The 54,324-nt window shown below is 70.7% G+C and carries 61 protein-coding genes (1 of these 61 running past the window's edge); 30 read left to right on the forward strand and 31 right to left on the reverse strand.

All coding sequences use genetic code 11. The features are described 5' to 3' along the window. Positions 1-462 precede the first annotated feature (462 nt). The 3 genes from N5096_RS04460 to N5096_RS04470 all read left to right on the forward strand — a co-directional run bounded on the left by N5096_RS04460 (position 463) and on the right by N5096_RS04470 (position 2,746). Entirely contained in the window at positions 463-1,431 is a 969-nt protein-coding gene (locus N5096_RS04460) for a rhomboid family intramembrane serine protease (RefSeq protein ID WP_267663128.1), read from the forward strand. Beyond that, positions 1,432-2,364 (forward strand): endonuclease V, encoded by a 933-nt coding sequence (locus N5096_RS04465; RefSeq protein WP_267663129.1) that lies wholly within the window; start codon positions 1,432-1,434, stop codon positions 2,362-2,364. Positions 2,365-2,473: 109 nt separating this feature from the next. Continuing rightward, positions 2,474-2,746, forward strand: a complete 273-nt coding sequence (locus tag N5096_RS04470) for a DUF7385 family protein (RefSeq protein WP_049906210.1) — start codon at positions 2,474-2,476, stop codon at positions 2,744-2,746. A 68-nt stretch (positions 2,747-2,814) separates the two neighbouring features. Here N5096_RS04470 and N5096_RS04475 read toward each other — a convergent pair whose 3' ends face one another. Then, a complete protein-coding gene (locus N5096_RS04475; RefSeq protein WP_267663130.1) occupies positions 2,815-4,101 on the reverse strand; it encodes an MBL fold metallo-hydrolase in 1,287 nt (428 codons plus the stop codon). A 191-nt stretch (positions 4,102-4,292) separates the two neighbouring features. Here N5096_RS04475 and N5096_RS04480 point away from each other — a divergent pair, with 191 nt between their 5' ends. Genes N5096_RS04480 through N5096_RS04490 form a run of 3 tightly spaced genes read left to right on the forward strand, consistent with a single transcriptional unit; the run spans position 4,293 to position 6,521 of the window. After that, the gene (locus N5096_RS04480; protein ID WP_267663131.1) at positions 4,293-5,060 is read left to right on the forward strand and encodes a nucleotide-binding protein; all 768 of its coding nucleotides are present in this window, start codon (positions 4,293-4,295) and stop codon (positions 5,058-5,060) included. Beyond that, the gene (locus N5096_RS04485) at positions 5,057-5,758 is read left to right on the forward strand and encodes a DUF8054 family protein (protein WP_267663132.1); all 702 of its coding nucleotides are present in this window, start codon (positions 5,057-5,059) and stop codon (positions 5,756-5,758) included. Before N5096_RS04480 ends, N5096_RS04485 begins: the two co-directional genes overlap by 4 nt. 37 nt (positions 5,759-5,795) lie before the next feature. Further along, on the forward strand, positions 5,796-6,521 hold the full coding sequence (locus N5096_RS04490; protein WP_464387884.1) for a DUF8116 family protein: 726 nt from the start codon (positions 5,796-5,798) through the stop codon (positions 6,519-6,521). 98 nt (positions 6,522-6,619) lie between these two features. On the opposite strand, the gene N5096_RS04495 is transcribed toward N5096_RS04490, so the two are convergent. Next, positions 6,620-6,817, reverse strand: a complete 198-nt coding sequence (locus N5096_RS04495; RefSeq protein WP_267663134.1) for a hypothetical protein — start codon at positions 6,815-6,817, stop codon at positions 6,620-6,622. A 131-nt stretch (positions 6,818-6,948) separates the two neighbouring features. Here N5096_RS04495 and ppsA point away from each other — a divergent pair, with 131 nt between their 5' ends. Then, positions 6,949-9,297, forward strand: coding sequence for a phosphoenolpyruvate synthase (ppsA, locus tag N5096_RS04500; protein ID WP_267663135.1), 2,349 nt, complete (start codon positions 6,949-6,951; stop codon positions 9,295-9,297). Positions 9,298-9,431: 134 nt separating this feature from the next. Further along, a complete protein-coding gene (mfnA, locus tag N5096_RS04505) occupies positions 9,432-10,499 on the forward strand; it encodes a tyrosine decarboxylase MfnA (protein ID WP_267663136.1) in 1,068 nt (355 codons plus the stop codon). Positions 10,500-10,512: 13 nt separating this feature from the next. Here the strand turns inward: mfnA and N5096_RS04510 are convergent, their stop codons facing one another. The 8 genes from N5096_RS04510 to N5096_RS04545 form a co-directional block, all read right to left on the reverse strand. Then, positions 10,513-10,920: a PIN domain-containing protein gene (locus tag N5096_RS04510; RefSeq protein ID WP_267663137.1), complete on the reverse strand. Its 408-nt coding sequence runs from the start codon at positions 10,918-10,920 to the stop codon at positions 10,513-10,515. Next, the gene (locus tag N5096_RS04515) at positions 10,917-11,147 is read right to left on the reverse strand and encodes a DUF7557 family protein (protein ID WP_267663138.1); all 231 of its coding nucleotides are present in this window, start codon (positions 11,145-11,147) and stop codon (positions 10,917-10,919) included. The genes N5096_RS04510 and N5096_RS04515 overlap by 4 nt, the downstream gene beginning before the upstream one ends. 119 nt (positions 11,148-11,266) lie before the next feature. Continuing rightward, on the reverse strand, positions 11,267-11,608 hold the full coding sequence (locus tag N5096_RS04520) for a nuclear transport factor 2 family protein (protein WP_267663139.1): 342 nt from the start codon (positions 11,606-11,608) through the stop codon (positions 11,267-11,269). Next, on the reverse strand, positions 11,605-12,810 hold the full coding sequence (locus N5096_RS04525; protein WP_267663140.1) for a potassium channel family protein: 1,206 nt from the start codon (positions 12,808-12,810) through the stop codon (positions 11,605-11,607). Before N5096_RS04525 ends, N5096_RS04520 begins: the two co-directional genes overlap by 4 nt. Before the next feature lie 72 nt (positions 12,811-12,882). Then, positions 12,883-13,425, reverse strand: coding sequence for a double winged helix-containing putative transcriptional regulator (locus N5096_RS04530; protein WP_267663141.1), 543 nt, complete (start codon positions 13,423-13,425; stop codon positions 12,883-12,885). A gap of 20 nt (positions 13,426-13,445) precedes the next feature. Then, positions 13,446-14,384 carry a methenyltetrahydromethanopterin cyclohydrolase gene (gene mch, locus N5096_RS04535; RefSeq protein ID WP_267663142.1) on the reverse strand — a complete coding sequence of 313 codons (939 nt, stop codon included), beginning with the start codon at positions 14,382-14,384 and terminating at the stop codon, positions 13,446-13,448. Positions 14,385-14,447: 63 nt separating this feature from the next. Next, a complete protein-coding gene (locus N5096_RS04540; protein WP_267663143.1) occupies positions 14,448-14,777 on the reverse strand; it encodes a hypothetical protein in 330 nt (109 codons plus the stop codon). Positions 14,778-14,840: 63 nt separating this feature from the next. Then, positions 14,841-15,332 (reverse strand): DUF7969 family protein, encoded by a 492-nt coding sequence (locus N5096_RS04545; RefSeq protein ID WP_267663144.1) that lies wholly within the window; start codon positions 15,330-15,332, stop codon positions 14,841-14,843. A 77-nt stretch (positions 15,333-15,409) separates the two neighbouring features. Here N5096_RS04545 and N5096_RS04550 point away from each other — a divergent pair, with 77 nt between their 5' ends. Together N5096_RS04550 and N5096_RS04555 are read left to right on the forward strand one after the other, a co-directional pair. Next, positions 15,410-15,883, forward strand: a complete 474-nt coding sequence (locus N5096_RS04550; RefSeq protein ID WP_267663145.1) for a redoxin domain-containing protein — start codon at positions 15,410-15,412, stop codon at positions 15,881-15,883. Positions 15,884-15,984: 101 nt separating this feature from the next. Next, positions 15,985-16,620 (forward strand): halocyanin domain-containing protein, encoded by a 636-nt coding sequence (locus tag N5096_RS04555; protein WP_267663146.1) that lies wholly within the window; start codon positions 15,985-15,987, stop codon positions 16,618-16,620. 47 nt (positions 16,621-16,667) lie between these two features. On the opposite strand, the gene N5096_RS04560 is transcribed toward N5096_RS04555, so the two are convergent. Next, on the reverse strand, positions 16,668-17,717 hold the full coding sequence (locus tag N5096_RS04560) for a glycosyltransferase (protein ID WP_267663147.1): 1,050 nt from the start codon (positions 17,715-17,717) through the stop codon (positions 16,668-16,670). Between the two features lie 133 nt (positions 17,718-17,850). Here N5096_RS04560 and N5096_RS04565 point away from each other — a divergent pair, with 133 nt between their 5' ends. After that, positions 17,851-19,767 (forward strand): S9 family peptidase, encoded by a 1,917-nt coding sequence (locus tag N5096_RS04565; RefSeq protein WP_267663148.1) that lies wholly within the window; start codon positions 17,851-17,853, stop codon positions 19,765-19,767. 452 nt (positions 19,768-20,219) lie between these two features. Here the strand turns inward: N5096_RS04565 and N5096_RS04570 are convergent, their stop codons facing one another. The 5 genes from N5096_RS04570 to N5096_RS04590 all read right to left on the reverse strand — a co-directional run bounded on the left by N5096_RS04570 (position 20,220) and on the right by N5096_RS04590 (position 25,885). Further along, the gene (locus N5096_RS04570; RefSeq protein ID WP_267663207.1) at positions 20,220-21,005 is read right to left on the reverse strand and encodes an aldo/keto reductase; all 786 of its coding nucleotides are present in this window, start codon (positions 21,003-21,005) and stop codon (positions 20,220-20,222) included. A gap of 127 nt (positions 21,006-21,132) precedes the next feature. Then, on the reverse strand, positions 21,133-23,688 hold the full coding sequence (locus N5096_RS04575) for a heavy metal translocating P-type ATPase (protein WP_267663149.1): 2,556 nt from the start codon (positions 23,686-23,688) through the stop codon (positions 21,133-21,135). Further along, a complete protein-coding gene (locus tag N5096_RS04580) occupies positions 23,685-24,524 on the reverse strand; it encodes a sulfite exporter TauE/SafE family protein (RefSeq protein ID WP_267663150.1) in 840 nt (279 codons plus the stop codon). Before N5096_RS04580 ends, N5096_RS04575 begins: the two co-directional genes overlap by 4 nt. A gap of 88 nt (positions 24,525-24,612) precedes the next feature. After that, on the reverse strand, positions 24,613-25,041 hold the full coding sequence (locus N5096_RS04585) for a plastocyanin/azurin family copper-binding protein (RefSeq protein WP_267663151.1): 429 nt from the start codon (positions 25,039-25,041) through the stop codon (positions 24,613-24,615). A gap of 106 nt (positions 25,042-25,147) precedes the next feature. Then, positions 25,148-25,885, reverse strand: coding sequence for a helix-turn-helix domain-containing protein (locus tag N5096_RS04590; protein ID WP_267663152.1), 738 nt, complete (start codon positions 25,883-25,885; stop codon positions 25,148-25,150). Positions 25,886-26,021: 136 nt separating this feature from the next. Here N5096_RS04590 and N5096_RS04595 point away from each other — a divergent pair, with 136 nt between their 5' ends. The 5 genes from N5096_RS04595 (at position 26,022) to N5096_RS04615 (ending at position 31,215) form a co-directional block, all read left to right on the forward strand. Continuing rightward, on the forward strand, positions 26,022-27,545 hold the full coding sequence (locus N5096_RS04595; protein WP_267663153.1) for a phytoene desaturase family protein: 1,524 nt from the start codon (positions 26,022-26,024) through the stop codon (positions 27,543-27,545). Between the two features lie 199 nt (positions 27,546-27,744). Beyond that, positions 27,745-28,545, forward strand: coding sequence for a bacteriorhodopsin (locus N5096_RS04600; protein WP_267663154.1), 801 nt, complete (start codon positions 27,745-27,747; stop codon positions 28,543-28,545). Between the two features lie 117 nt (positions 28,546-28,662). Next, the gene (gene pth2 / locus N5096_RS04605; RefSeq protein ID WP_267663155.1) at positions 28,663-29,001 is read left to right on the forward strand and encodes a peptidyl-tRNA hydrolase Pth2; all 339 of its coding nucleotides are present in this window, start codon (positions 28,663-28,665) and stop codon (positions 28,999-29,001) included. Next, entirely contained in the window at positions 29,002-30,537 is a 1,536-nt protein-coding gene (gene truD, locus N5096_RS04610) for a tRNA pseudouridine(13) synthase TruD (protein ID WP_267663156.1), read from the forward strand. A gap of 123 nt (positions 30,538-30,660) precedes the next feature. Further along, entirely contained in the window at positions 30,661-31,215 is a 555-nt protein-coding gene (locus N5096_RS04615) for a GMP synthase subunit A (RefSeq protein WP_267663157.1), read from the forward strand. Positions 31,216-31,222: 7 nt separating this feature from the next. Here N5096_RS04615 and N5096_RS04620 read toward each other — a convergent pair whose 3' ends face one another. The 7 genes from N5096_RS04620 to N5096_RS04650 all read right to left on the reverse strand — a co-directional run bounded on the left by N5096_RS04620 (position 31,223) and on the right by N5096_RS04650 (position 33,460). After that, on the reverse strand, positions 31,223-31,648 hold the full coding sequence (locus tag N5096_RS04620) for a universal stress protein (RefSeq protein ID WP_267663158.1): 426 nt from the start codon (positions 31,646-31,648) through the stop codon (positions 31,223-31,225). A gap of 24 nt (positions 31,649-31,672) precedes the next feature. Then, on the reverse strand, positions 31,673-31,870 hold the full coding sequence (locus tag N5096_RS04625; RefSeq protein ID WP_267663159.1) for an HVO_0649 family zinc finger protein: 198 nt from the start codon (positions 31,868-31,870) through the stop codon (positions 31,673-31,675). Between the two features lie 152 nt (positions 31,871-32,022). Further along, positions 32,023-32,265 (reverse strand): DUF3194 domain-containing protein, encoded by a 243-nt coding sequence (locus N5096_RS04630; RefSeq protein WP_267663160.1) that lies wholly within the window; start codon positions 32,263-32,265, stop codon positions 32,023-32,025. 7 nt (positions 32,266-32,272) lie between these two features. Then, a complete protein-coding gene (locus N5096_RS04635) occupies positions 32,273-32,659 on the reverse strand; it encodes a prefoldin subunit beta (RefSeq protein WP_267663208.1) in 387 nt (128 codons plus the stop codon). A gap of 115 nt (positions 32,660-32,774) precedes the next feature. Next, the gene (locus tag N5096_RS04640) at positions 32,775-33,038 is read right to left on the reverse strand and encodes a KEOPS complex subunit Pcc1 (protein WP_267663161.1); all 264 of its coding nucleotides are present in this window, start codon (positions 33,036-33,038) and stop codon (positions 32,775-32,777) included. A 16-nt stretch (positions 33,039-33,054) separates the two neighbouring features. Continuing rightward, a complete protein-coding gene (locus N5096_RS04645) occupies positions 33,055-33,189 on the reverse strand; it encodes a DNA-directed RNA polymerase subunit P (protein ID WP_008849123.1) in 135 nt (44 codons plus the stop codon). 4 nt (positions 33,190-33,193) lie between these two features. Further along, positions 33,194-33,460, reverse strand: a complete 267-nt coding sequence (locus N5096_RS04650; protein WP_267663162.1) for an eL43 family ribosomal protein — start codon at positions 33,458-33,460, stop codon at positions 33,194-33,196. 585 nt (positions 33,461-34,045) lie between these two features. Between N5096_RS04650 and N5096_RS04655 the strand changes: the two genes are divergently transcribed. The 8 genes from N5096_RS04655 (at position 34,046) to N5096_RS04690 (ending at position 42,548) form a co-directional block, all read left to right on the forward strand. Beyond that, positions 34,046-34,981, forward strand: a complete 936-nt coding sequence (locus tag N5096_RS04655; RefSeq protein ID WP_267663163.1) for a sulfide-dependent adenosine diphosphate thiazole synthase — start codon at positions 34,046-34,048, stop codon at positions 34,979-34,981. A 358-nt stretch (positions 34,982-35,339) separates the two neighbouring features. Then, positions 35,340-37,097: a pyruvate kinase gene (gene pyk / locus N5096_RS04660; protein WP_267663164.1), complete on the forward strand. Its 1,758-nt coding sequence runs from the start codon at positions 35,340-35,342 to the stop codon at positions 37,095-37,097. 84 nt (positions 37,098-37,181) lie between these two features. Then, positions 37,182-37,475, forward strand: a complete 294-nt coding sequence (locus N5096_RS04665; protein ID WP_267663165.1) for a DUF7312 domain-containing protein — start codon at positions 37,182-37,184, stop codon at positions 37,473-37,475. Between the two features lie 75 nt (positions 37,476-37,550). After that, positions 37,551-38,186, forward strand: a complete 636-nt coding sequence (locus N5096_RS04670) for an NfeD family protein (protein ID WP_267663166.1) — start codon at positions 37,551-37,553, stop codon at positions 38,184-38,186. A gap of 161 nt (positions 38,187-38,347) precedes the next feature. Further along, on the forward strand, positions 38,348-38,977 hold the full coding sequence (dcd, locus tag N5096_RS04675; RefSeq protein ID WP_267663167.1) for a dCTP deaminase: 630 nt from the start codon (positions 38,348-38,350) through the stop codon (positions 38,975-38,977). After that, positions 38,974-39,882, forward strand: coding sequence for a thiamine-phosphate synthase family protein (locus N5096_RS04680; protein WP_267663168.1), 909 nt, complete (start codon positions 38,974-38,976; stop codon positions 39,880-39,882). Before dcd ends, N5096_RS04680 begins: the two co-directional genes overlap by 4 nt. A gap of 98 nt (positions 39,883-39,980) precedes the next feature. Beyond that, positions 39,981-42,182, forward strand: coding sequence for a methionine--tRNA ligase (metG, locus tag N5096_RS04685; RefSeq protein WP_267663169.1), 2,202 nt, complete (start codon positions 39,981-39,983; stop codon positions 42,180-42,182). Between the two features lie 159 nt (positions 42,183-42,341). Beyond that, on the forward strand, positions 42,342-42,548 hold the full coding sequence (locus tag N5096_RS04690; RefSeq protein ID WP_267663209.1) for a DUF8141 family membrane protein: 207 nt from the start codon (positions 42,342-42,344) through the stop codon (positions 42,546-42,548). A gap of 40 nt (positions 42,549-42,588) precedes the next feature. Here N5096_RS04690 and N5096_RS04695 read toward each other — a convergent pair whose 3' ends face one another. The 7 genes from N5096_RS04695 to N5096_RS04725 form a co-directional block, all read right to left on the reverse strand. Then, positions 42,589-43,020 (reverse strand): VOC family protein, encoded by a 432-nt coding sequence (locus N5096_RS04695; protein WP_267663170.1) that lies wholly within the window; start codon positions 43,018-43,020, stop codon positions 42,589-42,591. 78 nt (positions 43,021-43,098) lie between these two features. Then, on the reverse strand, positions 43,099-44,103 hold the full coding sequence (locus tag N5096_RS04700; protein WP_267663171.1) for a presenilin family intramembrane aspartyl protease PSH: 1,005 nt from the start codon (positions 44,101-44,103) through the stop codon (positions 43,099-43,101). Positions 44,104-44,749: 646 nt separating this feature from the next. Continuing rightward, positions 44,750-45,556: a carbon-nitrogen family hydrolase gene (locus N5096_RS04705; RefSeq protein WP_267663172.1), complete on the reverse strand. Its 807-nt coding sequence runs from the start codon at positions 45,554-45,556 to the stop codon at positions 44,750-44,752. After that, complete coding sequence (locus N5096_RS04710) at positions 45,553-45,981, reverse strand: SRPBCC family protein (RefSeq protein WP_267663173.1); 429 nt, start codon at positions 45,979-45,981, stop codon at positions 45,553-45,555. Before N5096_RS04710 ends, N5096_RS04705 begins: the two co-directional genes overlap by 4 nt. A gap of 130 nt (positions 45,982-46,111) precedes the next feature. Then, a complete protein-coding gene (locus N5096_RS04715; protein WP_007998354.1) occupies positions 46,112-46,339 on the reverse strand; it encodes a DUF7123 family protein in 228 nt (75 codons plus the stop codon). A gap of 52 nt (positions 46,340-46,391) precedes the next feature. Then, positions 46,392-46,574, reverse strand: coding sequence for a DUF7525 family protein (locus tag N5096_RS04720; protein WP_267663174.1), 183 nt, complete (start codon positions 46,572-46,574; stop codon positions 46,392-46,394). A 69-nt stretch (positions 46,575-46,643) separates the two neighbouring features. Then, a complete protein-coding gene (locus tag N5096_RS04725) occupies positions 46,644-47,675 on the reverse strand; it encodes a phosphate signaling complex PhoU family protein (protein WP_267663175.1) in 1,032 nt (343 codons plus the stop codon). A 176-nt stretch (positions 47,676-47,851) separates the two neighbouring features. Between N5096_RS04725 and N5096_RS04730 the strand changes: the two genes are divergently transcribed. Then, the gene (locus N5096_RS04730; protein WP_267663176.1) at positions 47,852-48,211 is read left to right on the forward strand and encodes a response regulator; all 360 of its coding nucleotides are present in this window, start codon (positions 47,852-47,854) and stop codon (positions 48,209-48,211) included. Positions 48,212-48,244: 33 nt separating this feature from the next. On the opposite strand, the gene N5096_RS04735 is transcribed toward N5096_RS04730, so the two are convergent. Beyond that, on the reverse strand, positions 48,245-48,625 hold the full coding sequence (locus N5096_RS04735; RefSeq protein ID WP_267663177.1) for a DUF7522 family protein: 381 nt from the start codon (positions 48,623-48,625) through the stop codon (positions 48,245-48,247). A gap of 144 nt (positions 48,626-48,769) precedes the next feature. Between N5096_RS04735 and aglJ the strand changes: the two genes are divergently transcribed. From aglJ to N5096_RS04760, 5 genes are all read left to right on the forward strand, one after another. After that, complete coding sequence (gene aglJ, locus N5096_RS04740) at positions 48,770-49,768, forward strand: S-layer glycoprotein N-glycosyltransferase AglJ (protein ID WP_267663178.1); 999 nt, start codon at positions 48,770-48,772, stop codon at positions 49,766-49,768. 85 nt (positions 49,769-49,853) lie between these two features. After that, a complete protein-coding gene (locus tag N5096_RS04745; RefSeq protein WP_267663179.1) occupies positions 49,854-50,975 on the forward strand; it encodes an AI-2E family transporter in 1,122 nt (373 codons plus the stop codon). Positions 50,976-51,054: 79 nt separating this feature from the next. Then, the gene (locus N5096_RS04750; protein ID WP_267663180.1) at positions 51,055-52,200 is read left to right on the forward strand and encodes an FtsZ/tubulin family protein; all 1,146 of its coding nucleotides are present in this window, start codon (positions 51,055-51,057) and stop codon (positions 52,198-52,200) included. Positions 52,201-52,288: 88 nt separating this feature from the next. Further along, complete coding sequence (locus tag N5096_RS04755; RefSeq protein ID WP_267663181.1) at positions 52,289-53,023, forward strand: profilin-fold protein; 735 nt, start codon at positions 52,289-52,291, stop codon at positions 53,021-53,023. 664 nt (positions 53,024-53,687) lie between these two features. Continuing rightward, positions 53,688-54,324: the 5' portion of a 5-(carboxyamino)imidazole ribonucleotide synthase gene (locus N5096_RS04760; protein ID WP_267663182.1), read on the forward strand. Its footprint extends 545 nt past the window's final position; only the first 637 of its 1,182 coding nucleotides appear in the window; it begins with the start codon at positions 53,688-53,690; its stop codon lies beyond the right edge, outside the window.

The raw sequence follows: 54,324 nt of genomic DNA on the forward strand, positions 1-54,324 counted from the left end.
GGAGGTGAGAGGTGCGGTCGCTGTGGGGGTGGGACTCAAACGGGCAGTCGCGAGGACGGCGGAGGCGACGCAAGCACTGGAAGGAGCGAACGCAGTGAGCGACTGAAGCGCGCAGCGAGCGTGCGCCGTCCTCGCGGCTGGGGGTTTGGAGGTGTTTGCCGCTGAGTTCACGTGTCGCCGAGCAGCTGGGGGTTTGGAGGTGTTTGCCGCTGAGTTCACGTGTCGCCGAGCAGCTGGGGGTTTGGAGGTGTTTGCCGCTGAGTTCACGTGTCGCCGAGCGGCTGGGGGTTTGGAGGTGTTTGCCGCTGAGTTCACGTGTCGCCGAGCGGCTGGGGGTTTGGAGGTGTTTGCCGGCACGACTACGGATTCTGTTTATAAATAGTCGCCTCACTCACCAACCGCCTCTCCGCACGCCACGTACAGAGCCAAACCGCTTTACGACCGCCCCTGTAAGTGACGGCAATGGCGACGTGCGACGTGTGCGGGGAGTACGAGAACCTCCCGTATCAGTGTAAGCGGTGCGGCCAGACCTTCTGCGCCGAGCACCGCCTGCCGGAGAACCACGACTGCCCGGGGCTCTCGCAGTGGAACGACCCGGGGGGCGTCTTCGACAGCGGCTTCGACGAGAGCGTCGAGGCCGGCTCCGGGGGATCGGCCGACGCGTCCGCGGGCGTCGCGGACCGCGTCAAGCAGCGGATCGACCGCGAGACCGGCACCGGCGGGTTCGTGAGCTTCTTCCGCGGGAACGCGACGTACGCCCTGCTGTTGGCGATGTGGGCCACGTTCGTCGCGCAGTGGGTCGCGCTGTTCGTCGGCGGCCAGCCCCTGCACAACACCCTGTTCGTGCTCCAGTCGGACGCGATCGGTAACGTCTGGACGTGGGTGACCTCGGTGTTCTCGCACGCCCCCGGGCAGCTGTTCCACATCATCGGCAACAGCATCGTGATCCTGTTCTTCGGCCCGCTCGTCGAGCGCGCGGTCGGATCCAAGCGCTTCGTCGGGTTCTTCCTCGGCGCCGGGATCCTCGCCGGTCTGGGCCACGTCCTCTTCGCGATCGCGACGAACGCGCCGACGACGGGCGTGCTCGGGGCCAGCGGCGCCGGCTTCGCGATCCTCGGCGTGCTCACCGTGTGGCGCCCGAATATGCAGGTCCTGCTCTTCTTCGTCATCCCGATGAAGATCAAGTACCTGACCTGGGGAATCGCGCTCGTCTCGGCGGTGCTCGTGGTCCAGAGCGGTACGGGCGGGGTCGGCGGCATCGCCCACCTCGCGCACCTGATCGGGTTCGCCATCGGGCTCGCGTTCGGAAAGCGCAACGAGGGCCTCGCGCGCTCCGCCGGCGGCGCCGGCGGGATGAACGTGGGCGGCGTGCGCGGGCCGGGCGGCCCGGGCGGTCCGGGCGGTCCGGGCGGTCCCGGCGGACGCATTTAAATGTCGCCGACGGACGGATCGCCGACGCGCTCGCCTCCGGTCGACCCGGATACCGTCGCCGCTCCGGAGTTCCTCCCCGACCCCACGCTCTCCCGGGCCGAGATGGAGTCGCTCCAGCGCGAGCTGGCCGCGACGGCGACGTTCGCGGACGACCACGCTATCGAGCCGGCCGCGGTCGCGATCGACGAGCCGGCCGACCTCACAGACGGACTCCCGCCCGCTCGGGCGAACGCGAGCGACGCCGACTCACGGATCGACCCGGACCGCCCGGCCGGTCCCGACCCGAACGCGCCCGTCGTCGTCGGCGTCGATCAGGCGTTTCTGACGCCCGAGGACGGGGCCGACAGAGCGGTCTCCGCCGCGGTCGCGGTCCGCGACGGCGTCGTGACGGAGTACGCGAGCGCGACCACGCCGCTCTCGATCCCCTATATCCCCGGCCTCCTCGCGTTCCGCGAGGGGGAGCCGGTGCTGGCCGCGCTCGACGCGCTCGACGCCGAGCCGGACCTGCTGGTCTGTGACGGCTCCGGCCGGATCCACTTCCGCGAGGCCGGCATCGCGACGCACGTCGGCGTCCTGCTCGACGTCCCGAGCGTCGGCGTCGCCAAGAGCCTGCTGTGCGGCGACCCCGACGAGTCGACCGAGGAGCGACCCGAGGGGTGGCGGACGCCGGTCCGCGCCGACGACTCGGTGGAGACGGCGGCGGCGCGGTCGGCGGCCGACTCCGACGACGCCCCCGTCATCGGCCACGCCTTCCAGTCGCGGCAGTACCCGAACAGCCGGCGGGTGAACCCCCTGTACGTGAGTCCCGGCCACCGAGTCTCGGCCGAGACGACCGTCGGGCTTACCGACGCGCTGTGCGCGGGGTACAAGCTCCCGGAACCCACTCGGCTGGCGGACGCGTCCGCCGACGCCGCGAAGCGCGAGCGCGACTGACCGGGGTGCGACCCCGCCCGACGCCCGAGTCGACCACCGGTTCGGATAACCCTGACAGCGACTGTCGCGGCCCCTCGGTTTATATATCCTGGCCCGCGAACGCGAATGTATGGGAGACGAGGACACGGACGGACCGATGTCTGCAGAGGAGTTTCGCTCGCTGCGCGACGGCCTAGTGCGTCAGAGCTCCGGCGGTGGGACGACCGTTTACAAGAACGCCGCCGGCGTCGGCTGCCCGAACCCCGACTGCGACCGCGGCGTGTTCCAGACGCTGTTCGTCAGCGACCACGGCTGGCAGCAGATCGGCGCCACCCGCGACGGGATCGACCTGTGCCTGTGTAACACCGAGACGAAGCGGCTCGTCTTCATCCACGACGAGTAGGGCGAACCCCGCCGGACGGCCTCGGCGCCCTCGACGGCCGGGGGCTCTGCCCTCGGCTCAGACCCGTCTCAGTCGTCGTCAGCCGCCGACTCCGCCCCGCTGTCGGCGGCGCAGCGGTTCGGCCCCAACTCCAGCTCAATCGCCGCGGTCTCGTCCTGGGGCTCCTCGACGCCGCGGTTCGCCGCGATGACGGCCTCGTAGTTCGGCGGCTTCTCCGGCAGCGTCGCTGTGATCCGCTCCACGAACGCCTCGCGGTCGAGCCCGAGCACGTCGAGCCTCCGGCGCACCGAGCCGACCGTCGCCGCCACCGGCTCGCCCGGCACGACGTCGCCGGTCGTCCCGTCGTTCGCGACCGCGAAGTGGCCGGGGCAGACGACGACCCCGTCGGGCTCGGCGAGCAGCGTCCCGTGGAGCGAGTCGTAGAGGCGCTCGGCGCCGGTCGCCGCGCCGGCGGTCTCGTCCCCCTCTTTATCAGGCGCGCCGTCGTCCGCCTCGTCCTCGCCCGCCGCGAACTGCAGCTCCGTCCGGCCGACGCTGTCGGTGAAGAGCGTGTCGCCGGTGAGCAGCGCCGACCGCCCGACGAGGTAGCTCGCGCCGTCGCCGGTGTGACCGGGGGTCGCGAGCGCCTTCACCTCGACGCCGCCGACGTCGAGCGTCTCGTTGCGCGCGAGCGGCTCGAAGTCGTACGCCACGTCGCGCTCGGTGGCCGCCGCCGGGAGGTAGTAGGGCACGCTGAGCTCGTCGGCGAGGTCCCGCCCGCCGGAGAGGTGGTCGGCGTGGACGTGCGTGTCGAGGACCGCCGCGATCGACGCGTCGCGCTCGGCGGCCGCCGCCCGCCACTCGTCGCCGTGCCGGGAGACGTCGACGGCGATGGCGACGCGGTCGGAGCCGTCGGAATCGGCTTTTTCCTCGGAGTTCTGGCCCCCTACCACGAGATACCCGAGACACCCCTTCGCGCGCCGCTGGATCTGGACGACGTCGAGCGGCTCGTCGCCCGCGTTGGGGAGCGGGGCCGCGGTCCGGTCGTAGACGCCCGACCAGCCGCGCATTCCGTCCGCGAGGACGGTGACGTCGTCGTAGCCCGCCGCCTCGAGCCCCTCGGCGAAGTCGAGCGAGGCCTTCCCTTTCGCGCAGGCCGTGACGATCGCGTCGTCGGGACCGAGCCCGGTCTCGGCCTCGAAGTCGGCGACGTCGAACTCGTGGAACGGCTTGTAGAAGTAGTGGACCGAGTCGGCGATCCGCCAGCTCTCGTAGCTCTCGCGGGGTCGCGTGTCGACGAGCGCGAACGACTGCTCGCCGCGTCGGCGCTCGTCTATCCTGTCGCGGAACGCGTCCGCGTCGATGACAGTCGGCATGCCCCACGGTTGGGGCCGGAGGGCAAAACGCTGTGTGGTGAGGTCCGGGCCGCGACGAGCGCCTCCCGGCGTGTCCACGGTACCCCCTCTCGGCGCGTCCGAGACGGGCGTTCTCGACGGGTCCTCAAGGGGGCGCCCTCGACGCGCCGGCGATGGACAGGCTTTAGCCGAGCGACCGGACAGATGGCCGCATGGTCGAGGCGTTCGCGGTCGCCAGCGGGAAAGGCGGCACGGGCAAGACGACGAGCACGCTCGCGCTCGGCATGGCGCTGGCGGACGAGTACGACGTCACCGTCGTCGACGCCGACACGGGGATGGCGAACCTCCTCTTTCACGCCGGCCTCGACGACGCGACGGTCACCCTCCACGACCTGCTCGTCGAGGGGACCGCGACCGACGTCGCGGAGGCGACGTACGACCGCTTCGGGCTCTCGGTCGTCCCCTGCGGCACGTCGCTCGCCGGGTTCGAGGCCGCCGAGCCGAGCCGGCTCCGAGACGTCGTCGCCGAGCTCGCGAGCGACACCGACGTCCTCCTGCTCGACTCGCCGGCCGCGCTCGGCTCGAAGTCGGCGGTACTCCCGGTCGTCCTCGCGGACCGCGTCGTCGTCGTCGTGGAGCCGACGATCCCCGCGCTCTCGGACGGGCTGAAGGTCCAGGAGTACGCCCGGTCGTACGGCACGGAGACCGCGGGCGTCCTGTTCAACAAGGTCCGGGACGAGGCCGCCGACGTCGCCGAACAGGCCGAGCGCCACTTCGGCGGGCCGGTGCTCGCGCGCGTCCCCGACAGCGACGTGGTCCGGGACGCCCGTCGCGCGGGCGAACCCCTCCTGGCGCACGCGCCGGAGAGCGACGCGGCGGCCCGGTACCGACGGGCGGCGAGCCGGCTCGACGTGCGCGACGGCGACGGCGACGCGGTCGCGGACCGCTTCCGCAGCGCGGTCGTCCCCGACACGCCATGACGGGTCGCTCCGGCGGGGCGGAGCGGTCCGGGGGCGACGGGTCGGGGGAGGCGAGCGACGCGCCGGAGCTCCGGATCCCCCGCGGCACCCTCCTCCGGTCGCGGGTCGTCTCCGACGTTGCCACGACGCTCTCTCGGGCCCTCGAGAGGGGACTGACCGGCTATGCGACGCTCGTTCCGCAGGAGACGCTCTTACTGGAGGGGGAGGCGCGCGGCGTGCTCACCTTCGCGGACGGGGTCCCCGTGCTCGCGTATAACACGGTGAGCGACAGCGGCGGGTCCGACGCGCTCGCGGAACTCGCGGTCCCCGGGCCCTATCGGGTCGAACTGTACGCGGTCGACGATGACGGGCTCGCGACGGCCCACGGGGAAGAGGCGCTCCGCGTCGCGCCGGGCGCGACGGCGACAGAGCTCGCGGACGACCCGTCGCTCGCCGACCGCACCCGCGAGGCGGCGCCGGACGAGCGGCTGGCGGACCCGGACGCGGAGGACGCCGACGCCGTCGCCGCCTTCCTCGAGGACGACGACCGCATCGAGGCGATCCGTGAGCAGGCCCGCGAAGAGGCCGCCGAGCGCGCCGACGAGTGGGGGCTCGACGGGGCGCTCGGCGACGAGACCGGCGGCCCCGAGGATGAGGGGGTCGGTACCGGAGTCGGCGGAAACGACCCGGTCGAGAACGACTCCCAGTCGAACCGCTGAGCGGAGCGGTTTTGTCGCCCGCGGCCGTAAATCGGCCATCACGGTCCTCCGACTCCTCCGGCTGACGGCGCCCGCCGACTTCGCCGACTGGTACGCGGCGAGCCGGGCGTACACCCGGCACGTCGCCGACGGCATGGGACTCGACGACGCCGACGCGATCGACGGCGCGCGGGTCGTAGAGCGGCTCCGGGCCGACCACGCGAGGCTGTCGCCGGCGGAGGCGCGGTCGGTCGCGGCGACGCTCCTCGCCGACGGCGCCTTCTCCGAGCCGTACTGCGAGTGGCTGCCGACGTGGTACGAGCTCGCGCTGCTCGCGCCGGTGCGGTACGGCGACTGGCGCCTCCGGCGCGTGGCCGCGACGGTCGCCGGGGCCGCCGACGTGACGGTGACGGCCCCGCGGTTCTCTCGCCCCCACGACGTGACCATCGACGGGCGCTCGGCGCTCGCCCGCGTCTCGGGGTTCCGCGAGCGCTTCCTGCTGGCCGACGCGCTGTTGCACCTGGAGTGGTTCGTCCACGCCGCCGCGGCCGACGGGATCGAGGTCCCGCCCGCCCTCGTTGACCGGACGCGGCGGGAGTCGCTGTCGTACTACGGCGGCGACCGGGAGTCGCTGTCGCCGGAAGTGCGGCGGTTTCAGCGCCTCCTGTTCGCCGACGACGCGTGGGTAGCTCGAGTGAACGACCGATACGACCTGCGCAGTCCGCTGTTCGGCGTCTGGGAGCGGCTTCTCCGCGCGGAGCGCGACCGGCTCGCCGCCGAGTGACCGCCTCTCCCATTAGTGTTACAACACCTGTAACGTGTTACGGGACCTAATTTAGTTGTTCGAGGGTAAGTATAGAACGAACAGGCGCATATCAGGAGTTACGAACCGACGATCGGTTCGTGGTTCCCGACTGCTTCGGCCCTCTCCGCGTTCGATCCTCTCGGCTCCCTCCCCACGTTCGATCCTCTCGGCTCTCTCCCCACGTTCGATCCTCTCGGCTCTCTCCCCACGTTCGATCCTCTCGGCACCTCTTTCACCTCGATCGTTTCGCTGCTCCCGCCGCGCTCGCCGGGCACGGGCGATCGACCCCATGGATTTCGGACGGTCCGATCGTCCGATCCGTAACTCGTGACTGAGTAATATTTTATTCACCGACGGATCGGCCGGAAGCTTCATAGGTCGGCTCGCGGATCCTGCGAATACACGAATGGCAGTACTTTGGCTGGAGGACGTCGACGCCGACGACGTCGGGACCGTCGGCGGAAAGGCCGCCTCGCTCGGTGAACTCATCGGTGCCGGACTCCCGGTTCCCCCGGGATTCGCCGTCACTGCGGGCACGTACCGGACCTTCATCGAGGAGGCGGGGATCGACGACGAGCTGTTCTCAGCTGTCGACGTCGACCCCGAGGACTCCGCGGCGCTCCGCGCGGCCGAGGAGCGCGCGGAAGAGCTCATCCTCGAGACCCCGTTCCCCGACGAGGTCCGCGAGGAGATCGTGGAGCGGTACCGCTCGATGGGGAGCGACGGCGAGGAGGCGTTCGTCGCCGTGCGCTCCTCCGCGACCGCCGAGGACCTCCCGGACTCCTCGTTCGCCGGGCAGCAGGAGACGTTCCTCAACGTCCGCGAGGACGACCTCCTGCGCCGGGTGAAGGAGTGCTGGGCCTCGCTTTTCACTCAGCGGGCGATCTACTACCGCCAGCAGCGAGGGTTCCCGCACGCCGACGTCGATATCGCAGTCGTCGTCCAGCGGATGGTCGACGCCGAGAAGTCCGGCGTGATGTTCACCAGTCACCCCTCGACCGGCGACCCGCAGATCACCATCGAGGCCGCGTGGGGGCTCGGCGAGGCGGTCGTCTCCGGCACGGTCTCGCCCGACAACTACGTGTACGACCGCGGGCGCGGCGAGGTCGACGAGGTCACCGTCGCGGACAAGAAAGTCGAGATGGTGAAAGACGAGGAGACCGGCGAGACCGTCCAGCTCGACGTCGAGGAGGACCGGCGCACCGCGCGGGTCCTCTCCGACGAAGAGATCGAGGAGCTGGTCGCGCTCGGCGAGCGCGTCGAGGACCACTACGGCACGCCCCAGGACGTCGAGTGGGCGATCTACGAGGGCGACATCTACATGCTCCAGTCGCGCCCGATCACGACGATTCAGGAGGGCGAGAGCGACCAAGGCGACGCGAACGCGGGCGGAACCGGGGGAGAGACTCCGAAGAAGTCCGCCGCCGGGGACGCGTCGGGTCGTCCCGGCGCGACCAACGGCGGCGCCGACGACGAGGACGTCCTCGTCGACGGGCTCGGCGCGAGTCCGGGGGTCGTCTCCGGCGCGGTCCGGCTCGTCCACAAGCTCGACCAGCTCGACCAGGTCCAGGAGGGCGACGTGATGGTCACGGAGATGACGATGCCGGACATGGTCCCGGCGATGAAACGCGCCGCGGGGATCGTCACCGACGAGGGCGGGATGACGAGCCACGCCGCGATCATCTCCCGCGAGCTCGGGGTCCCGGCGGTCGTCGGGACCGGGAACGGGACGCGAGTCCTCGAGGACGGCCAGCAGGTCACGCTCGACGGCGACAAGGGGACCGTCCGCGCCGGGGCCGACGACGAGGCCGAGCCCGGCGAGGAGTTCGAGCCCGTGGAGGCGGCCCGTCCCGAGACGCCGGTGAAGCCGATGACGGCGGCGGAGGTGAAGGTGAACGTCTCCATCCCCGAGGCCGCCGAGCGCGCAGCCGCGACCGGCGCTGACGGCGTCGGTCTCCTCCGGATCGAGCACATGGTGCTCTCGCTCGGGAAGACCCCGGAGAAGTACATCAACGACCACGGCGCCCGCGCGTACCAAGACGAGCTGATCGAGGGCGTCCGCCGCGTCGCCGACGAGTTCTACCCGCGGCCGGTCCGCGTCCGGACCATCGACGCGCCCACCGACGAGTTCAGCGAACTGGAGGGCGGCGAGGGCGAGCCGAACGAGCACAACCCGATGCTCGGCTGGCGCGGGATCCGGCGGAGCCTCGACAAGCCCGAGCCGTTCCGACAGGAGCTCGCGGCGTTCGCGCGCCTCTTCGAGATGGGATACGACAACCTGGAGGTGATGTTCCCGCTGGTCAACGACGCGAGCGATCTCGAAGGGGTGAAGCGCCACATGCGCGACGCCGGCATCGACCCCGAGTCGCACCGGTGGGGCGTGATGATCGAGACCCCGGCGAGCGCGCTGCAGATAGCGGATCTCGCGGCCGCCGGCATCGACTTCGCTTCCTTCGGCACCAACGACCTCACGCAGTACACGCTGGCGGTCGACCGGAACAACGAGCACGTCGCCGACCGGTTCGACGAGCTCCACCCGGCCGTGCTCCAGCTGATCGGCGACACGATCGAGACGTGCCGCGAGCTCGGCGTCGACACGAGCATCTGCGGGCAGGCCGGCTCGAAGTCGGAGATGGTCGACTTCCTCGTCGAGGAGGGCGTCTCCTCTATCTCGGCGAACATCGACGCCGTCCGCGACGTGCAACACGAGGTGAAGCGGACCGAACAGCGGCTCCTCCTCGACTCGGTGCGCTGAGGCGCCCTTTTGAAGCGTCCGTTCCGGTCGGCGGCCGCACCCCCCGTTCGGACGCATCTCACTCTCGGCCACCCGTCCGGCCGAGAGGCCCGAGAACGGAACGAGTAAGACCCTCCGCGGCGAGGATCCGTCGAATGCAGCGTCCCGAGCCGCAGTCGTTCGACCGGGTGCTCTCCTCGATGTGCACCGAACCGCACCCCGCGGCGCGGGAGGCCGCCGAGCGCTACCTCGCGACGAACCCGGGCGATCCGGCCACCTACGAAGCGGTCGCGTCGCTGGAGGAGCGCGCGGTCGAGCTGCTCGCGACCCTCGCGGACCACCCGACGCCGACCGACGCGGCCGGCTACGTCACCTCCGGCGGGACCGAGGCGAACGTCCAGGCGGTCCGCTCCGCACGGAACCGCCACGACGCGAGCGATGTCAACGCCGTCGTCCCCGAGAGCGGCCACTTCTCGTTTCACAAAGCCGCCGAGATACTCGACGTCGAGCTCCGGACGGTCCCGGTCGACGACGGCTACCGGGCCCGGACCGACGCGGTCGCGGCCGCGGTCGACTCCGATACCGCCCTCGTCGTCGGCGTCGCCGGCAGCACGGAGTACGGGCGCGTCGACCCCATCCCGGCGCTGGCCGATATCGCCCACGACGCCGGCGCGTTACTGCACGTCGACGCCGCGTGGGGCGGCTTCCTCCTCCCCTTCACCGACCACGCGTGGTCGTTCGGCGACGCCCCGGTCGACACGCTGACGATCGACCCCCACAAGTTCGGGCAGGCACCGGTGCCGGCCGGCGGGCTCCTCGCCCGCGAGTCGGCCGCGCTCGACGCGCTCGCGGTCGACACGCCGTACCTGGAGACGCGGTCGCAGGCGACGCTGACCGGCACCCGGAGCGGCGCGGGCGTCGCCGGCGCGGTCGCCGCGATGGAGGCGCTGTGGCCCGACGGCTACCGAGAGGCGGCCGAGCGCGCGACCGAGAACGCCGCGTGGCTCGCCGACACCCTCGCGGAGCGCGGCACCGACGTCGTCGAGCCGACGCTCCCGCTCGTCGCCGCGGCGCTGCCCGAGTCCGAGTTCGACGCGCTCCGCGAGGCGGGGTGGAAGGTCTCGCGGACGGCGGCGGGCGAGCTCCGCGTCGTCTGCATGCCGCACGTCACCCGCGACGCGCTCCGGGCGTTCGTCGCCGACCTCGACCGGATCCGGGAGTGAGGGCGAATTCGGCTTATCGATACGTTTCGACGGTGACACCAGGAATACTGTCAAAGTGACTGTCACCGGCGAGAACCGGCTCGTCACGCTCCAAGGCGGCTGCGGCGATAGCCGCGTCACCTTTTCCGATACCGGGTCCGCGACCTTCGCCCGCGTCGGCCATTCGTTCACCGAGCAATCGCCCGGCGCGTCGAGAGATGCTGGGCGTCATATCCACCAGCGGATAGGAATCGAGCACGGCTTCCACTTTCTGACGCTCTTCGCGGGTGCTCGTCACCTTCCCGACGCCGATGTAGAGCTCCAAGACGGTCATCGAAGGGATCACCAGCGGGACGCTCTCGGATTCTAGTTCTCGTTCCTTCGCGACGGCCGCATCGACGCCGTCGATGACGTCCAAGATGAAGCTCGTATCGACGATCATTCGAAGCGCTCCGCGACCTCGCGGGTCTCGTCGCGGTCCTCCTCGTCAGCGGCCTCGATGGCGTCTCGCATCTCGCTCACTTGGTCCCCATCGAATACCTCGCGGAGATCCCGGAGCGACCGGCCTCCGATGAGCCGCTCCACGGCGTCACTGAACGATTCGTCGTCTCGTTTATTCGCCTTGATTCGCTCGTACACGTCGTCTTCGAGCCGTACCTGATGTGACATCCTTGTTGACAGCGTTGACGCTCTGCGGAAATGAAGATTGGGGGGACGCAAGGCAGCTATTGATAACACGAGAGCGACGGGAGAAGTTGGATGAACGGACAAGAGAACGATTTGCGGTACTAGACGTACGTCTCCAGCGCGGCGAGCCGCCCGTCCGCGACGTCGAAGACGTCGACGAACGCGAACACCTCGTCGCCGTCGGCGCCCAGCAGCCGGCCGCGGACCGCGACGCCGGGGCCCTTCGGGTACACCGCGTCGACGGCGTGGGTCGTGTCCGTCATCGGCCGCTCGTCGCGCATGAACGCCACGAAGCGGTCGCGGCCCTCGAACGTCCGGTCCGAGCGATGCTGGACGAACTCCGGGTCCAGCAGGCCTCGGAGCCGCTCGTAGTCGCCGGCGTCGAGCGCGTCGTAGTAGTCGCGGACGAGGCGCTCGCGGTCCGCGGTCGACGGGTCGGTCACGACGCGAGCGCCTCGAACTCCTCGGCAGAGGTGCGGGTCCCCTTGGCGATCACGGCGTCGCCGGGCCGCAGGACCGTGTCGATGTCGTGGCCGATCATCCACCCGTCGTCGGGGCGGCGGACCGCGATCACGCTCGTCGAGACGTCGGTCGTCGGGATCCCGTTCTCGACGCTCGTGCCGGCGAGGTCGCTCCCCTCCCGGACCACCGTGCGCGTGATGATCTCGTCGGACTCCTGGACCGCCATCTCCACGACCGGGTGGACGCCGAGGTCGCGCGCGACCCCCTCGGAGATCTCCAAGGCGGCGTCGGAGATCTCCTCGGTGGCGACGCCGAGGTGGATCAGCCCGCGGAGCGAGACGGGGTCGTCCGCCTCGCGGGCCGCTCGGAGGGTCCACGCCTCGAACCGCGACTGGAGTGCGTCGACCTCGATCTCCAGGTTCGACACCTCCTCGGCGAGCGCCTCGTTGTTGAACAGGACCGAGCCGTACGCCAGGTCGACCGCGAGCTCGGAGAGGTCCTTCATCAGCACGATGGAGTCGACCGCGCGCTCTAAGTCGTCGATCGCGGGCTCGACCGGCGCCTCGGGCTCGAACGGCTCGCCCGCCAGCTCGGGGTACGCCTCGGCCACGCCCGTCTCCGGGCCGCGGAGGAGGGCCACGTCCCCGGACTCGATCCGGGTCTTGGGTCCGGGGTTGAGGATCCAGTCGTCGTCGCGGCGGACCGCGATGACCCGGACCCCCGTCTTCGACTCGAGGTCGATGTCCGCGAGCGTCCGGGTCGCGTAGCCAGAGTCCGGGGCGACGGTGCCGCGGACGAGCGTCTCGACGCCCTCGGTGAGCGCGCCGCGCATCGCGTCGGGGAGCCCGATCTCCTCGCTGACGATCTTCGCGATGTCGCCCGCGGCGTCGGAGATCTTGTCGGCCGCGCCGACCACGCCGAGCACCGGCGCGAGCGTCTCGGCCTCGTCGGGGCTCCGGGCCGCGAGCATGAGGCTCATCCGCGCGCGCATCTGGAGGACGTCCATCCGGTGTTCCAGTTCGACGACCTCCTCGGCGATCCTGGGGCTGCCGTGGAGCACCGCCGAGTACGAGAGGTCGATCAGCAGCTCCGCGGTGTCTTTCATCTCCACGAGCAGGTCCTTCACGCTCGTCGGCTCGTACGTGACCGACAGCGGCGACTCCCGCCGGTCGAATCGTCCCATGCGAACACCGTCTCCGGCGCCGAGTAAAAGGCTTGTCGCGGCGCGTTCGCGCCGATTCGGCGCGGGCGGCGCTCAGTCGCCCGTCCCGGCGGCGTCGCCGGCGACGTAGGCGGGCGAGCCTGCCGGATCGCCCGTTTCGTCCCCGTCGACCCGTTCCGCGAGGTCGACGAGCGCGAGCCACTCGAGCAGTCGGGCCGCCCGGGCGCGCCACGTCGCCTCCCACTGCGGGTCGCGGGCGCGGTCGTGTCGCGGGACCGACTCCCGGGTCGCTTCGAACAGCGCGTCGGCCGTGAGCGGGTCCTCGGGCGTGGCCGCCCGCAGGGCCCCGAGCGCCTCCGGCGCGAGCAGGACGCCCTCGCGGAGCCCCTCGCGGACCAGCTCGGGGGTCGGGTCGGCGTCGGCCCGCACGAACCCGCGGGAGGTCTCCCGCACGAGTCCGAGCGCGCGGAGGAACGCGAGCCAGTCGTTCGCGGTCTGCCGGTCGGGCAGCCCGCGGCGGTCGTGGAGTCGAGCGCAGCAGTCGTCGGTGCTCCCGGGCACGAGCGGCACCGCCCGCTGCAGGTCGCGGAGGTCGTCGAGGTCGGTCGGGGGGTCGGGGACGGGTTTGAGTCGCATCGGCGTCGATCGCGACCGGCTCAGCGGTAGTCGAACGACTCGGCGAGCAGCGCCTCGTCCGTCTCGCCGACGGTGTAGACGGGCCCGTCGACGACGTCGACGGTGACCGTCGCGGGCGCGAAGACGCGCTCGTCGACCTCGTAGAAGTCCCAATCGGCGTCTTCGAACACCTCGACGAAGGGGGTGCCGTACTCCTCGCGGGCGGTCGAGACGATCTGGTCGAACCGGTCGTCGTCGCGCGCGACCTGCAGGTGGACCTCCCCGCCGTACGCGAGGGCGTCGTTCGTCCGGCCCATCGCGAGGTCCTCGTCGCGGGTCACGGGCGCCATCGGCGCGGCGCCGGAGGCGTGGAGGACGTCGGTCGGCTCGTAGCCGAGCTCCAGCAGGCGGAAGACGGCCAGCTCCGCGGCGCGGGCCGCGGTGGCGACCGAGCCCGCGGTCGAGCCGGTGGCGTACGCCGGGAGGAAGACGCCCTCGGGGTCGACCTCGGCGAGGTCGGCGACGTGCTCGGCGACCTCCTCGGTCGGGAGCGCGGTCGACTCCACCGCGAGCGTGGCGAACTCCGAGGAGTCGTAGTAGCCGACGCGCTCGAACTCCGCCTCTTCCCCGACGAGCGCGCGGGCGGGGCCGGAGCCGAGCCCCTCGTAGCCGGACTCGAAGCCGAGCTCCCAGCCGGCCTTCTGCGAGCAGAGCAAGGCGATCGCGGGGTGGTCCGTCGACAGCTCGACGTACTGACGCGGCGCGCCGGCGACCTCGCCCATGCGGGTGCGGAGGTTCGCGAGGCCGGCGGTCTGGATCTCGGCGAGCAGGAGCCCTGCCTCGACGCCCCCGGCGGCGTCGATCCCGAAGTCGACGATCGTGGCGCCGTTCTCCAGCTCGTAGCCGACGACGTCGAGTTCGCCGGCGAAGTCGAGCGCCTCGTCGACGAGCTCGATCGCGGTCCGATTGATGCTTTCCATACCCGACCGTTCTCGCTCCCGGATTAAGGGGCTTGTCAGTCGTCGCCGTCGACGCCCACCCCGTCAGTCCCGGTCGCCGGCGCCGACCGGCTCGACGCGGAACGCGTAGCCCTCGTACGCGTCGTCGACGTTCACCGGGGACTCCTCTGCGGTGTGGTCCACGCAGAGGAACGCGGTCGCCTCCACGGCGCCGGCCCCGGTCTCCTCCTGGTACCGCTCGGTGACCGAGAACGCCGCCGGCTCCGAGCAGCCCCGGCGGTGGCACTCGGCCGGCGGGTCGGCGGTCGGTTCCGGCTCGTCGCCGCGCTCACGGGCCTCCGAGATGTCCCGCTCGACCTGCCGACGCTCCTCGTCGCGCGCCTGCTCGTCGCGCCCCGATTTGGTGTCCGCCATACGTTAACGTCGCGCCTCAGCGCTATAACGCTACGGCCGATTCCGCCGGGGCTCGCTCGCCCCCTACCAGAACCCGCCGTCGGACCCGTCAGAGTCACCGACGCCGCCCGGCCCGCTCGGTCCCCGGGGACCGCTCGGGCGCGGGTCGGGGTCAATCTCGACGAGCTCGCTCTCGTCGCGCGGGTCGACCTCTCGTCCCTCCTCGTAGCGGACGAACGAGAGGTAGAACGCCTCGCCGCAGCCCGGGTCGTTGCCGTCGTCGACCTCGCCGTCGCTCCCGCCCTCGGCTTCCCCGCTACCGGTATCGTCCACCTCCCCGCCGACGTCCGTCCCGCGCAGCCCGTCGCGGGGGTCCCAGAGGACGCCGTCGCTCTCGCCGCAGACGAACCGGACGCCGTCGACGTCGTCCGCGTCCTCGAACGGCTCCGCGGGGGCGACGTACGCCCACCCTTCGAGGGGGTACGGCGTCACGGTCTTGTCGGCGAGGTAGCCGTCGCGCTCCAGCTCGACGAGGGTCCCGCAGCGCGGGCAGTAGTAGGTGACCGGGTAGCTCATGGCGGGAGTACGGGCCCCGTTTGTAAACGGGTATCGCCGACAACGCTTATGCAAGTTGCGTCCGAAACGCAGTGTCGATGGTATCCACCGGCGACACCGCGCCCGACATCTCCGCGACGATCGGCACGAGCGACCACGAGCCGTTCGAGCTCTCCGAGCACCTCGGGGACGGCCCCGTCGTCGTCGCCTTCTTCCCGGCGGCGTTCGCGCCGGTCTGCTCGAACGAGATGGTCGCGATCGAAGAGCGGATCGACCGCCTCGAGGCGGCCGGCGCGACCGTGTTCGGGGTCAGCGCCGACGCCGCCTACTCGCTCGGCGCGTTCGGCGACGAGCACGACCTCTCGTTCGACCTCGTCAGCGACACCCGCGGCGACGCGCTCCGGGCGTACGGAGTGGAGACGGACGTCCCCGAGACGGGTCGCTACGGCATCGCCAAGCGCGCCGTCTTCGTGATCGACGCGGACGGCGAGGTCGTCTACGACTGGGTCGGTGACGAACTGGCCGACGAGCCCGACTACGAGGCGGTCCTCGCGGCGGTCGAGGCCGCGTGAGGCCGTGGCGGCCGAGGAGGCCTGACGGCTGCCGCCTCGGTCGCCGCGCCGCCCGCGTCCGGATCAACATATTCACTACAGCCCGTCACGAAGCGGAGGGTATGAGCTCGGACGATGTCTCCCGGCGCGCGTTCATGCGGACCATGGGCGGCGCGACCGCCGCCGCGGGGGCGGCGACCGCGACGGCGGGGACCGCGGCGGCACAGGAGGTACAACCGGACTGGCCGAGCGGGGTCACGGGCGGGAACCTCGGGTCCTATCAGGACGCCCGCGGCGGGAGCGAGGTCAGCGTGGCGGTCGGCGGGGGCGACGGCGGACTCGCGTTCGACCCGACCCAGCTGTGGGTCGACCCCGGAACGACCATCACGTTCGAGTGGACCGGAAACGGCGGCGCACACAACGTCCAGACGGTCGAGGGCGGCGGCCCGGCCGACCTCGCGAGCGGCGACCCGGTCGGCGAGGAGGGGGCGACCTACGAGTACGAGGTGACCGAGGAGGACGTCGGCATCACTCACTACCACTGCGTCCCCCACACCGCGGTGGGGATGCACGGCGGGCTCGCCGTCGGCGAGGACATCGAGACCGTCGAGGTCGGCGGCGGCGGCGACTCGAACGCCGTCTTCGTGCCGCAGGGCGCCCGCGCGCTCGGCGTCGCGACGTTCATCGCGATGGTGAGTACGCTCGGGCTGGCGTTCGTCTTCATGAAGTACGGCGGCACGATCACGCGAGACGAGTAGTCGACGGCCGGCGCCCGGCGCCGCGACTCCGGCTCCTTCTCTCCGGTTCACTCGTCGCCCGACAGCCCCCGGTACGCCTCGACGTATCGGTCCAACACCGCGTCGTGGTCGTAGCTCGCGAAGTCGCGATCGATCGACTTCCGTTCGAGGCCGCCGACGGCGACGAACTCGTCCGCGAGCTCGGCCGGGCTCGTGACGAGGCGGCCGCGCTCGCGGCCCTCTACGAGTTCGTGGGCGCTGGAGTCCGCCTGGTACTCGACGAGGCCGACGCAGCCGCACGCGAGCGCCCACAGCAGCTCCGTCGCGAACGTCTCCCACGTCGCCGTCGCCGCGACGACGTGAGTGCCCTTAAATAACGCTACGCGCTCGCGGCGCGGGAGGTCCCCGAGGAACGACACCCGGTCGTCGATCCGGAGGTCGCTCGCCGTCGCCTCCACCCGCTCGCGCTCGGGGCCGTCGCCGACGACGGCGGCGGTCCAGTCGCGCCCCCGGAGCTCCGCGAGCCCGAGCAGGAACGTCTCGACGTTGGCGTGGCGGTCCAGTCGTCGGGCGTACACCGCGTCGAACCGGTCGTCGACCCCGACCGACTCGACGAGGTCGAAGTCGACGCTCTCGGGGACGACCCGCACGTCGTCGCCGTCGGCGCCGTGCTCCCGGACTCGCGTCTTCGTCGTCCGTGAGGGGGTCGTGACCGCGTCGGCGCCCCGAGCCAGCAGGCGGTAGCGGCGGGCGGCGTCCGCGGGGTGGTCGCGCCACCAGTCGACGACGACGGGCGTCCGCGTCAGCGTCCCGGCCACCGCCGCGCCGAGCCCGGGCGTCGGCGGGCTGTTGACCGCGTGGACGACGTCGGGATCGGCCCGGCGGAGCGCGAGCGGGAGCCTCGCGGCGAACCCCGTCGGCGACGGGTCGGCCGTCACCGACCGGTACTCGATCCCCTCCTCCTCGAAGACGCCGTGGTCGCCGCCCCACCAGCGCGCGCAGAGCCAGACGACCTCGTGGCCGCGGTCGGCGAGCCCGCGGGCGACCCGCCGCGTCCGCGCCCGAGCCGGGGTGTCGCCGTGGCCGGGTGCCAAAAGCGAGACGAACGCGACGCGCATACGGCGACCGGACGGCGGGCCCGGGTAAAAAGACACGGCATCGCGGCGGGGTCGCTCGGGGCGGGGAGGCGCGGGGAGAGCGGGTCGCCCCCCACCCCGAAACGATTTCCCACCGCGGCCAGAATCGGACCCCATGCACCGATACGACATCGAGCGGTACCTCAACGTGCGCAGCGCCGGCGGCGCGGACCTGGGCCCCGACGGCCGGCTCTCCTTCCTGCTGAACACGACCGGCACCGGGCAGGTGTGGTCGGTCGACGAGCCGCTCGGGTGGCCCGAGCAGCACACGTTCTTCGAGGAGTCGGTCTCGTTCGTGGACTCCTCGCCCCAGCGCGCGGAGGCCGTCTTCGGCATGGACGAGGGCGGCAACGAGCGCGCGCAGCTGTACCTGCTCAACTACGAGTCCGGGGAGATCGCCGACCTCACCGGCCGCCCGGAAGCCAAGCACCGCTGGGGCGGCTGGGACTCCGAGGGCGACCGCTTCGCGTTCGCCTCGAACCGGCGCGACGAGTCCGTGTTCGACGTGTACGTCCAAGAGCGGGACGCGACCGGCGACGACGCCGAACTGGTGTACGAGGGCGACGGCTGGCTCTCGGTCGCGGGCTGGTCGCCGAGCGACGACCGGCTGATCGTCCACGAGGCGCACTCCTCGTTCGACCACGACGTGTACACCCTCGACGTCGACAGCGGCGACCGCTTCTACCACACGCCTCACGAGGGCGACGTCCGGTACGGCAGCCCGGAGTGGGGACCGGACGGAAAGGCGCTCTACCTCGTCACCGACCGCGACAGCGACACGCTGCGCTTGGAGCGGCTCCACCTCGCGACCGGCGACTTCGCCGTCGTCGCGTCCGGAGCGGACGACCCCGAGCAGACCAACAAGAGCGGGGCCGACGACTCCCCCCCGAAGCCCGGCGGCGACGACGGCTGGAACGTCGACGGCGTCGCGGTCCACGAGGAGTCCCGACGGGTCGTCTACTCCCGGAACGTCGACGGCTACACCGAGATCACGGTCGGCGAGCTCGTCGAGCCCGACCGAATCGACCCGTTCCCGGCTCCCGACCTCCCCGATGGCGTCGCCGGCGGCGTGAGCTTCGGGCCGGACGGCGACCGCTTCGCGGTCACCGCGACCGGGAGCGCCCGCAACGCGAACGCCTACGTCGTCGACGCGACGACCGGCGAGACGGAGCGCTGGACCGCGGCCTCGACCGCCGGGATCCCGCCGGACACGTTCGTCGAGCCCGAGCTCGTCGGCTATCCGACCTTCGACGTCGACGAACGGCGTTCGTCGGCCAGCGAGACGTCGTCTCGCGCCGGGCGGGAGATCCCCGCGTTCTTCTCCGTGCCGGAGACGGAGCCGCCCGAAGGCGGCTACCCCGTCGTCGTGGACATCCACGGCGGGCCGGAGTCCCAGCGCCGGCCTTCGTTCGCCTCGGTCAAGCAGTACCTGCTGAACAACGGCTACGCCGTCTTCGAGCCGAACGTCCGCGGCTCCTCCGGGTACGGCAAGGCGTACGCCGCGCTCGACGACGTGGAAAAGCGGATGGACTCGGTCGCCGACGTCGAGGCCGGCGTCGAGTGGCTCCACGACCACCCCGAGGTCGACCCCGACCGCATCGTCGCGATGGGCGGCTCCTACGGCGGGTTCATGGTGCTCGCGGCGCTGACCGAGTACCCCGACCTCTGGGCCGCCGGCGTCGACGTCGTCGGCATCGCGAACTTCGTCACCTTCCTCGAGAACACCGGCGACTGGCGCCGGTCGCTGCGGGAGGCCGAGTACGGCTCGCTCGACGAGGACCGGGAGTTCCTGGAGTCGATCTCGCCGATCAACAACATCGAGCACATCGCCTCGCCGCTGTTCGTCCTCCACGGCGCGAACGACCCGCGGGTGCCCGTGGGCGAGGCCGAGCAGATCGTCGAGGAGGCGCGCGAGCAGGGCGTCCCGGTCCGGAAGCTGATCTTCGACGACGAGGGCCACGGCTTCGCGAAGCTAGAGAACCGCATCGAGGCGTACCGCGAGGTCGTGGACTTCCTCGCCGAGCACGTGTAGGACGGATACTCGGATCCGGTTTTTAAATCGGTGCGGGTGGTAGTGATCGGGATTTTCGTCGCGGTTGCGGTCGCCCATTTATAAACAGCCGCCGCTGCACCGGCGGTGAACGCTTCCAAAGCCCCAGCCGATTGTTTATAAATAACTGGTCGCGGATCGGCGGTGAACGCTTCCAAAGCCCCAGCCGGGAGGACTCGCGCGACTCGCTGCGCGCTTCAGTCGCTCACTTCGCTCGCTCCCTGCAGTGCTTACGTCGTCGTGCTTCGTCCCCCCGGCTGCCCCTTTGAGCCCCGCCCCGCGTAGCACCGCAACCGCACCTCAAACCTCCCCAGCCTCGTCGGTCGCCCTCCGCGTTGCTCCGGGCGACCGACTCCCTCGCGCGCGCTCCTCGGCCGCGATGCGGCCTCGGAGGCACGCGCCACCGCAGTTATTTAAAAGGGATTTCTCGGAGCTTACCAGTCCGGGCCGAAGTCCGGGTTCAGCTGGCGGTCGGTCCGGCCGAGGGTGTCGATCTCCTCGACGTCCTCGTCGTCGAGTTCGAGCCCGAGGCTCGCCCAGTTGTCGGCGATGTGGGCCTCGCCCGTCGCCTTCGGGATGGCGGTCACGCCCTTCTCGCGGAGCCACGCGAGGCTCACCTGCGCGGGGCTGACGCCGTGCTTCTCGGCCATGTGCGTGATCGCCGGGTCGTCGAGGACCTCACCGCGAGCGAGCGGGGAGTAGGCGACGAGCTCGACGCCGTTGGCGGCGGCGTACTCGCGCAGCTCCGCCTGCCGGAGCAGCGGGTGCATCTCGACCTGGTTCGCGAACGGCGCCTCGCCGAGCGCGTCGGTCGCGGCGTCGAGGTGGTGCGGCTCGAAGTTCGAGACGCCGATCCGGTCGATCAGGCCGTCGTCGCGGAGCTCCGCGAACGCGGGCAGCGTCTCCGCGGGGTCGTACGCGCCGGCCGGCCAGTGGACGTACAGCAGGTCGACGTACTCGGTGCCGAGCTTCTCGAGGCTCTCCCGGGTGGACTCGACCACGTCCTCGGGCGCGAGCTGGTCGATCCACACCTTCGTCGCGAGGAAGACGTCGTCGCGGTCGACGTCGGCCGCGGCGATCCCGTCGCCGACGGCGGCCTCGTTGCCGTAGATCTGCGCGGTGTCGACGTGGCGGTAGCCGGTTTCGAGGGCCGTCTTCACCGACTCGGTGCACTGCGCGGGGGCGTCGTTCTCCCACGTGCCGAGCCCGAGGACGGGCATCCCGTCGCGGGTCGGAACGTCGAAGGACTGCTCTCGGTTCGACATGGTCGACGCTACTCGCGTGAGGGGAAAATCGCTTGCGGTCGCCGCGTCGCCCGTCGCCCCCGGTGGGCTTCCGCTCTCGGCCTCAGTCGTCGCTCAGCAACGCCCGCGAGGAGTTCGTCACGACGAGCAGGCTCGAGGCGCCCATCGCGACGGCGGCGAAGAGCGGGTTTAAAAGTCCCGTCACGGCGAGCGGGATGGCGGCCGCGTTGTACAGGAACGCCCAGCCGATGTTTCCCTTCACGCGCCGCCCTGCGGCCCGCGAGAGCTCGAACACGGTCGCGACCGACCCCAGGTCGTCGTCGACGATCGCCACGTCGGCGGCGTCGGCCGCCATCGCCGTGCCGCCGCCGAGCGCGATCCCGAGGTCGGCCGCGGCCAGTGCGGGCGCGTCGTTGGTCCCGTCGCCGACCATCACCGTCAGCCCGCTCGCCTTCAGCCGCTCGATCGTCTCGGCTTTGCCCTCGGGCGGGACGCCCGCGAACACCGAGGCGACCGCGTCGTGCTCGCTGAAGACGGTTGCCGCGCGCTCGTCGTCGCCCGTCAGGACGACGACGTCGACGCCCGAGTCGTCGAGCGCGGTCACCGTCTCCGCCCACCCCTCGCGCAGCTCGTCGCCGACCACGACGACGCCCTCGGCGGCGCCGTCCCGACCCACGGCGACGGGGACGCGGCCCACGTCGCGCGCCTCCGCGACCGCCTCCCGGATCGCGTCCGGGACCGTCCAGCCGCGCTCGTCGAACAGGGCGGGGTGCCCTACGACGACCTCGACGCCGGCGACGACCCCGGAGACGCCGCGGGCGTGGCTCTCGAAGTCCTCGACCGCGAGCGCCTCGCCGGGGTCGCCTCCGGCGGTGGCGCCGGGCTCGCCGGCGGGCGACGCCGACTCGGTCGTCCCCCCGTCGGCGACCGCGGCCGGAGCGGGTGACCCGTCGGTATCCCCCGGTGCCTCGCTCGCGCTCGCCCGGGCCGCGGAGATGGCTCGGCCGACCGGGTGCGCCGAGCGCTCCTCCAGCGCGGCCGCGAGCCGGAGCAGGTCGTCGTCGACGTCGGCGGAGACCACCTCCATCTCCCCGGTGGTCAGCGTCCCCGTCTTGTCGAAGACGACCGTCGTCGCGTCGCGGACCCGCTCGAACACGGTGTCGTCGAAGATCACGATGGAGCGCTCGAGCGCGTCGCGGATCCCCGCGGCGACCGCGAGGGGGGTCGCGAGCCCGAGCGCGCAGGGGCACGAGACGATGAGCACCGTGAGCCCGACGAGCATCGCCTCCGTGACCCCGTTGCCGAGCGCGAGGTTCGCGGCGGCGGCGACCACCGCGACCGCGAGGACGACGGGGACGAAAACGGTCGCGAGCCGGTCGGCGAGCTTCTGGACGCCGTGGTTCCCGCTCTGGAGGTCCCAGACGAGCTCCGCGACGCGGTCGAGGCTGGAGCTCGCGTCCGGCCCGACCGCGACCGTGAGCGAGCCGTCCGCGACGACGGAGCCGCCGACCACCTCGTCGCCGGGCGTCTTCCGGACCGGCATCGACTCGCCGGTGACGACCGACTCGTCGACCGCGGCGTCGCCCGCGACGACGTCGCCGTCGACCGGGACGCGCTCGCCGGCCCGGACGAGGAGACGGTCGCCGGGCGAGAGCGCGTCGATGGCGACTTCCTCCGTCTCGCCGGCCGCGACGGCCCCGTCTCCGTCGTCGTCCTCGCCGCCGACCAGCCGCCGCGCGCTGTCGACCTGCACCGCGGTGAGGTCGGAGAGGAGCTCGGTCGCGCGCTTTTTGACCGAGTCCTCGTAGCTGTTGCCGACGGTGACGATCACGATGATCGCGACGGTCACGTCGTAGTAGATCGACGGCGACTCGACGAATATCACCGCGAGCGTGCTGTAGACGTAGGCGCTCACCGCCGCAATGGCGACGAGGAGGTCCATGTTCGGCGACCGCGTCTTCGCGCTGACGTACGCCCCCCGCAGTATCGGCTTGCCGGTGAACAGCAGGATGATCGTCGTCAGAACTCCGATCACGATGAAAAAGTACGTCCCCGACGACGACGACATCGCCTGGTTGAGGTACTCCAGCGTGCGCTCGTCATAAAAGGGGAACGCGAAGTACGTCGGGTAAATGATGACAATGTACTGCAGCATCACCGCCATTCCGACCATGACGCCCGCCGCGAGCCGCGCCGTCGCCATGTTGTCCGCCTGCCGGCGCGCGAAGGCGTCGTCGCGGGGGTACGCGCTGTAGCCGAGCCCGCTCACCGCCTCGGAGAGGTCGTCGGTCGAGACCCCGTCCGGGTCGTGGTCGATCCGCACCGTGTCCGTGACGTAGCTGGCGCTCGCGGCGCTGACGCCCTCGGTCCGGGTGGCGACCGTCTCGATGAACGCCTCGCAGGTCGCGCAGTGCATCCCGTCGACCTCCAGGAACGTCGCCTCGTGGCCGGCGGGGACGTCGTCGGTCGCGTCCCCGCTGTCGTCGCCCTCCTCGCCCGCGTGACGCCGCTCGCGCACCGCGTCGGCGTCGACGTCGACGTCGCCGAGGGCGCCGTACACGTCCCGACAGCCGGGACAGCAGAACTCGTTGCCCTCGTCGTCGACCACGTCGACGCCGTCGGTCGGGAGCTCACAGAGGGTGCAGTCGGGCGCGCTCATTTATATACCCCCACCATCCCGGCGTCGAGCGGGTTCCAGAACGGGAGCCGCGGGTGCGGCACGGAGATCCCGACCGACATCAGCCCGTGGGCGAACAGGACGTAGCCGAGCGCGACGAAGACGACGCCGAGCAGCCGGTGGACCCGGCGGCGGTGGACGGCGTCGACGCCCTCGATCACGGTGCCGTAGAGGAACACCGCGGGCATCGTGCCGATGCCCAAGGCCGCGAGCGCGACCCCGCCGCTGACCGCCGAGCCGCTGGCGAACGCGTAGAGGTACGCCGGGTAGAGGATCGGACAGGGGAGGAGCCCGTGGACCGCGCCGAGCCCGACGATCCCGGGCCCGTTCGCGAGCCGGTCGACGTGGCCGGTGAGCCAGCCGGTGACCCGTTCGAGCCCCGGGAGGTGGATCCCCCCGGTCGCGCCGCCGAGCGCGTACCGGACGCCGACGAGGATCACGGCCGCGCCGACGCCGAGGCCGACGACGCCGCGGACGACCGCCGCCGCGCCCGTCAGCGTCGCCGTCGTGACGAGGACGACCCCGCCGAGCGCGCCGAGCGCCGCGCCGATGACGGTGTAGCTCGTCGCGCGCCCCAGGTTGAACAGCGCGTGCTGGCGGACCTCGTAGGTGGTCAGGTGGCTCCCGGGGCGGTCGGCGGTCGCGGACGCGGCGCCGCCCGCCGCCCCGCCGCCGTCGGTCCGGCCGCCCCCCTCTTGCATCCGGCCGGCGTACACCGTGACGAGCGGGCCGCACATGCCGATGCAGTGGGCGCCGCCGAGCAGCCCGATGGCGAGGAACAGCAGGACGTCAGTCCCCAGCAGCGTCGAGATGTCCATGGGCGTTGGTTACCGCATCTTGGCGTCGCGGGCGGTAATGGGTTTCGTCGGAAGCGAGGGCGACGTCTCGGCCCGACACCGACCCACGTCACTCCTCCACGAAGACGGTCGCGTACATCCCGCCCGTCTCGTGTGGGACGCAGACGTAGTCGTAGCGGCCCGCGACCTCGAACGTGTGGGAGAAGCGGTCGCCGCTCTCCAGGCCGCCGCCGAAGTCGGACTCCCACGCGTCCCGGGCCGTCTCCTCGTCGTCGTAGCCGCCGGAGGCGAAGTAGTCGGCCGCGTCGGGGATCGCCCCCTCGTAGGCGGTGACCGTGTGGGCCCGCGAGCTCGTGTTCTCCCAGACGACGGTGTCGCCCACGGACACGGTCAGCTCCTTGGGTCGGTACGCCGACGCGACCATCCCCACGTCGTAATCGGGCTCGCCGCCGACGCCGGCACAGCCGGCGAGGGCGACGGCCGATCCGGTCCCGATCCCGGCCGCGCCGACCCGCCGGAGGAACCCTCTGCGGTGCATACCGCGGATTGGGGCTTCGAGTGTTTCAATACCGCGGTTCCCCCCATCGGGCGGGAATCGCCCCCCGTCGGCGCCGGCGTCTCCGACCGCTCTCCGCGCGCCGCCGTCACGGGTCCACGAGCTCGTCGAACACCTGTCGCTGCGCGGCCGAGAGGTGCTCGGCGAACGTCGACCGCGCGATCCCGACGGCCGCCGCCACCGCCTCCGCGTCGGCCCCGCGCGGGTACTCGAAGTAGCCGAGCCGTTGGGCGGTCCGGACGACCTCGCGCTGTCGGTCGGTAAGCCGCCCCCGGTCGACCACGACCGGATCGCAATCTCCCGACCCGCGAGAGCGGGTGAGCCGCTCGAGCGTGACCGACGCCCCGGTGGCCTCGACGGTCTCGACGATCTCGCCGATCGGGTCCACGGAGGGCAGGGAGAGCGTGAGCACGATCCGGTCGGGGCTCGTCCGGACGGTGACGTCGGAGACCGGGTGTCCGAGTGACTCGATCGAGCGGCAGGGGTACGGCTCGGTCGAGGGGCTCCGGACCCGGTAGACGTACTCGCCGTCGGCCGCGAACACGGGACTCCCGCCGATCTCCCGGTCGGTACGGAACTCCGAGACGACGACGTCGTCGAGCCGGACGCGCTCCACGTCGGCGGCGACCGCCCCGTCGGGAAGCGCGTCCGCGACCGGCGCGTGCGGCGGGTCGCGGACGGCGAGCCGAGCGCGGACCCCCTCCGATCGGCCCGCGGGCGCCCCGTCGATCGCGCCCTCGCCGCCGCCGTCGCCGTCGGGAGCGTCCCCGGCGACGACGCCGGTCGAATCGTCGGGCGACGACGAGCGGCGTGACCCCTGCGACATGTTCGAAACGTGCCGACGGACCCGTAAAAGAACGGTCCCGAACGAGTACGTCCCCGGCCGACGCGCCTCGCTCGATTTATAAAGTCCCGTCGTGGGATGGACACGACTCACGAGACCGGGGTCCCTCTGATCGACGATGACAACGCGCGGGCTCGACGGAGTCTCAGTCGGTGTCGTGGGCGGCGGAGTCGGCGGGCTCTCGGCGGCGGCGCACCTCGCCGACGAGGGGGCGGAGGTGACGCTGTACGAGCGCCACGAGCGCGTGGGCGGGGTCGCGGGCCGGCTCGAACGCGACGGGTTCCGGTTCGACACCGGCCCCTCGTGGTACCTCATGCCGGACGTGTTCGAGCGCTTCTTCGAGCGGTTCGGGCACGAGCCGAGCGACTTCTACGAGCTGGAGCGGCTCGACCCGCACTACCGCGTGTTCTGGGACGACGGGGACCGGGTCGACGTCCCCGCCGACCCGGACGCGGCCGCGGGGCTGTTCGAGTCGTACGAGGAGGGGGCGGGCGACGCCTTCCGCCGGTACCTCGACGACGCCGAGACGGCCTACGAGGTCGGGATGGACCGGTTCGTGCTCCCGGGCCGATCGCGGCTCCGCGACTACCTGTCGACCGACGTCCTCGCCGGCGGCCGGAAGCTCGACCTGCTCGACACGCTCGACGACCACGTGCGGTCGTACGTCGAACACCCGAAGCTCCGCCAGCTGCTCCAGTACACCCTCGTCTTCCTCGGCGGGTCGCCGTACAACACCCCGGCGCTGTACCAGCTGATGAGCCACGTCGACTTCGGGCTCGGGGTGTACTACCCGCTCGGCGGGATGTACGAGGTTATCGAGGCAATCGAGTCGGTCGCGACCGAGCGGGGGGCCGACGTCCACACAGGGGTCGCCGTCACGGGCGTCGAACCGGAGTCCGACGGGATCGCCGTCGAACTGGGCGGCGACCGCTACGTCCACGACCGGGTCGTCTGCAACGCGCCGCCCGAACACGTCGAGCGCGAGCTGCTCCCCGACGGCGCGGTGCCGCGGCTCGGCGGCTACTGGGACCGGCGGACGTACGGTCCGAGCGCGTATCTGCTGTACCTCGGCGTGGAGGGGTCGCTCGACGGATTCGCGCACCACACGCTCGCGCTGCCCACCGACTGGAAGCCCCACTTCGACGCGATCTTCGACGACCCGGCGTGGCCCGAGGACCCGACGGTGTACGTGAACGTGCCCTCGCGCACCGACCCGTCGGTCGCGCCCGACGGCCACGAGGCGGTCGTGACGCTCGTCCCGCTCGCGCCGGGACTCGACGACGGGCCCGACCGCAGGGCCGCGTTCCGGGATCGCGTCCTCGACGCGGTCGCGTCGTACACCGGAACCGACCTCCGCGACCGGATCGTCGTCGAGGAGTCGGCCTGCGTCTCCGAGTTCGCGGAGCGGTTCGACCGACCGGGCGGGAGCGCGCTCGGCCTCGCGCACACCGCGACGCAGACGGGGCCGCTCCGGCCCGGCCCGCGAGTCCGAGGGGTCGACCGCCTCTACTACGTCGGCGGGAGCAGCAACCCCGGGATCGGCGTGCCGATGTGCCTGCTGAGCGGCGAGCACTGCGCCGACGCGGTCGCGGACGACGTCGCGGGCGGGAGTCTCGACCGGATTCCGACGCTCGGACGCTGAGGGGGCCGCGATACCGCCCGTCGAGCGGTCGCTTCGAGCGCCGGACCGCTCCGAACACTCGTCTCCGAGGCCGAAACCATCTCACATACCCTTACTCGTCAGGTTGGTGGATTTAATTACCATGCAACGTTGTTATGAACGTCGTATGATCGAAACAGCAGCGGCTGATTTACTCGCAAGCGGAACAGTCCCGCTCGAAATGACGCAGACCCAGATCTTCGAGGCCATTCAGAGCAACCAGCTCCTGGCCTCGTCGCTCTGGATCAACATCGCCCTCGCCGGCCTGTCGATCCTCCTCTTCCTCTACATGGGGCGGAACTTGGAGGACCCGCGCGCACAGCTCATCTTCGTCGCCGCCATGATGGTGCCGCTGGTGTCCATCTCCAGCTACACCGGGCTCATCTCCGGACTCACGGTAAGCTTCCTCGAGATGCCGGCCGGACACGCCTTGGCCGGTCAAGAGGTGCTCACCCCGTGGGGTCGGTATCTCACGTGGGCGCTGTCGACGCCGATGATCCTCATCGCGCTCGGCCTACTCGCCGGCTCGAACATGACGAAGCTGTTCACCGCCGTCACGGCCGATATCGGGATGTGCGTCACGGGCCTCGCGGCCGCGCTGACGACGTCTTCCTACATGCTGCGCTGGGTCTGGTACGTCATCAGCTGCGCGTTCTTCGTCGTCGTCCTCTACATCCTGCTCGCCGAGTGGGCCGAGGACGCCGAGATCGCCGGCACCGCTGAGATCTTCAACACGCTAAAGGTGCTCACCGTGGTTCTCTGGCTCGGCTACCCGATCTTCTGGGCGCTCGGCGCCGAGGGGCTCGCGGTGCTCGACGTCGCGATCACCTCGTGGGCCTACAGCGGGATGGACATCATCGCGAAGTACCTCTTCGCGTTCCTCCTCCTGCGCTGGGTCGCCGATAACGAGCGCACGGTCTCCGACGTGGCGGCCGGCCTCGGCTCGGTCTCCCGCAGCGGCGCGGTCTCGGCGGACGACTGACGACGCGGTCGCGGTCTCTCTTTACCGCTCTCTTTTCCGCTGGCTCCGACGCCCGTCAGCCGCCGGCACGGCGGCTAAGAGACAAGCGCTAAACCCGCGGCGGCGGTGATACGGGACATGAAACAGGCCATCGTCGCCCGGACGGACATCGGCATGGGCGAGGGGAAGCTCGCCGCGCAGGTCGCGCACGCCTCGCTGTCCGCGTATCAGGACGCGGGGCGGCGCGCCCGGAAGAAGTGGCAGGGGGAGGGACAGAAGAAGATCGTGTTGAAGGGCGACTCCGAGAGCCAGCTGTTCGCGCTGGCCGACAAGGCCGACACGGAGGGGCTCCCGTACGCGATCGTCCGGGACGCGGGCCACACCCAGCTGGAGCCGGGGACCGTCACCGCGCTCGCCGTGGGCCCCGCCCGCGACGACACCGTCGACCGCGTGACCGGCGACCTCTCGCTGTACTGAATGGCCCCGCAACGCCCCCTCCGCGAGGCCCATCCGACCGAGCGCGCGGTCGGTCTCGACTACTACGTCAGCGGCGCCGACGGGATCGGCGGTCGACTCCGCGACTCCCCGGAGGATTTCCGGGTCCGCGAGCTGGAGGCGTTCGAGCCGGAGCCTCTGGGGGTCGACACGGGGAGCTACCCGGAGCTCGTCGTCCGCGTCACGCTGCGCGACTGGGACACGAACGACTTCGCGCGCCGGATCTCCGACGCGCTCGGCGTCAGCCGCGAGCGCGTCTCCTGGGCCGGCACGAAGGACAAGCGCGCGGTCACCACGCAGCTGTTCACGCTCCGCGAGGTCGACCCCGACGACCTCCCCGAGATCCGCGGCGCCGACATCGAACCGCTCGGGCGGGCGGGCCGGCGGCTCTCCTTCGGCGACCTCGCGGGCAACGCCTTCGAGATCCGCGTCGCCGACGCGGCCGACGAGGCGCCCGACCGCGTCGCGGACGCGGTGCGTGACCTCCGGGCGTTCGCGGGTGACGAAGGCGACGACGCGGAGTCGGCGGCGGGCGACGGTGCCTCCGCGGACGCCGACCGATCCGCGATCGACGCGACCGTCGGCGTCCCGAACTACTTCGGCCAGCAGCGCTTCGGCAGCCGCCGGCCCGTCACCCACGTCGTCGGGCTCGCGGTCGCCCGGAACGACCCGCGCGAAGCGGTCCGGCTGTACGCGGGCAACCCGGCGGCGACGGAGCCGGACGACACCCGGGCCGCGCGGGACCGCGTCGACGCCGCGTTCGGGGTGGACGCCGACGCGGCCGAGGGAGGCGTCACCGGCGGGGTGGCCGCCGACGTCGACGACGCCGAGCGCTCCGCGGCCGACGGCACCGGCGACGGCGACTGGAGCGCCTGCCTCGACGCGATCCCCGGCAAGCTCAGGTTCGAGCGCTCGATGGTCCACCGGCTCGCCGACCGCGGCGTCGACCCCGACGCGCCGCCCGATCACGAGGACTGGTGGCACGCGCTGGAGGCGGTCCCGTCGAACCTCCAGCGGCTGTTCGTCAACGCCGCGCAGTCGTTCTGCTTCAACCGGATCGCCAGCGAGCGGCTCCACCGGGGGCTCCCGTTCGACCGCCCCGTCCCCGGTGACGTCGTCTGCTTCGCCGACGGCGACGCCCCCGACGAGCTGTACGCGCCCGACACCGACCGGCTCCAGCGCGTCGACGCCGACCGCGTGTCGGTCGTCTCGCGGCACTGCGAGCGCGGGCGGGCGTTCGTTACCGCCCCGCTCGTCGGCACGGAGACCGAGCTCGGCGGCGGCGAGCCCGGCGAGATCGAGCGCGAGGTCCTCGCCGACGCCGGGATCGAGCCGGGCGACTTCGCGCTTCCGGGGGAGTTCGACTCGTCTGGCACCCGGCGGGCGATCCTCCTGCGGACCGACCTCGACGCGTCGTTCGACGACGGCGACCCGCGGTTCGCGTTCGCGCTCCCGAGCGGCTCGTACGCGACCGTGCTGCTCCGGGAGTTCACAAAGCGCGGTCCGCTCGACCTCTGATCGGGGCGTCGACCTCGAATTGATCCGCGTTCGTGTATCGAACAGCCGTTCCAGACGCCGAGACCCCCACGATACTGCGACCCGTTCCGAGCCGCTTTTGTGCGGGAGCCGTCAATCGAGGCCATGACCCGGATCGTCGTCATCGACCTCCACGGCCAGTTCACGCACCTCGAACGGCGCGCGCTCCGAGATATCGGCGTCGACACCGAGATCGTCTCCGCCGACGCGCCGGCCGGCGAGGTCGAGGCCGACGGGATCGTCCTCTCGGGCGGCCCCGACATGGACCGCGTCGGCAACGCGCCCGACTACCTCGACTTGGACGTTCCCGTCTTCGGGATCTGCCTCGGGATGCAGCTCATCGCGACCGAGTGCGGCGGCGCGGTCGGCGGCGGCGACTACGGCGGCTACGCCGACGTCGACGTGGAGATCGTCGACGACGAGGACCCCCTCGTCGGGTCGCTCGCGCCCGAGACCCGCGTCTGGGCCTCCCACGCCGACGAGGTGAAAGAGCTCCCGGAGGGGTTCACCCGCGCCGCCACCTCCGACGTCTGCGGCATCGAGGCGATGTCGAACCCCGAGACCGACCGCTACGGCGTGCAGTGGCACCCGGAAGTCGCCCACACCGAGCGCGGCGAGGAGGTCTTCGAGAACTTCGTCGACATCTGCGAGTCCGCGTAGGAGTTTCTCACCGCTTCAGCCGCGCGGTCAACACCGGGACCTCGCTGTGTCGCACGACCCGCTCGGCGACCGACCCGGCCGCGAGGAACCGACCGACGCCGGTCCGCCCGTGCGTCCCCATCACGATCAGGTCGACCTCGTAGTCGTCCGCGGCGTCCAGGATCTCCTCGTGCGGGCGACCCCGCCGGAGGTGTCGCTCGACCGGGACCTCGCGTCCTTCGCCGGCCGCCGCGACGGCGTCGAGCGCGCGCTCGCCGCGCTCCTCCTCCCGCTCGACGACTACGTCCCAGCCGTCGGCGCCCGCGATCGTCTCGTCGACCACGAACAGCGCGTGGATCCGCGCGTCCGCGAGCTCGGCGAGGTAACACGCGTGCTCGACGGCGGCGTCGCTCCCCGGGCTCCCGTCCGTCGGACAGAGGACCTCGTCGTACATCGGGGGCGAGCCTCCCCGCCCGCCTCAGAGCCGATACCGCCGGACGTGTTCCGTCCCGCAGCTCGGGCACTCGCGGCGGTACTCGACGGTCGCGCCGGAGGTGGCCGCCTCCCACTCGCTCGCGTCGTCGACGAACCCGCACTCCTCACAGGCGTGCGACCCCTCGCCCAGCCGCGCGCGGAGCCGCTCGAACGCCGACCTGCCGCCGTGGCTCAGTGACATACGGTACCAATATACAATAACACGATTAATAATTACTGATGCTGCGGGGGACGCTCATCGCACACGTCCGTGACCGACACTCTCGGTGACAAGAACGAGCCGTCGGCTGGCGGTCGGATTCGTCGACCGCAAAAACGGGAGAAAACGGCCGCCTACTCGGCGAACAGCTCGTCGACCGCCTCGCCGGCGGTCTCGGCCGCCTCGCGGGCGACCGCGTCGGGGTCGGGGTCGTCGGGGGCGTTCAGGTAGACGTCGACGTCGAGTACGCCCTCCTCGAACGTCACCGTGACGTCAAGGTCGGTCACCGCCGACTGGTCGTAGTGGGCGAAAACGACGCCCTCCGCGGCCTCGGCCGCGGTGCGGACCACTTCGTCGTCCGCCGGCTCGTCGCTCATCGACCGCTTACGCGCCGCCCGCGCCCGGACCGCCCGGGCCCATCGGACCGCCGCCGCCGGCGCCGCCCTGGAGCATCTGCTGCAGCTCGCCCTGAAGGTCGTCGAACTGCTCTTCCACGCGGTCCTCCTGCTTCTGGAGCTGCTCGGCGCGGACCTCCAGCGAGTCGACCTTGTTCTCGAGGTCGTCGTAGGCGGACTCGTAGTCCGTCTCCACGAGGACCTCGCCGATCTCGCGGTACATTCCGGCGTCCTCGTCGACGTCCTCGAGGGCGTCGAGCGCCGTCTTGGACTCGTTGAGCGCGGACTCCGCCTGCTCCTTCTGCTCGGCGACCTGCTGTGCGGTCTCCTGCAGCTCCTGCAGCTCCTCGATCTTCTCCTGTGCCTCGGGCGGCATGTTCCCTTGCATGGACGATAAGAGGCGACCCGGACAGAAAAACCCCCGACTTCTCCGACAGGGACCGATTCGACCGACACAGCCCCGAAACGGCGGAATATCGCCGGGGAGACCGCTACTCCCGACCGCCTCTTTTCCCGACCCGCTCCGCGACCTCAACGAGCCGGGACCAGCTGTTGATCCCGGCGCGGAGGGCGACGAGGTCGTCCGCGGTCACCCGCACCCGGACCGCGCCGCCGTCGCGGGAGACGGCCGCGGCCGAGCGGGCGTCGTCGATCTCGCCGATTTCGGGCCCGAGCGCGTCGGCGACGAGGCGTGCGCGCCGCTCGGAGGGGTAGGCGAACGAGAGGACGGTCTCGTGTGCGCGGGACGCCGTCACGGTCGAGAAACCGACGTTACTCGACGTTGACTTCCTTCACGTCGGCGCCGCGCTCCTTCAGGAGGACGCGGTGGCCGCAGTACGGGCAGCGCACGCCGCCGTACTCGTCGAGGGTGACGTCGCGCTTACAGCGGGAGCACTTGTAGCTCATCGTCCTATTCCTCGTCGGCGAGCGCGGCGCGGATGGAGCGGCGGACGGTGCGGCCGCCGGGGGTCTCGGGGCGGTACGCGCCGCCCGTGAACGTCTCCCCGGTCTCCTCGTTCACCCAGATGCCTGTGCCCTTGCGCGTGACGTCGTCGCCGTCGACGGTAGCGTTCTGCATCTCCGCTTCGATGTCCTGGACGCGCTTCCGGGAAACCCGGCCGTAGCGAGCGCCGAATCGGCCCGCACTACCGGTGCTTCGTGCCTTGTCCTCAGCCATAGTGCATCCGTCTACCGCCAGCGCGCGTAAAAAGGCTACGAGTCGGGGGCGTCACGGGAGACGGCGATCCGACCGACCCCGGACGCGGAATCGCGCCGTTTCGACAGCGATACGGCATTTAAATATTCGATCTCGACGGCGACATTTATTTATAAATAGACGGTGCGGTGGCGTGTGCCGTCGAGCGGCCGGTGGCCGCGAGACGCACGCGCGAGGGACGCGGTGAGCGCTCGGAGAGCGCGAACCGCGAGGCTGGGGAGGCGTGAGGTGCGGTCGCGGTGCGGGTGGGTGGGACTCAAAGGGGCAGTCGCGAGGACGAAGCACGGCGTAGTAAGCACCGCAGCGAGGGAGCGTCAGCGACTGAGCGAGGAGCGCGACAAGCCGCGCGAGTCCTCGCGGCTGGGGCTTTGGAGTGGTTCGCCGTCGATCCGGTCTCATCGGCGTATGAGCGAGCGGCTGGGGCTTTATGAGCGCTCACGGTTGGTACAACGGTATCCCCTTATTAGTGAGCGGCTGGAGGGCTGTGGGCGTCCACCGCGTATCGACCGCAACGCCTTTCACAACCAAGTAATACTACCAAGTTGTATGCACGGATTCGACGGCTTCAGCGACGTGAGCGAGACGGACGTGACGAAGGCAATCGGCAACGAGTGGACCGACGGGTTCCTCGACTACACCGACTCCGAGGTTATCATTCTCGGCGGGGGGCCGTCCGGGCTGATGGCCGCCAAGGAGCTGGCCGAGCGCGGCGTGAAGGTGATGATAGTCGAGAAGAACAACTACCTCGGCGGCGGCTTCTGGCTCGGTGGCTTCCTGATGAACACGGTGACGGTCCGGGACCCCGCCCAGGAGATCCTCGACGACCTCGACGTGGACTACGAGCCGGTCGACGACGTGGACGGCCTGTACACGGCGGCCGGCCCGGAGGCCTGCTCCGGGCTGATCAAGGCGGCCTGCGACGCCGGCGCGCGCGTCCAGAATATGACCGAGTTCACCGACCTGGTCGTGCGCGAGGACCACCGCGTCGGCGGGATCGTGATGAACTGGACCCCGGTCCACGCGCTCCCGCGCGAGATCACCTGCGTCGACCCGATCGCGGTCGAGTCCGAGCTCGTGATCGACGCGACCGGTCACGACGCGGTCGCGATCAGCAAGCTCGACGAGCGCGGCGTCCTCTCGGCGCCGGGCATCGAGCACGCGAAAGAGAACAACACCGGGATGGACCAGACGGGCGACGGCGAGTACGGCGCCCCCGGCCACGACTCGCCCGGGCACGACTCGATGTGGGTCGGCGAGAGCGAGGACAAGGTCGTTGAGCACACCGGCGTCGTTCACGACGGGCTGATCGCCTCCGGGATGGCCGTCGCGACCGCCCACGGGCTCCCGCGGATGGGTCCGACGTTCGGCGCCATGCTCGTCTCCGGGAAGCGCGCCGCGCAGTCCGCGCTCGACGAGCTCGGCGTCGACGAGCCCGCGGTCCAGCTCTCCGCGGGTGACGCGCCCGCCCCTGCCGACGACTGAGAGGCCGACCGGGAGATCGTCGGGCCTCCGGTCGTTTATTTATAAATAGCTGAGAACGGATCGGCGGCGAACACCGCCAAAGCCCCAGCCGGCACAGCAACCGCAGCCTCACACCTCCACAGCCTCGCGGTTCGCGCTCTCCGAGCGCTCACCGCGTCCCTCGCGCGGTACTGAGTCACGGCCGCCTTCGGCGGCCGCTCGCAGGCACGCGCCACCGCCTCGTTCGTTTATAAACAAAGGTCGTCACGACTCTCGACTTCGGGGCCACGCCCGAGTCGTTCGAGAGATTATCACGAACGTTCACTCGATCGCGACTCAACCGTGTGCCTTTTTGCGGCGGTGTATCGAAGCCGGCGGTATGCGAAACGCCAAGATCGTCTGTACGATCGGCCCCGCCTCGGACGAGCGGGACACGATCCGCCGCCTCGCCGAGGCGGGGATGTCCGTCGTCCGGCTGAACGCCAGCCACGGGACGACGGCCCACCGCGAGAAAGTCATCGAACGTGCCCGCGAGGTCGACGACGAGATCGACGACCCGCTGGCGGTGATGGTCGACCTGCAGGGACCGGAGGTCCGCACCGCCGAGCTCGAGGAGCCGATCTCGCTCCCGACGGGCTCCGAGGTCACGTTCGCGGAGGGCGACGACGCCACCCCCGAGCGTGTGGGGCTCACCCACTCCATCGCGGCCGCGGGGCCGGGCGACACGATCCTCCTCGACGACGGTCGGATCGAGTGCCGCGTCGAGCGCGTCGACGGCGAGTCGGTCGTCGCCACCGTCGTCTCCGGCGGGAAGCTCAGCTCGCGGAAGGGAGTTAACCTCCCGGGCGTCGCCATCGACGTCGACCTGATCACGCCCGCGGACGAGGCCGAACTCGACCTGGCGGTCAGGGCGAACGCCGACTTCGTCGCGGCCTCCTTCGTGCGCAACGCCGCCGACGTCTACCAGATCGCCGACGAGCTGGAGGAGCGCGGGGGCGACGACATCCCCGTCATCGCGAAGATCGAGCGGGCCGGCGCGGTCGAGAACCTCGACGGTATCGTCGACGCCGCGGACGGCGTGATGGTCGCGCGCGGCGACCTCGGCGTCGAGTGCCCGCTGGAGGACGTCCCGGTCATTCAAAAGCGGATCATCCGGACGTGCGTCAACGCGGGCGTCCCCGTCATCACCGCGACGGAGATGCTCGACTCGATGGTCCACTCCCGCCGCCCCACCCGCGCCGAAGCCTCCGACGTCGCCAACGCGGTCCTCGACGGCACCGACGCGGTGATGCTCTCCGGCGAGACCGCGATCGGCGACGACCCCGTCAACGTCGTGGAGACCATGGACCGGATCGTCCGCGAGATCGAGTCCAGCGACGAGTACGCCGAAACGCGCGAGCAGCGCGTCCCGACCGCCGCGGAGGGGTCCCGGACCGAGGCGCTGGCGCGCTCGGCGCGCTACCTCGCCCGCGACATCGGCGCCTCCACCGTGGTCGCGGTCTCCGAGTCCGGCTTCACGGCCCGCAAGACCGCGATGTTCCGACCGGGCGTTCCCGTGGTCGCGACGACCCCGAACGACCGGGTCCGGCGGCAGCTCGCGCTCTCGTGGGGGGTCCGCCCCGTCCTGACGGAGTACGCCCGCGACATGGAGGCGATCCTCGACAACGCGGTCGACGCCGCGCTCGACACCGGCGGCGCCTCCTCGGGCGACACGCTCGTCGTGCTCTCCGGGATGCTGACCGAGTTGGAGGGAACGAACACGACCAACACGCTGAAAGTCCACGTTGCGGCCGAAACGCTGGTGACCGGGAAAGCGGCCGTCGCAGGACGGATCGCGGCGCCCGTCTTCCGGACCGACGACGGCGACCTAACGGAGATTCCCGAGGGATCGATCGTCGCGCTCGGCTCCGACTTCGAGGGGGAGTTCTCCGGCGACCTCGGCGCGCTCGCCGGGATCGTCGACGCCCGGGAGGGGATGACCGGCTACCCCGCGGTCGTCGCCCGCGAACTGGGCGTTCCGATGGTCTCCGGTGCGACGCTCCCCGGAGGTGTCGCCGACGGGACCGTGATCACGCTCGACGGCGAGCGCGGCATCGTCTACGACGGCGACGTGATCGCGCCGGCCCGGAAGCGGTAGCTCGCGTTCTCGCGAATCGCACGCTCGCCTTCCCACCGAACCCTACCCGCCAGCCATTTACCCACGACGCGCCTACCGAGAGGTATGTCCAGCGACGACGACGTCGGTGACACCGCCGACGTCGATGATATCGACGCCGACGACGTCGACGCCGGCGGCAACACGCGGAGCCGGGCGAACGAGTCCCGGGACGCGGACGGCGACGACGAGCGTCAGTGGCGCTTCGCCGTCGACGACGTCGGGCCGGACGGCGTCACGGAGGACACTGCCACTCCCGAGGACGAACCGATCGAGCCGGGCTCGATCGACGCGGAAAACGCCGCGCTCGTCGCCCTCGGTGTCGCGGTCACGGTCGGCGTGCTGCTGTTCGGGTTCTGAGGCGTCGACGCTCGCCTCACCGCTCTCGCCGGCGCTCGTACCACCACTTATACCGACGCGGCCGTACGTCCGGACATGGATCTGCTCTCGGGACTCGGACCGCTCCTCCAGTCCGGGCTGATCGGACCGGACACGCTCCCCCTCCTGCTGTTGACCGCCGGCCTGCTGCTCTCGATGGCGGAGGCGCTCGCGCCGGGCGCGAACTTCATCGTCGTCGGCATCGCGCTGATCGGGGCGGGGCTCGGTGGGCTCCTCCTCGCGCCGCTCGTCGCCGGTGCCGGACTGACCGTGGTCATGGCGGTCCTCACGCTCGTTTTCGGCGCGGCCGCCTTCTACGGCTACCACGAGTTCGACCTGTACGGCGGGAAGGGCCAACAGCAGACGAGCGACAGCGACTCGCTGAAGGGGAAGACCGGCACCGTCACTGAGCCGGTGACCGACTCCGACGGCGAGGTGAAGCTCTCCGGCGCCGGCTTCAACCCCAACTACTCCGCGCGCTCGATCGAGGGGACGATCGAGGAGGGCGAGGAGGTGATGGTCGTCGACCCCGGCGGCGGCAACGTCGTCACCGTCCAGTCGATGGGGTACGTTGAGGACGACATCGACAGGGAGCTCGCGGCCGACCGCGCCCAGAAGGAGGCCGCCGAGTCCCCCGGCGGGGAGGATTTCGGGGTCGAGACCGACGCGGAGACCGAGACCGAACGCGAGTGACCCCGCCCGGGGAATCCGCGGCTCGGACGGACGAGACGCCTGTTCGGCATCGCGGACGCCCCGGCTCTGCCCTCCGCGGTCGGGCCCGCGGCCCCGACGACCCCGGAGTGCCCGCCGCCGCATTCGGGAGTTTTTAAGCCGAGCGGGCTCCGTCTCCCGACATGATCCTGTCGGACGCGGACATCCTCGACCGCCTCGCGGAGGGGGACCTCGTGGTCGAGCCCTTGGACGACATCGACCAGCAGGTCCAGCCCGCGAGCGTCGACCTGCGGCTCGGCGAGCGCTTCCTGGAGTTCCAGCGCACCAACATCCCCTGTATCCACCCGACCGAGGCCGACGAGGTCGGCGAGTACGTCACGGAGACGACCGTGGCGGAGGGCGACGAGTTCATCCTCCACCCCGGCGACTTCGTCCTCGGGACGACGACAGAGCGCGTCGAGGTCCCCTCGGACCTGCTCGCGACCGTGCAGGGGCGCTCGTCGCTCGGGCGGCTCGCGATCGTCATCCACGCCACCGCGGGGATCGTCGACCCCGGGTATAAGGGCCAGATCACGCTCGAACTCTCGAACCTCGGCGCCGCGCCCGTCGCGCTCTCGCCCGGGATGCGCGTCTCGCAGCTCATCTTCACGGAGCTCAAGTCCCCCGCGAACCGCCCGTACGGGACCGATCGGGACTCGAAGTATCAAGACCAGGACGGTCCGCAGGCGTCCCGGATCGGCGACGATCCGGAGTTCGACGGCGACGACGCGGCGAGCGACCCGAGCGAGACCGCCGCGGAGGACAGCCCATGAAGTTCATCGAGGAGGTCGTCGTCGACGAGTTCCTCCCCACGGTCCGCTCGATGCTGGCAGAGGACCTCCGCGACCGCGGCTTCACCCAGCGGGAGGTCGCCGACGCCCTCGGGATCTCGCAGTCGGCGGTCTCGAAGTACGCCCACGGCGACGTGGCGCGCCACGAGCGAATCGTCGACGACGACCGCGTCCGCGACCTGGTCGACCGCGTGGGCGAGGGGCTCGCCGCCGGCGACCTGAGCCCGGTCGCCGCGCTCGTCGAGATCGAGGTGCTGATCCGGCGGTTGGAGGAGGGCGACCTCCTCGCGGACCTCCACGAGGCGGCGATGCCGGCGCTCGCGGACGCCGACCTGGAGTTCTCGGTTCACGACCCGGACAGTGGGCTCCGCGAACGCGAGCGCGTCCTCGGCTCGGTGCGGCGCGGGCTCCGGACCCTGACGAACGCCTCCGGGTTCGCCGGCCTCATCCCGAACGTCGGCGCCAACGTCGCCGAGTGCCTCGACGACGCCCGAACAATCGACGGCGTCGCCGCGGTCCCCGGCCGCCTCGTCGACGTGAAGGGGCGGGCGATGGTCCCCGGCGAGCCCGAGTTCGGGGTGAGCGAGCACGTCGCGACGGTCCTGCTCGCGGCGCGCGAGGCGGGCGCGGACGTCCGGGGCGCGGTCAACCTCCGGTATGACCCCGAGACGGTCGAGGCCCTCGGGGGATCGCACCCAACCGTCGAGTTCGACGCCGAGCGCTCGACGGCCGAGGCGGTCGCCGACGCGGTCGCGGACGCGGAGCGCTTGACCGGCGACGACGCCCTCGTCCTCTACCAGACGGGCGCCGTCGGCGTCGAGCCGATCGTCTACGTCCTCGCGCCCACCGCGGCCGAGGCGGCGCGGGTCGTCCGCGGTCTGCTGTAGTCATCGGCGGTCCCCGGCCGGCCTTGGGCGCACCCCTCGACGGCCCCGAACCAGCGGGCTTTAGGCCCGTATCCACGATAACTCGAGACACACACCACATGAGCCACGACGACTTCCCCACGGACGACCCGGCGGTGGTGACCTGTGGGCTGCCGTACGCCAACGGCGACCTCCACATCGGTCACCTCCGCACCTACGTCGGCGGCGACGTGTACAGCCGCGCGCTCGAACGACTCGGCCAAGAGACCGCCTTCGTCTCCGGCTCGGACATGCACGGGACGCCCGTCGCGGTCAACGCCGAGCAGGAGGGCGTCTCCCCGGAGGACTTCGCGCTCGACTGGCACGAGCGGTACGCCGCGACGTTCCCGAAGTTCAACGTCGAGTTCGACAACTACGGTCACACCCACGACGAGACGAACACCGCGGTCACCCAGGGGCTCGTCCGCGACCTCGACGAGGCCGGCCACGTCTACGAGAAGGAGATCATGGTCGCGTACGACCCCGTCGACGACCAGTACCTCCCCGACCGCTACGTCGAGGGGACCTGCCCGTACTGCGGGGCTCACGCCCGCGGCGACGAGTGCGACGAGGGGTGCCAGCGCCACCTCGAACCCGGCGAGGTCGAGGACCCCGAGTCGACGATCACCGGCAACCCCGCCGAATACCGCGAGCGCACCCACAAGTTCTTCGCGGTCTCGGAGTTCTCGGAGTATCTCTCCGGCTTCCTCGACCGGCTGGAGGGCACCTCGAACGCCCGGAACCAGCCCCGCGAGTGGATCGAGCAGGGGCTCCAGGACTGGTGTATCACCCGCGACATGGACTGGGGGATCGACTATCCGGGTGGCGAGGCGACGGAGTCGCCTCGGGGAGGCGGTGAAACCGCCGACCACGACCTCGTCTTATACGTCTGGGTGGACGCCCCGATCGAGTACATCTCTTCGACGAAGCAGTACTCCGACCGCGTCGGCGCCGACGCCTTCGACTGGGAGGCCGCGTGGAAGGCGGGCGCGAGCGACGATCACCCCGAGGGCGGCGAGGTCGTCCACGTGATCGGCCGCGACATCATCCAGCATCACACGATCTTCTGGCCCGCGATGCTGGAGGCGACCGACCACGCCGAACCCCGCGCGGTGATGGCGAGCGGCTTCGTCACCCTCGGCGGGAAGGGATTCTCCACGAGCCGCGACCGCGCCGTCTGGGCCGACGAGTACCTCGACGAGGGGTTCCACCCCGACCCGCTGCGCTACTACCTCGCGACCAACGGCGGCTTCCAGCAGGACGTCGACTTCTCGTGGGAGAAGTTCCGCGACCGCGTCAACACCGAGCTAGTGGGCACCGTCGGCAACTTCCTCTACCGCTCCCTGCTGTTCGCCCACCGCAACTACGACGACGCGCCGATCGCGGACGCGACGAGCGACGAGGTCGACGCGCGGATCGAGGAGGCGATCGACGACGTCGAGGCCGCGGTCAACGACTACTCCGTGCGCGCGCTCGGCGACGCCGTCACCGACCTCGCGCGCTTCGGCAACGAGTACATCCAGCGCAGCGAGCCGTGGAACCTCGTCGACGAGGACCCCGAGGAGGCCGCGCAGGTCATCCACGACTGCGTCGCGATCGCGAAGGCGATCGCGGTCCTCTTCGAGCCGATCGCCCCCGAGAAGTGCGAGCGCCTGTGGGCCCAGCTCGGCGAGGACGACTCGGTCCACGAGGTCACCGTCGACGCCGCCCGCGAGGGGCCGGCGGGCGACCTCGCCGAGCCGACCGAGCTGTTCGAGCAGATCGAAGACGAGCGCGTCGAGGCGTTAAACGAGAAGCTGGAGTCGCGGGTCGCCGAGGCGGAGGCGAGCGACGAGGGTGACGCCGGGGACGCCGACGGCGACGAGAGCGGAGAGGAATCGGCCGACGACGCGACCGACGACGAGGCGACCGACGACGAGGCGACCGACGACACCGACATGACCGACATCGAGCCCCTCAGCGACGACCGGATCAGCTTCGACGACTTCCAGGAACTGGACATCCGGATCGGCCGGATCGAGGAGGCCGAGGGGATCGAGGGCGCCGACGACCTCCTGAAGCTCCGTGTCGACCTCGGCGCCGAGGCCCGGACGATCGTCGCGGGACTGAAACAGCTCCACGACGTCGACAACCTCCCCGACACGAAGGTCGTCGTGCTCGCGAACATGGAGAAGGCGGAGCTGTTCGGCGTGGAGTCGAACGGGATGGTGCTCGCCGCCGGCGACGAGGCCGACCTCCTCACCACCCACGAGGACGCCGGCCCGGGGACGAAGGTGAAGTGAGAGGCGGTCGGGGCCCGATCGAGTGCGCCGGCGGCGCCACGCACCGGGCGTCCGGACGCATCGAACGCCGAGACGCACCGAATGCCTGGACGCACCGAGCGGTCGGCGGATCGCGGGTCCCGAACTATTATGTTCGCGTCGGAACACGAGACGCTCGCAATGGCCCTCCTCCCGTGGTTCGAGGCGCTCTCGCTTCAGGCACAGCTCGTTCTCGTCGCGGCCGTGTTCGATCCGATCGGGTTCGCAGCCGGCTACCTGTTCGCCCCCGAGTTCGGCGTCGAGCCGATCCTCGGCGGCGCCTACGGACTGGTGGCCGCGAGCCTGCCGCTGTCGCTGCTCGTGCTGCGCGAGGCGAGCGGCGCGTAACCGGCTCTGACGGCGCCGACCGAGCGCGTTCGGCGACGAATCACGCGTCCAGCATTTCGATCAGGTTGCCGTCGGGATCGACGACGAACAGGATAGTCGTCCCGCTCTCGGTCGTTCGCGGCTCGCTGAGCGTCTCCACGTCGCCGTCGAGGTCGCGGTAGAACTCCTCTACGTCGTCGACGGAGAGCCCGAGGTGGATCGCGCCCGGTCGGTTCAGCTCCGGGTCCGCGGTCGGTTCGCCCTCGGGCTCGTACGCGACGAGCTCGACGACCGTCTCGCCGTCCTCGCCGCCGGCGACGAGGTGCGCGAACTCGGCGGCCGCGCCGTCGACGGCGACGGCGTCCGCGAACGCCTCGCCGCCCACGGCGAACTCGGTGGCGACGTCGAGGTCGAACGTACTGGTATAAAAATCGACGGCGCGGTCGAGATCGGAGACGGTGACGCCGACGTGGTGGGGAGTCGGATCGGACAAGGGTCGAACGACGGGGACCGATTTAAAAATCGTGTCGGCCGGCGGGCGCGACGGACGCGCCGCGATTCGCTCTGTCCCTCAGAGGAACCCGACGAGCCCCGTCGCCTTCGCGAGCGGGACGCCGGCGACGACGGAGCCGATCAGGTAGCCGCTGATGGCGCCGCCGTTCAGCAGAGGGAGCCCGGCGTGCGGCCGGCCCTTTATCACCCAGCTCATCAGCACGAGCAGCCCGGCGAGGCTCCCGACCATCGCGAGCAGCGCCGGGAGGTTGATCCCGACGAGCGGGACCCCGAGCCCGGTCGCGGGCGAGAACGTCGCCGCGCTCGCGACCAGCACGGCCGGGATCACGGCGTCGCCGAGCCCGATGAAAAAGGCGTCCCGATCCTCGATCGCGGTGGGGTCGGAGACGTCGGCGTCGTCGGGGTCGCTCTCTCCGGCCTCGTTGGGGGTTGCGGGGTCCTCGGCGGCCTCGTCGCCGCCGAGGTCCGTTTCCTCCCCCTCCTCGTCCCCGGCCAGCAGCGAGTATGACAGCGACAGCGGGATGACGAGCACCACCGGGATGTTCAGGTCCATGACGCCCTCGGCCAGCGACAGCATGTGCTCCGTGCCGTACACCGAGACGGCGTCGTAGACGGCGAGGACCGCCAGCAGGATCAGCGCCGGGAGCAGCCCGAACGAGATGCCGAACAGCCCGGCCGCGCCGGCCCCCATCAACACCCCGGCCGTGTCGATCACGTACCACTCGGGGTAGACGAGCAGCCCGACGCCGACCGCGGCCGCCGGCACGGTCGCCGCCGCCGGCGACACCAGCGCGGAGAAGACGTACCAGGAGAGCCACGCGGAGGTCCCGACGATGAGGAGCCGGACCGCGCCGTCGAAGTTGTATTTAAAGGCCGCGAGCATTACGCCCGTCATGACGAGGATCGCGAGGACGTACACGACGCTGTTCGTCGGGTCGTCCGGGTTCTCGACCGCCTGATAGCCGCTCTCGGCGAACTCGGGGACCAGTGCCAGCGCGCCGAGCTGGACGGCGAGGAACAGGCCGACGACGAAGGCGACGCCGCGGTACTCGCGGGGGAACATTCGAACGGGAGTTCGGGATCCGAGGGTTTCGTCCTTGCGTTTCGGCCCGGCCTCGGTCGAGGTCGATCCGACCGGCGTCGGTTCGGAAAGCCGCCGACTCGTCGCGAGAGGGATCCGGTGCCGCGAACGTCGGTACGGTGACGTCGTCCCGAGTCGCAGAAGGGGTTCGGGTACGGTGTGGGAGCGGGTCGGACCCGAACCCGAGAGCCGACGGACGACGGACGGTGGAAGCGAGTGTCCGGCCGACCCGCCCGAAGTCGGACGGGCCGGCCGGGCTCGTCCGCGGCGTTTACCACCAACTCGATCCGAAACAAGAAGCTATCGCCCGGATTATCGGAAGCGATACTGGACGCCGACGCCGGCCGCGGCTACAGGGAGCACGGCGCGGAGAGGTAACTGGAGTGAAGCGGAGAGCGGGAAGGCGAGTTGAGGCGAAGGTGGGCGGGAGGCGGGCGGGCGGCAGCCGGACAGCGGACCCCCGGGCTGTCGTCGGCGTCGCCGCCCGAGTGGTCGGGACAGGCGCGTTGTGTTGTCGCCGAACTCCAACGAGAAAAGCGTCGGACTTCGGCATGTGTATGTAAGCGCTTCTCCGGTATAAACCAGGCGGTTCCGACACGTCGGTCGCGGTCCGAACGCGGGGCGGGGGTCAGCGCCGGTCCCGCAGCGCGGGGAACTCCTCGCGCACCGACGCCACGCGCTCCGGGTCGACCTCGGCGGTCACCGTCGCCGGCTCCTCCCCCGCGGACGCGAGCGTGGTCCCCCACGGGTCGTAGACGGCCGTCCGCCCGCAGAGCGCGTCGCCGTCGAAGGCGCCGCTCCCGTTGACGGCGGCGACGTACGCGAGGTTCTCGATGGCGCGTGCCCGACCGAGCGTCCGCCAGTGCTCCACGCGCGGGTACGGCCACGCGCTCGGCACCAGCACGCACTCGACGCCGGCTTCGACCATCTCGCGGAACTGCTCCGGGAACCGGAGGTCGTAACACGTCGTCACGCCGAGCCGGACGCCCTCTAAGTCGATCACCGGGACCCGCTCGCCGGGCACCATCCGGTCGGTCTCCTCGGAGCCGTAGCCGAACAGGTGGTGCTTCCGGTAGACGAGCCGGCGCTCCCCCTCGCGGTCGAAGAGGACCGCCGCGTTCGCGAGCCCCGCTCCGGCCGGAACGTCGATCCCGTCCGCGGCGGAGGCCCCGAGGTCCTCGACGACCGTCCCCGCGAGGACGTTGACGTCGCCGTCGGCCGCGGCCGCCGCGAACCGCGACAGCCGGTCGCCGGCGAGGCTCTCGGCCGCACGGGCGTACGCCTCGAACGCGAAGTAGCCGACGTCGAACAGCTCCGGGAGGACCACCAGGTCCGCCCCGTCGGCGGCGGCCTCTCGCACCCGTTCGATCGCGCTCTCGACGTTGTCAGCGACCGCGCCTCCCTCGACGCCGAGCTGGACGCAGGCTATCTTCATACCGCGGAGCCCAGGGAGGCGCGGAGCGCGTCCTCGAGGTTGTCGAGCTCCGCGTCGAAGTTGCGCTCGAAGAACGACTCGACCCCCGGGAGCCGACCGTTGACGACGAACTCGTTGGCCAGCCGACAGCTCCCGTCGGCCTCGGTGATCGTGTGCTCGCCGGTCACGCGGAACGCCTTCGACTTCCCGACGAACTTCACCCGGTTCGGCGGGTCGCGCTCGACCTCCTCGGTCTCGACGGAGATCGTCGATCGGATCATCGGTATCGGGAGCGCGACGTGCCAGGTCGCGCGCCTTTCGTCGTGGACCTCGAAGGTGTCGACCACGCTGATCGCGCCGGCGCGCTTCTCGGCGTCCGAGATGAACGCCCACACGTCTTCCGCGGGCGCGTCGAACTCGAACGTCCGGGAGACTCGGACGGTCATACCCCCCTGTTGGTGCCACGGGGTTTAAAAACACGCGAGTCCGGCAGGACGGGGACGGCGGGGGTCCGGTAGGATGCGGGAGGTCCGGCAGAAAGGACGAAGAGAGTTCGACGCCACCGCGTCCCCGACCTCAGCCCTGAGGGGTCACGCGCCACGTCGTCGACCGCGCTCGGCCCCACTTCTCGATGTCGACGTCGTCGGACTTCTCTGCGAGTCGGGGGAGCCGCGAGCCGACCTGCTTGGCCGTGAGGCCGATGGCGTCGGCGATCGTCTTCGAGCGGACGTACCGCTCGCCACGGGTGACGCTGTCCGTGAGGTACGCGAGGATCCGCTGCTCCTCCTCGGTGTACTCGCTCATATCGCTAACGTTGGTGTCTGACGTCCTTAACGGTTTCTCGTCGCTCGGCCGCTCAATCGAACAGCTGTACGGCGGCGACCGAACAGAGGGCGAAGACGAACGCCGCCGCGAACCCCCACGCGCGACCGATCTGCGACGGGTACCCGAACATTAGCACTGTACCGACGAGCGCGACGGCCCCCAACGCGAGCGCCACGCCGATCTCCATGTCTGAGTCGATGGATGCCTCGCTCATACCCGTCGCTTCGCGGGCGGCTACTTAGTTCATGCGAAGGACGCGACCGCACCGACGAGACCGCCTCTCTCAGATGATCTCGACGTGTTCGGACTCCTCGTTGAGCGCGAGGTTCGCGGCGATCTCGGCGTTCCGCATCGCGTACTCGGCGGTGTGCTGGAGGCTCACGAGCACCTCCCGGGTCATCAGCAGCGTCTCGTTGTCGAGGTCGTCGGGCAGCTCGCCGAGGATCCCCTGCTCGCGGTCCTCGAGGCGGGCGAACAGGTCGCGGCACTCGACGGTGAGGTCGTAGTCGCGCTCGACGACCGCCCGGACCGCGACCGCCGTCAGCTCGTCCACCTGGTCGGTGAACTCGCGGACCTGGCGCATTGTCGCGCTGTCGACGTCGAGGGTGTGACCGTCGGCCTCCATCACGATGTCGGCGATATCCTCCGCGTTGTCGGCGGTGAGCTCCAGGTTCTTCGCCACGGAGCGGTAGCCGATGAGGGGGAACCCCTCCTCTAAGCCTATCGCGCGCGCGAGGTTCGGGTTCTGGTACGCCGTGAAGATGAGCCGCAGGAGGAGCACGAATATCTTGTTCGCCTGCCGCTCGCGGTTGAGCGCGCGCTGCGCGAGGTCGGGGTTGCCGTGGGCGAGCGCCTTCACCGCCTCGCCGCGCATCGTCGACCCCGTGTTTTCCAGCCGCTCGAGCAGGTTGTCGAGGGTGAAGTCCTCCGGGTCGACCGAACACCGGATGGAGATGTCCTCCGGCGTCTCCTCGATGACGCCGAGCCCCATCAGCTGCGTTTCGGCTTTATAAACCGCGTTGATATGCTCGCTGTCGAGCGTGCCCTCGCTCCGGACGTGGATCACGCGCCGCCCGAGCACGTACTGCGCGACGATAGCGCGCTCCAGCGACCGCGCGTCGAGCCCGTCGGCGTTGATGACCGCCTCCGACTCCTCCGTGCTCACCGACTCCGGGAGCACGGTGAGCGTTCCTTTCCCCCCCATCCGGAGCGACACCTCGTCGCCCTTGTTGACGCCGTGTTCCTGCGCCCACTCGGCGGGGAGGGTCATCGCCAGCGTCGACGGACCCAGCCGTTGGACCTTCCGCGTTTCCATGCCGTCAGATACCGCCGGATACACCTTAACGTTGTTCCTATGTTCATTATACGCTTCGTCGAATATACAAGGGATTGGTACGCGGGTCGACGGCGCTCCGCGGGTCGACGGCGCTCCGCGGAACCGGACGCCGGCGGATCCGCGCGCTTTTTGAGTCCAGCCACCGACTCCTATCTATGACCGAGCGGGTGCTCGTCGTCGACGACTCCTCCTTCCAGCGGACCGTGGTTCGGGACGCGCTGGAGGGGTCGTTCGACGTCGTCGGCGAGGCGGAGAACGGCGCGGAGGCCGTGGAGCTGTTCGAGGCCCACGAGCCCGACGCCGTGTCGATGGACGTCGTGATGCCGGAGATGACCGGAATCGAGGCCACGCGGGCCATCAAGGAACGCTGGCCCGACACCGTGATCGTGATGTGCACGAGCGTCGACCAGCAGGAGAAGATGATGGAGGCCGTGAAGGCCGGCGCCGACGGCTACGTCACCAAGCCGGTCGACCCCGATGAACTGGTCCCCGAGATGAAGAGTCACCTCGGCTGAGCGCGCTCCCCTCCCGCTCGATCGCCCCGGGACTCACGCCGGGTCGAACGACCGGAGGATCGACGAGAGCGCGCTGGTGAGCTCCTCGAACCGGTCCATCTCCATCGAGTCGGTCGTCACCCAGATCCCGTGTTCCCCGGTTATCACCCGCGTGAGATACCCGTTCTCGAACACGCGGACCGTGAACTGGTAATCGCCCAGCTGCGTGTTGGCGTACAGCGACTGCGAGTGGAACCCCTGGCGCTCGTTCTCCGCGAAGCCGACGAGGTCTGCCGTCCGGCTCAGGTCGCTGCGGAGGTACAGCTGCGTGACCTCGTTCTCGGTGAAGTACGTGAGGCTCCGGAGCTCGTCCCCGATCGCGGTCCGCGTCGCGCTGAGCAGTTCGTCGACCTGGGAGTCGGGTGGCTGTGACATGTTCACACGATCTGTCGTCGGATATATGAGCGTATGGGTGGCCGCAGGACCGGCGACGGAGCGCCGCCTCGACTCGACCGCCCCGGACTCGATTCGCCGCGCCGGAAGGGCAGAGTTTAGGGACTCCCCCGCCGTCGACCCGCCATGAGCGACTACGACGACGTCTGCGTCCTCCTGCCCACGATGGACGAAGTCGAGACGGTCGCGCGCGTCGTCGGCGCCTTCCGCGACGTCGGGATCGAGGAGGTCCTCGTGATCGACGGCGGCTCCACCGATGGGACGCGGGCGGCCGCCACCGAGGCCGGTGCCCGCGTCGTCGAGCAGTCCGGCCGCGGAAAGGGACAGGCGGTCCGCGAGGCGGTGCGCGAGCACGTCGACGCGCAGTACGTCGTGATGGCTGACGCCGACGCGACGTACGACGCGGCCGACGTCGACGCGATGCTTGATCCCCTGTTCGCCGGCGAGGCCGACCACGTCATCGGGAATCGCTTCGCCGACATGCGGCCGGGGGCGATGACCCGACTGAACCGGATCGGCAACCGGATCATCAACCTCGCGTTCCGCGGGATCCACAGGGAGGGCTACCGGGACATCCTCTCGGGGTACCGGGCGTTCACCCGGGAGTCGTTCCTCCGACTCCACCTCACCGCTGACGGGTTCGGGGTCGAGACCGAGATGGCGGTCGAATGCGTCAAAAACCAGGTCCCGGTCGCGGTCGTTCCGGTCACCTACCGCGAGCGCCCCGGCGGCTCCGCGACCAACCTCCATCCCATCCGCGACGGCGGCGTGATCTTCCTGGAGCTGTATCGGAAGGCGAAGACGAACAACCCCCTGTTCTACTTCGGCAGCGTCGGCGCGGTTTCGACCGCGGCGGGCGCGGTCATGACCGCGTACGTCCTCTACGAATGGCTCGTGTTTCGCGTGACTCACGAAGTGATCACCATCGGTGCCGTCGGTGCGGCCATCCTCGGGATCCAACTGCTGATCTTCGGCGTGCTCGCGGACATGATCCTCTCGCTGCACCGCGAACAGGTGGCGCGGCTCGAGCGGGCACTCGGGGAGCGCGACTCCGACGAGCCGCGCGAGACAGATGAGTCGCGCGGGCGGGACGAGGTCGAGCGGTCGATCGAGGGGGACGACTGACACCGATCGTCGGCCCGTCGACACCGACCCCCGGCGCCCGGCCCGGAGGCACATGGTTTATTTCGACTCGCTGAGATAAGCGCCCATGGATGAGAAGCGGCTCGTCATCGCCCTCTTCGGCATCGCGGTCGCGCTCGTCGTCGGGTTCATCGGGTACCGGTTCATCGCCCCCCTCACGGTCGCCGTGTTCCTCTACTACTCGACGCGGCGGCTCTTCCACCGGCTCGAACGCTTCCGGCTCCCGGCGCGCGTCCGGGCTGTCGCCTCCCTGTCGCTCATCGGGGTCCCGCTGATCGGCCTCATCGGCTACACCGTCCTGCTGGTGTTGATCGAGGCCCGCCGGTTCATCGGCCGGTACCCGGTCGCCGAGACGGTCGGCGCCGAGAACTCCTGGGTCGGGGACCTGGCCCGGCTCTCGAACCCCACCCTCGACGGGGCCGTCGGCGCGTATCGCTCCGGGCAACTCGACCCGCTGATCGAGTTCGTCTCCGAGCAGGCGCCGCTCCTGGCGAGCACGCTCGGCGGGCTCGCCCTCAACCTCCTGATCGTCGTCGTCGTCACGTACTACCTGCTGCTCGACGGCTCGAAGTTCCACGAGTGGCTCCTCACGTTCGACGACGACGCGGTGGTTCGCGAATACCTCGAGACGGCCGACGCCGAGCTGGAGGCGGTGCTGTACGGGAACCTGCTCAACGTCATCGCCATCTCGATCATCGCGGTCATCACGTACACCGCGTACAACGTGGTCGCGCCGACACCTGTCGAGGTCCCGTATCCGGCGCTCGCGGGCGCGCTCACCGGCATCGCGAGCCTGATCCCAGTGATCGGAATGAAGATCGTGTACGTCCCGCTGGCGGCGGTGACCTCGGTACCGACGGTCCTCGACGGCAGTGACCTCGCGCTGCTCGCCTACGTGGCCGGCTTCCTCGTCGTCGCGGCGGTCGTCGTCGACACGGTCCCCGACATCGTGCTCCGGCCGTACTTCAGCGGGGAGACGACCCACGTCGGGCTGCTCATGCTCGCGTACATCTTCGGCCCGGTCGTCTTCGGCTTCCACGGGCTGTTCCTCGCGCCGATCGTGTTGGTGTTGGCGCTCACGTTCGCCAGCACGGCGCTGGTCCGACTGCTCGGCGGCAACCCCGACGAGGCCGGCGCCGAGCGCCCCGCGTCGGTTCCCCAGGGACAGCGGCGGCTCGACGAGTTCTGAGCCCGGGGGACGCCACGCAGACCTCCTCACGACCGCCGAGCCGAAGAGATAAGCCCCCGCTCGCCGACCGGGGTGACGTATGCGCCTTCACGTCATCGGTCTCGGCGGCGCCGGTGGCCGGATCGTCGACCGGCTCGCGGCCGATCACGGCAGCGACCGGTTCCTGCAGGGGATCAACGCGTTCGACACGGACGCGGCGGCCCTCGACGCGCTCCGGTCGATCGACGAGTCGCGCCGCTACCGCTTCGGCGACGCGGCCGACGGGAGCGGACTCGACGGGGACCTCCACGCCGCCCGGCGGCTCGGGGACGCCCACGCGAGCGAGCTCGGCCGCGTCATGGATGACGAGAACCCGTCGATCGCAGAGGCGTTCGCGCTCGTCGTCGGTCTCGGGGGCGGCGCGGGCGCCGGGGCCGCGCCGGCGCTCGCCGAGGAGCTGTCGCGGCTCTACGACGCCCCGGTGTACGCCGTCGGCCTGCTCCCGACGCCCGCGGAGTCGGCGGCCAGCGAGGTCGACCCCGTCCGCGGGAGCGCGACCGACCCCGGGGAGCGCGAGCCCGACAGCCCGCTGGCGGAGAAGAACGCGGCCAGAACGCTCGACGCCCTCTCGGACCGCTGCGCGGCCGTCTTCCCGTTCGACAACGACGCGTGGCTCCGGCCGGGCGAGAATCTCCCCGACGCCCGGGACCGGTTGAACGGCGTCGTCGCCGAGCGGGTCGCGGCGCTGTTCGGGGCCGGCGAGTCGGACGACGAGACGTCGACCCCGCAGCAGGTGCTCGACGCGAGCGACGTCGCCCGCGCGGTCGGGGACGACGGGGAGATCGCCGCGCTCGGCCACGCGACGCAGGCGGTCGACGCGCCGGAGTCGGGGTCGCGGTTCGGGCTCGGGCTGTTCGGCTCGGACGAGCCCGCCGAGGTCGACACCAGCGCCGCGGTGTCGGCGATCGAGACGACGATCCGGAAGGCGGCCCGCGGGAAGTCGACCGTCGAGGTCCCCGACGGGCGCGCGGACCGGACGCTGCTCGTCGTCGGCGGGCCGGCGGCGTGGCTCAACCGACAGGCGATCGCCGACGGCCGGCGGTGGCTCGCCGAGGAGACCGGGTCGGACGCGATCTTGAGCGGGGACGCGCCGCAGCCGGACGCGGAGGCGGTGTTCGCCGTCGTGCTGCGCTCGGGGATCGACGAGCCGGCGCGGCTCCGGGAGATCCGGGAGTCTATCGCGTGACCGCCGAAAGGGTCGGACCGTCTGGCGCGGCCCGGGCGACTCTCCACCCACCCGAATCGATTAACCCCTTGTGGCGCCCAGAACGGTCGTGACCACTCACGCCGATCTCGGACTTGACCTCGACGTGCGCGACACGGACGCGGTCGCCGACCGGCGCGACGAGCTCGTCGCCGCCGTGCGGGACCACGCCGGGACGATCGCCTACCAGCTCGCGAAGCTGCAGGGCGGCGACTACGGCCGACGCGAGCTGTCGACGCCGAGCGGGACGTGGACCGTCAAACACGAGGCCGGCGAACTGGAGTTCCTGCTGTTCTCGCCGACCTCGGGCTCGGACGTGTACGTCATCTCGACGAAGCAGCCGCCGGACCCGGAAGACCTGGCGGCCGCGCTCGACGACTACGCGAACTTCGTCGCCGCGTGGAACGAGTACGTCGCGTCGCTGTCGGGCGTCCTCGACGGTGTCAGCGCCGAGTTCCCGGACCCCGTCTCGACCGACGGCGTCGTCGCCGAGCGCGACCGCGTGCTGGACGCGATCCGCGAGGCCTGCACCGTCATGGCCGGCGAGATCTATCGGTACGAGGGCGACGACTACGGAACGTACACCGCCCGCGTCGACGGCGACCGCTGGGAGCTGAAGTGGGACGAAGGGGCCGTCTCGTACCTCCGCGTCGGCGGCTCCGGCGGGCTCTACCTCCTCTCGCAGTACGAGGCGCCTTCCGCGGCCGACGTGCGCCAGTACGCCGACTCGTTCCGGGGGTTCGTCGACGCGTACAACGAGTTCGTGGCGGGGCTGGAGAGCGACCTCGCGACGGTCGAGCTGTAGACGACGGGGAACGACTCTGAGCGATTGCCGGTGTGAGTATACTAGATCGGTCTGGGTGTTGTTTGTAAGCGGACGAGATGTGTTGCTGTCGGTTGTTTATAAATGATTGACTCCGTGATGAACACTTCCAAAGCCCCAGCCGGCGAGGCGGGCGCACGCTCGCTGCGCTCCTCACTCGGTCGCTCACTTCGTTCGCTCCCTCGTTGCGGTGTCGCCGGCGGCGAAGCCGCCGGCTGCCCGTGGCGCTATGCGCCACGGTGCTTACGTCGCCTGCGCCCGCCTCGCCGGCTGCCCCTTTGAGTCCCACCCGACCGCACCGCACAGCCTCACGCCTCCCCAGCCTCGCCGCTCGCTGCGCTCGCGGCGTCCCTCGCACCGTCGGTTCGCGGCCTATCGGCCGCTCACCGGGGCGCGCCGCCGCACCGATCTTTATAAGCGCTCGCCGCTGTCGTTCACGGCTATTTAAATGCTGAATAACCACCGACAAACTGCAACACCCAGTCCCGCTCTCGATCAAGAGTTCGTCTTCAGCAACTGACCGTGCCAAAATTTGGTATGTTTGAACAAGACGAGTTCAACGAAGTCGCGTAGTCTATACACAAATGTGAACATTCTCTCGTGCAATGTGAGAATATTTATGCAGTAACGTCGGGTACGGCCGCGCATGTCGATCACTCTGCCGGGACCGACCCTCGGCGTCGTCGGCGGCGGACAGCTGGGTCGGATGATGGGCGAGGCGGTCGCGCGCCTCGGGATTGAGGTCGTCGTGCTGGACCCGACGCCGGACTGTCCCGCATCGCCGGTCGTGAGCGACCAGATCGTCGGCGACTTCGACGACCCCGACGCGGTCCACGAGCTCGCGAGCCGGGTCGACGCGCTGACCTTCGAGATCGAGCTGGCCGACCCCGAGCTACTGGCCGAGGCGAGCGCGGAGCACGACGTCCCGGTCCAGCCGGACCCCGCGACCCTCGAGACGATCCAGGACAAGCTGGTGCAGAAGGAGTCGCTCGCCGACGCCGGCATCCCCGTCCCGGAGTTCGTGGCGGTCGCGACCGCGGAGGGGCTCGAGCGCGTCGTCGAGGAGTTCGGCGGCGTCATGCTGAAGGCCCGCGAGGGCGGTTACGACGGCCGCGGGAACGTCCCGGTCGACGACCCCGCGGACGCCGCCGACGCGCTCGACGAGGTCGGGGGGAACGCGATGGCCGAGGAGTTCCTCGACTTCGAGCGCGAGATCGCCGTGATGGGCCTGAAGGGCGTCGACGGCGAGACGCGGACCTACCCCGTCACGGAGACGATCCACC

Origin of the sequence: Halorubrum yunnanense, from assembly GCF_026586675.1 — an archaeon.
Taxonomy (GTDB): Archaea; Halobacteriota; Halobacteria; order Halobacteriales; family Haloferacaceae; genus Halorubrum; species Halorubrum yunnanense.

Coding starts and splice junctions, on each gene's coding strand:
- N5096_RS04460 (WP_267663128.1), top strand. CDS start 463: ATGGCGACGTGCGACGTGTGCGGGGAGTACGAGAACCTCCCGTATCAG.
- N5096_RS04465 (WP_267663129.1), top strand. CDS start 1,432: ATGTCGCCGACGGACGGATCGCCGACGCGCTCGCCTCCGGTCGACCCG.
- N5096_RS04470 (WP_049906210.1), top strand. CDS start 2,474: ATGGGAGACGAGGACACGGACGGACCGATGTCTGCAGAGGAGTTTCGC.
- N5096_RS04475 (WP_267663130.1), bottom strand. CDS start 4,101: ATGCCGACTGTCATCGACGCGGACGCGTTCCGCGACAGGATAGACGAG.
- N5096_RS04480 (WP_267663131.1), top strand. CDS start 4,293: ATGGTCGAGGCGTTCGCGGTCGCCAGCGGGAAAGGCGGCACGGGCAAG.
- N5096_RS04485 (WP_267663132.1), top strand. CDS start 5,057: ATGACGGGTCGCTCCGGCGGGGCGGAGCGGTCCGGGGGCGACGGGTCG.
- ppsA (WP_267663135.1), top strand. CDS start 6,949: ATGGCAGTACTTTGGCTGGAGGACGTCGACGCCGACGACGTCGGGACC.
- mfnA (WP_267663136.1), top strand. CDS start 9,432: ATGCAGCGTCCCGAGCCGCAGTCGTTCGACCGGGTGCTCTCCTCGATG.
- N5096_RS04510 (WP_267663137.1), bottom strand. CDS start 10,920: ATGATCGTCGATACGAGCTTCATCTTGGACGTCATCGACGGCGTCGAT.
- N5096_RS04515 (WP_267663138.1), bottom strand. CDS start 11,147: ATGTCACATCAGGTACGGCTCGAAGACGACGTGTACGAGCGAATCAAG.
- N5096_RS04525 (WP_267663140.1), bottom strand. CDS start 12,810: ATGGGACGATTCGACCGGCGGGAGTCGCCGCTGTCGGTCACGTACGAG.
- N5096_RS04530 (WP_267663141.1), bottom strand. CDS start 13,425: ATGCGACTCAAACCCGTCCCCGACCCCCCGACCGACCTCGACGACCTC.
- mch (WP_267663142.1), bottom strand. CDS start 14,384: ATGGAAAGCATCAATCGGACCGCGATCGAGCTCGTCGACGAGGCGCTC.
- N5096_RS04540 (WP_267663143.1), bottom strand. CDS start 14,777: ATGGCGGACACCAAATCGGGGCGCGACGAGCAGGCGCGCGACGAGGAG.
- N5096_RS04545 (WP_267663144.1), bottom strand. CDS start 15,332: ATGAGCTACCCGGTCACCTACTACTGCCCGCGCTGCGGGACCCTCGTC.
- N5096_RS04550 (WP_267663145.1), top strand. CDS start 15,410: ATGGTATCCACCGGCGACACCGCGCCCGACATCTCCGCGACGATCGGC.
- N5096_RS04555 (WP_267663146.1), top strand. CDS start 15,985: ATGAGCTCGGACGATGTCTCCCGGCGCGCGTTCATGCGGACCATGGGC.
- N5096_RS04560 (WP_267663147.1), bottom strand. CDS start 17,717: ATGCGCGTCGCGTTCGTCTCGCTTTTGGCACCCGGCCACGGCGACACC.
- N5096_RS04565 (WP_267663148.1), top strand. CDS start 17,851: ATGCACCGATACGACATCGAGCGGTACCTCAACGTGCGCAGCGCCGGC.
- N5096_RS04570 (WP_267663207.1), bottom strand. CDS start 21,005: ATGCCCGTCCTCGGGCTCGGCACGTGGGAGAACGACGCCCCCGCGCAG.
- N5096_RS04575 (WP_267663149.1), bottom strand. CDS start 23,688: ATGAGCGCGCCCGACTGCACCCTCTGTGAGCTCCCGACCGACGGCGTC.
- N5096_RS04580 (WP_267663150.1), bottom strand. CDS start 24,524: ATGGACATCTCGACGCTGCTGGGGACTGACGTCCTGCTGTTCCTCGCC.
- N5096_RS04585 (WP_267663151.1), bottom strand. CDS start 25,041: ATGCACCGCAGAGGGTTCCTCCGGCGGGTCGGCGCGGCCGGGATCGGG.
- N5096_RS04590 (WP_267663152.1), bottom strand. CDS start 25,885: ATGTCGCAGGGGTCACGCCGCTCGTCGTCGCCCGACGATTCGACCGGC.
- N5096_RS04595 (WP_267663153.1), top strand. CDS start 26,022: ATGACAACGCGCGGGCTCGACGGAGTCTCAGTCGGTGTCGTGGGCGGC.
- N5096_RS04600 (WP_267663154.1), top strand. CDS start 27,745: ATGACGCAGACCCAGATCTTCGAGGCCATTCAGAGCAACCAGCTCCTG.
- pth2 (WP_267663155.1), top strand. CDS start 28,663: ATGAAACAGGCCATCGTCGCCCGGACGGACATCGGCATGGGCGAGGGG.
- truD (WP_267663156.1), top strand. CDS start 29,002: ATGGCCCCGCAACGCCCCCTCCGCGAGGCCCATCCGACCGAGCGCGCG.
- N5096_RS04615 (WP_267663157.1), top strand. CDS start 30,661: ATGACCCGGATCGTCGTCATCGACCTCCACGGCCAGTTCACGCACCTC.
- N5096_RS04620 (WP_267663158.1), bottom strand. CDS start 31,648: ATGTACGACGAGGTCCTCTGTCCGACGGACGGGAGCCCGGGGAGCGAC.
- N5096_RS04625 (WP_267663159.1), bottom strand. CDS start 31,870: ATGTCACTGAGCCACGGCGGCAGGTCGGCGTTCGAGCGGCTCCGCGCG.
- N5096_RS04630 (WP_267663160.1), bottom strand. CDS start 32,265: ATGAGCGACGAGCCGGCGGACGACGAAGTGGTCCGCACCGCGGCCGAG.
- N5096_RS04635 (WP_267663208.1), bottom strand. CDS start 32,659: ATGCCGCCCGAGGCACAGGAGAAGATCGAGGAGCTGCAGGAGCTGCAG.
- N5096_RS04645 (WP_008849123.1), bottom strand. CDS start 33,189: ATGAGCTACAAGTGCTCCCGCTGTAAGCGCGACGTCACCCTCGACGAG.
- N5096_RS04650 (WP_267663162.1), bottom strand. CDS start 33,460: ATGGCTGAGGACAAGGCACGAAGCACCGGTAGTGCGGGCCGATTCGGC.
- N5096_RS04655 (WP_267663163.1), top strand. CDS start 34,046: ATGCACGGATTCGACGGCTTCAGCGACGTGAGCGAGACGGACGTGACG.
- pyk (WP_267663164.1), top strand. CDS start 35,340: ATGCGAAACGCCAAGATCGTCTGTACGATCGGCCCCGCCTCGGACGAG.
- N5096_RS04665 (WP_267663165.1), top strand. CDS start 37,182: ATGTCCAGCGACGACGACGTCGGTGACACCGCCGACGTCGATGATATC.
- N5096_RS04670 (WP_267663166.1), top strand. CDS start 37,551: ATGGATCTGCTCTCGGGACTCGGACCGCTCCTCCAGTCCGGGCTGATC.
- dcd (WP_267663167.1), top strand. CDS start 38,348: ATGATCCTGTCGGACGCGGACATCCTCGACCGCCTCGCGGAGGGGGAC.
- N5096_RS04680 (WP_267663168.1), top strand. CDS start 38,974: ATGAAGTTCATCGAGGAGGTCGTCGTCGACGAGTTCCTCCCCACGGTC.
- metG (WP_267663169.1), top strand. CDS start 39,981: ATGAGCCACGACGACTTCCCCACGGACGACCCGGCGGTGGTGACCTGT.
- N5096_RS04690 (WP_267663209.1), top strand. CDS start 42,342: ATGGCCCTCCTCCCGTGGTTCGAGGCGCTCTCGCTTCAGGCACAGCTC.
- N5096_RS04700 (WP_267663171.1), bottom strand. CDS start 44,103: ATGTTCCCCCGCGAGTACCGCGGCGTCGCCTTCGTCGTCGGCCTGTTC.
- N5096_RS04705 (WP_267663172.1), bottom strand. CDS start 45,556: ATGAAGATAGCCTGCGTCCAGCTCGGCGTCGAGGGAGGCGCGGTCGCT.
- N5096_RS04710 (WP_267663173.1), bottom strand. CDS start 45,981: ATGACCGTCCGAGTCTCCCGGACGTTCGAGTTCGACGCGCCCGCGGAA.
- N5096_RS04715 (WP_007998354.1), bottom strand. CDS start 46,339: ATGAGCGAGTACACCGAGGAGGAGCAGCGGATCCTCGCGTACCTCACG.
- N5096_RS04720 (WP_267663174.1), bottom strand. CDS start 46,574: ATGAGCGAGGCATCCATCGACTCAGACATGGAGATCGGCGTGGCGCTC.
- N5096_RS04725 (WP_267663175.1), bottom strand. CDS start 47,675: ATGGAAACGCGGAAGGTCCAACGGCTGGGTCCGTCGACGCTGGCGATG.
- N5096_RS04730 (WP_267663176.1), top strand. CDS start 47,852: ATGACCGAGCGGGTGCTCGTCGTCGACGACTCCTCCTTCCAGCGGACC.
- N5096_RS04735 (WP_267663177.1), bottom strand. CDS start 48,625: ATGTCACAGCCACCCGACTCCCAGGTCGACGAACTGCTCAGCGCGACG.
- aglJ (WP_267663178.1), top strand. CDS start 48,770: ATGAGCGACTACGACGACGTCTGCGTCCTCCTGCCCACGATGGACGAA.
- N5096_RS04745 (WP_267663179.1), top strand. CDS start 49,854: ATGGATGAGAAGCGGCTCGTCATCGCCCTCTTCGGCATCGCGGTCGCG.
- N5096_RS04750 (WP_267663180.1), top strand. CDS start 51,055: ATGCGCCTTCACGTCATCGGTCTCGGCGGCGCCGGTGGCCGGATCGTC.